This window comes from Nocardioides sp. YIM 152315 (assembly GCF_029210375.1).
Classification (GTDB): domain Bacteria; phylum Actinomycetota; class Actinomycetes; order Propionibacteriales; family Nocardioidaceae; genus Nocardioides.
Genome location: NZ_JARGER010000013.1, coordinates 1 through 56,168 on the forward strand (window position 1 = coordinate 1; position 56,168 = coordinate 56,168).

The 56,168-nt window shown below is 72.1% G+C and carries 52 protein-coding genes and 1 riboswitch (1 of these 53 running past the window's edge); of the genes, 20 read left to right on the forward strand and 32 right to left on the reverse strand.

The features are described from left to right. A partial coding sequence (locus PZ894_RS03050; RefSeq protein ID WP_275742350.1) for a hypothetical protein occupies positions 1 to 462 on the reverse strand: 462 nt, incomplete at its 3' end. 197 nt (positions 463 to 659) lie between these two features. Between PZ894_RS03050 and PZ894_RS03055 the strand changes: the two genes are divergently transcribed. Both PZ894_RS03055 and PZ894_RS03060 read left to right on the forward strand, forming a co-directional pair. Continuing rightward, a complete protein-coding gene (locus tag PZ894_RS03055) occupies positions 660 to 884 on the forward strand; it encodes a hypothetical protein (protein ID WP_275742352.1) in 225 nt (74 codons plus the stop codon). An 11-nt stretch (positions 885 to 895) separates the two neighbouring features. Beyond that, complete coding sequence (locus PZ894_RS03060) at positions 896 to 1,192, forward strand: hypothetical protein (protein ID WP_275742354.1); 297 nt, start codon at positions 896 to 898, stop codon at positions 1,190 to 1,192. Positions 1,193 to 1,221: 29 nt separating this feature from the next. On the opposite strand, the gene PZ894_RS03065 is transcribed toward PZ894_RS03060, so the two are convergent. Then, entirely contained in the window at positions 1,222 to 2,583 is a 1,362-nt protein-coding gene (locus tag PZ894_RS03065) for an MFS transporter (protein ID WP_275742356.1), read from the reverse strand. A 128-nt stretch (positions 2,584 to 2,711) separates the two neighbouring features. Next, the gene (locus PZ894_RS03070) at positions 2,712 to 4,406 is read right to left on the reverse strand and encodes an aminotransferase class V-fold PLP-dependent enzyme (protein ID WP_275742359.1); all 1,695 of its coding nucleotides are present in this window, start codon (positions 4,404 to 4,406) and stop codon (positions 2,712 to 2,714) included. A 32-nt stretch (positions 4,407 to 4,438) separates the two neighbouring features. Between PZ894_RS03070 and pepN the strand changes: the two genes are divergently transcribed. Beyond that, positions 4,439 to 6,883: an aminopeptidase N gene (gene pepN, locus PZ894_RS03075; RefSeq protein ID WP_275742361.1), complete on the forward strand. Its 2,445-nt coding sequence runs from the start codon at positions 4,439 to 4,441 to the stop codon at positions 6,881 to 6,883. Continuing rightward, the gene (locus PZ894_RS03080; protein ID WP_275742363.1) at positions 6,880 to 7,713 is read left to right on the forward strand and encodes a formate dehydrogenase accessory sulfurtransferase FdhD; all 834 of its coding nucleotides are present in this window, start codon (positions 6,880 to 6,882) and stop codon (positions 7,711 to 7,713) included. The genes pepN and PZ894_RS03080 overlap by 4 nt, the downstream gene beginning before the upstream one ends. Before the next feature lie 32 nt (positions 7,714 to 7,745). On the opposite strand, the gene PZ894_RS03085 is transcribed toward PZ894_RS03080, so the two are convergent. Next, complete coding sequence (locus tag PZ894_RS03085) at positions 7,746 to 8,249, reverse strand: DinB family protein (protein ID WP_275742365.1); 504 nt, start codon at positions 8,247 to 8,249, stop codon at positions 7,746 to 7,748. A 253-nt stretch (positions 8,250 to 8,502) separates the two neighbouring features. Between PZ894_RS03085 and PZ894_RS03090 the strand changes: the two genes are divergently transcribed. From PZ894_RS03090 to PZ894_RS03105, 4 genes are all read left to right on the forward strand, one after another. Further along, positions 8,503 to 9,240 carry an alpha/beta hydrolase gene (locus PZ894_RS03090; RefSeq protein WP_275742367.1) on the forward strand — a complete coding sequence of 246 codons (738 nt, stop codon included), beginning with the start codon at positions 8,503 to 8,505 and terminating at the stop codon, positions 9,238 to 9,240. A 100-nt stretch (positions 9,241 to 9,340) separates the two neighbouring features. Further along, a complete protein-coding gene (locus PZ894_RS03095; protein ID WP_275742369.1) occupies positions 9,341 to 10,522 on the forward strand; it encodes an exonuclease SbcCD subunit D in 1,182 nt (393 codons plus the stop codon). Further along, positions 10,519 to 13,164 carry an SMC family ATPase gene (locus PZ894_RS03100; protein WP_275742371.1) on the forward strand — a complete coding sequence of 882 codons (2,646 nt, stop codon included), beginning with the start codon at positions 10,519 to 10,521 and terminating at the stop codon, positions 13,162 to 13,164. The genes PZ894_RS03095 and PZ894_RS03100 overlap by 4 nt, the downstream gene beginning before the upstream one ends. A gap of 27 nt (positions 13,165 to 13,191) precedes the next feature. Then, positions 13,192 to 13,953, forward strand: coding sequence for a methyltransferase domain-containing protein (locus PZ894_RS03105; protein ID WP_275742373.1), 762 nt, complete (start codon positions 13,192 to 13,194; stop codon positions 13,951 to 13,953). Between the two features lie 44 nt (positions 13,954 to 13,997). Here the strand turns inward: PZ894_RS03105 and PZ894_RS03110 are convergent, their stop codons facing one another. Next, positions 13,998 to 14,474, reverse strand: coding sequence for a pyridoxamine 5'-phosphate oxidase family protein (locus PZ894_RS03110; RefSeq protein ID WP_275742375.1), 477 nt, complete (start codon positions 14,472 to 14,474; stop codon positions 13,998 to 14,000). Between the two features lie 64 nt (positions 14,475 to 14,538). Between PZ894_RS03110 and PZ894_RS03115 the strand changes: the two genes are divergently transcribed. Then, positions 14,539 to 16,059 (forward strand): TldD/PmbA family protein, encoded by a 1,521-nt coding sequence (locus tag PZ894_RS03115; protein WP_275742376.1) that lies wholly within the window; start codon positions 14,539 to 14,541, stop codon positions 16,057 to 16,059. Then, positions 16,059 to 17,447: a TldD/PmbA family protein gene (locus PZ894_RS03120; protein ID WP_275742378.1), complete on the forward strand. Its 1,389-nt coding sequence runs from the start codon at positions 16,059 to 16,061 to the stop codon at positions 17,445 to 17,447. The genes PZ894_RS03115 and PZ894_RS03120 overlap by 1 nt, the downstream gene beginning before the upstream one ends. A gap of 29 nt (positions 17,448 to 17,476) precedes the next feature. Here the strand turns inward: PZ894_RS03120 and PZ894_RS03125 are convergent, their stop codons facing one another. After that, complete coding sequence (locus tag PZ894_RS03125; RefSeq protein ID WP_275742380.1) at positions 17,477 to 18,151, reverse strand: hypothetical protein; 675 nt, start codon at positions 18,149 to 18,151, stop codon at positions 17,477 to 17,479. 198 nt (positions 18,152 to 18,349) lie between these two features. Here PZ894_RS03125 and PZ894_RS03130 point away from each other — a divergent pair, with 198 nt between their 5' ends. After that, positions 18,350 to 18,868: a hypothetical protein gene (locus tag PZ894_RS03130; RefSeq protein WP_275742382.1), complete on the forward strand. Its 519-nt coding sequence runs from the start codon at positions 18,350 to 18,352 to the stop codon at positions 18,866 to 18,868. A gap of 72 nt (positions 18,869 to 18,940) precedes the next feature. After that, complete coding sequence (locus PZ894_RS03135; RefSeq protein WP_275742384.1) at positions 18,941 to 19,711, forward strand: hypothetical protein; 771 nt, start codon at positions 18,941 to 18,943, stop codon at positions 19,709 to 19,711. A 3-nt stretch (positions 19,712 to 19,714) separates the two neighbouring features. Here PZ894_RS03135 and PZ894_RS03140 read toward each other — a convergent pair whose 3' ends face one another. From PZ894_RS03140 to PZ894_RS03200, 13 genes are all read right to left on the reverse strand, one after another. Then, on the reverse strand, positions 19,715 to 21,049 hold the full coding sequence (locus tag PZ894_RS03140; RefSeq protein ID WP_275742386.1) for a serine hydrolase domain-containing protein: 1,335 nt from the start codon (positions 21,047 to 21,049) through the stop codon (positions 19,715 to 19,717). 70 nt (positions 21,050 to 21,119) lie between these two features. Then, the gene (gcvP, locus tag PZ894_RS03145) at positions 21,120 to 24,017 is read right to left on the reverse strand and encodes an aminomethyl-transferring glycine dehydrogenase (protein ID WP_275742388.1); all 2,898 of its coding nucleotides are present in this window, start codon (positions 24,015 to 24,017) and stop codon (positions 21,120 to 21,122) included. Positions 24,018 to 24,088: 71 nt separating this feature from the next. Beyond that, positions 24,089 to 24,189, reverse strand: a riboswitch (glycine riboswitch). An 88-nt stretch (positions 24,190 to 24,277) separates the two neighbouring features. Further along, on the reverse strand, positions 24,278 to 24,832 hold the full coding sequence (locus tag PZ894_RS03150) for a MerR family transcriptional regulator (RefSeq protein ID WP_345799133.1): 555 nt from the start codon (positions 24,830 to 24,832) through the stop codon (positions 24,278 to 24,280). Positions 24,833 to 25,086: 254 nt separating this feature from the next. Then, complete coding sequence (locus PZ894_RS03155) at positions 25,087 to 25,554, reverse strand: bifunctional nuclease family protein (protein ID WP_275742391.1); 468 nt, start codon at positions 25,552 to 25,554, stop codon at positions 25,087 to 25,089. Positions 25,555 to 25,585: 31 nt separating this feature from the next. After that, on the reverse strand, positions 25,586 to 26,281 hold the full coding sequence (locus PZ894_RS03160) for a MerR family transcriptional regulator (protein ID WP_275742393.1): 696 nt from the start codon (positions 26,279 to 26,281) through the stop codon (positions 25,586 to 25,588). Between the two features lie 50 nt (positions 26,282 to 26,331). Further along, complete coding sequence (locus tag PZ894_RS03165) at positions 26,332 to 26,847, reverse strand: FHA domain-containing protein (protein WP_275742395.1); 516 nt, start codon at positions 26,845 to 26,847, stop codon at positions 26,332 to 26,334. A gap of 135 nt (positions 26,848 to 26,982) precedes the next feature. Then, positions 26,983 to 27,369, reverse strand: a complete 387-nt coding sequence (gene gcvH, locus PZ894_RS03170) for a glycine cleavage system protein GcvH (RefSeq protein ID WP_275742397.1) — start codon at positions 27,367 to 27,369, stop codon at positions 26,983 to 26,985. 70 nt (positions 27,370 to 27,439) lie between these two features. Further along, positions 27,440 to 28,222, reverse strand: coding sequence for a DUF881 domain-containing protein (locus PZ894_RS03175; RefSeq protein ID WP_275742399.1), 783 nt, complete (start codon positions 28,220 to 28,222; stop codon positions 27,440 to 27,442). A gap of 16 nt (positions 28,223 to 28,238) precedes the next feature. Continuing rightward, positions 28,239 to 28,571, reverse strand: a complete 333-nt coding sequence (locus PZ894_RS03180; RefSeq protein ID WP_275742401.1) for a small basic family protein — start codon at positions 28,569 to 28,571, stop codon at positions 28,239 to 28,241. Continuing rightward, a complete protein-coding gene (locus PZ894_RS03185) occupies positions 28,568 to 29,458 on the reverse strand; it encodes a DUF881 domain-containing protein (RefSeq protein WP_275742403.1) in 891 nt (296 codons plus the stop codon). Before PZ894_RS03185 ends, PZ894_RS03180 begins: the two co-directional genes overlap by 4 nt. Continuing rightward, positions 29,451 to 30,050 (reverse strand): CDP-alcohol phosphatidyltransferase family protein, encoded by a 600-nt coding sequence (locus PZ894_RS03190; protein ID WP_275742405.1) that lies wholly within the window; start codon positions 30,048 to 30,050, stop codon positions 29,451 to 29,453. Before PZ894_RS03190 ends, PZ894_RS03185 begins: the two co-directional genes overlap by 8 nt. 189 nt (positions 30,051 to 30,239) lie before the next feature. After that, positions 30,240 to 31,289 carry a hemolysin family protein gene (locus tag PZ894_RS03195; RefSeq protein WP_275742407.1) on the reverse strand — a complete coding sequence of 350 codons (1,050 nt, stop codon included), beginning with the start codon at positions 31,287 to 31,289 and terminating at the stop codon, positions 30,240 to 30,242. Next, the gene (locus tag PZ894_RS03200) at positions 31,286 to 32,674 is read right to left on the reverse strand and encodes a hemolysin family protein (protein WP_275742409.1); all 1,389 of its coding nucleotides are present in this window, start codon (positions 32,672 to 32,674) and stop codon (positions 31,286 to 31,288) included. The genes PZ894_RS03195 and PZ894_RS03200 overlap by 4 nt, the downstream gene beginning before the upstream one ends. 252 nt (positions 32,675 to 32,926) lie before the next feature. Here PZ894_RS03200 and PZ894_RS03205 point away from each other — a divergent pair, with 252 nt between their 5' ends. From PZ894_RS03205 to PZ894_RS03215, 3 genes are all read left to right on the forward strand, one after another. Then, the gene (locus tag PZ894_RS03205) at positions 32,927 to 34,369 is read left to right on the forward strand and encodes a DUF1800 domain-containing protein (RefSeq protein WP_275742411.1); all 1,443 of its coding nucleotides are present in this window, start codon (positions 32,927 to 32,929) and stop codon (positions 34,367 to 34,369) included. A gap of 5 nt (positions 34,370 to 34,374) precedes the next feature. Beyond that, positions 34,375 to 35,619, forward strand: coding sequence for a DUF1501 domain-containing protein (locus tag PZ894_RS03210; RefSeq protein ID WP_275742413.1), 1,245 nt, complete (start codon positions 34,375 to 34,377; stop codon positions 35,617 to 35,619). Positions 35,620 to 35,682: 63 nt separating this feature from the next. Next, positions 35,683 to 36,732: a hypothetical protein gene (locus tag PZ894_RS03215; protein WP_275742414.1), complete on the forward strand. Its 1,050-nt coding sequence runs from the start codon at positions 35,683 to 35,685 to the stop codon at positions 36,730 to 36,732. Positions 36,733 to 36,842: 110 nt separating this feature from the next. Here the strand turns inward: PZ894_RS03215 and PZ894_RS03220 are convergent, their stop codons facing one another. Continuing rightward, positions 36,843 to 37,946: a nitronate monooxygenase family protein gene (locus PZ894_RS03220; protein ID WP_275742416.1), complete on the reverse strand. Its 1,104-nt coding sequence runs from the start codon at positions 37,944 to 37,946 to the stop codon at positions 36,843 to 36,845. A gap of 17 nt (positions 37,947 to 37,963) precedes the next feature. After that, positions 37,964 to 39,625, reverse strand: a complete 1,662-nt coding sequence (locus tag PZ894_RS03225; RefSeq protein WP_275742418.1) for an acyl-CoA synthetase — start codon at positions 39,623 to 39,625, stop codon at positions 37,964 to 37,966. A 45-nt stretch (positions 39,626 to 39,670) separates the two neighbouring features. Here PZ894_RS03225 and PZ894_RS03230 point away from each other — a divergent pair, with 45 nt between their 5' ends. Continuing rightward, positions 39,671 to 40,486 carry a crotonase/enoyl-CoA hydratase family protein gene (locus PZ894_RS03230; RefSeq protein WP_275742420.1) on the forward strand — a complete coding sequence of 272 codons (816 nt, stop codon included), beginning with the start codon at positions 39,671 to 39,673 and terminating at the stop codon, positions 40,484 to 40,486. A gap of 110 nt (positions 40,487 to 40,596) precedes the next feature. On the opposite strand, the gene PZ894_RS03235 is transcribed toward PZ894_RS03230, so the two are convergent. The 9 genes from PZ894_RS03235 to PZ894_RS03275 all read right to left on the reverse strand — a co-directional run bounded on the left by PZ894_RS03235 (position 40,597) and on the right by PZ894_RS03275 (position 51,247). After that, complete coding sequence (locus tag PZ894_RS03235) at positions 40,597 to 42,885, reverse strand: glycoside hydrolase family 3 N-terminal domain-containing protein (RefSeq protein ID WP_275742422.1); 2,289 nt, start codon at positions 42,883 to 42,885, stop codon at positions 40,597 to 40,599. Next, positions 42,882 to 43,925 carry a LacI family DNA-binding transcriptional regulator gene (locus tag PZ894_RS03240; RefSeq protein ID WP_275742424.1) on the reverse strand — a complete coding sequence of 348 codons (1,044 nt, stop codon included), beginning with the start codon at positions 43,923 to 43,925 and terminating at the stop codon, positions 42,882 to 42,884. Before PZ894_RS03240 ends, PZ894_RS03235 begins: the two co-directional genes overlap by 4 nt. Positions 43,926 to 43,938: 13 nt before the next feature. After that, positions 43,939 to 44,790, reverse strand: coding sequence for a carbohydrate ABC transporter permease (locus PZ894_RS03245; protein WP_275742426.1), 852 nt, complete (start codon positions 44,788 to 44,790; stop codon positions 43,939 to 43,941). Between the two features lie 7 nt (positions 44,791 to 44,797). Next, positions 44,798 to 45,781, reverse strand: coding sequence for a sugar ABC transporter permease (locus PZ894_RS03250; protein WP_275742428.1), 984 nt, complete (start codon positions 45,779 to 45,781; stop codon positions 44,798 to 44,800). Positions 45,782 to 45,788: 7 nt separating this feature from the next. After that, positions 45,789 to 47,081 carry an extracellular solute-binding protein gene (locus PZ894_RS03255; RefSeq protein WP_275742430.1) on the reverse strand — a complete coding sequence of 431 codons (1,293 nt, stop codon included), beginning with the start codon at positions 47,079 to 47,081 and terminating at the stop codon, positions 45,789 to 45,791. A gap of 172 nt (positions 47,082 to 47,253) precedes the next feature. Further along, a complete protein-coding gene (locus PZ894_RS03260; protein WP_275742432.1) occupies positions 47,254 to 47,811 on the reverse strand; it encodes a cytochrome b/b6 domain-containing protein in 558 nt (185 codons plus the stop codon). 45 nt (positions 47,812 to 47,856) lie between these two features. Then, positions 47,857 to 49,458, reverse strand: a complete 1,602-nt coding sequence (fadD8, locus tag PZ894_RS03265; RefSeq protein ID WP_275742434.1) for a fatty-acid--CoA ligase FadD8 — start codon at positions 49,456 to 49,458, stop codon at positions 47,857 to 47,859. Positions 49,459 to 49,504: 46 nt separating this feature from the next. Continuing rightward, entirely contained in the window at positions 49,505 to 50,164 is a 660-nt protein-coding gene (locus PZ894_RS03270) for a sortase (RefSeq protein WP_275742436.1), read from the reverse strand. A gap of 24 nt (positions 50,165 to 50,188) precedes the next feature. Next, positions 50,189 to 51,247, reverse strand: a complete 1,059-nt coding sequence (locus tag PZ894_RS03275; protein ID WP_275742437.1) for an LLM class F420-dependent oxidoreductase — start codon at positions 51,245 to 51,247, stop codon at positions 50,189 to 50,191. Between the two features lie 75 nt (positions 51,248 to 51,322). Between PZ894_RS03275 and PZ894_RS03280 the strand changes: the two genes are divergently transcribed. The 4 genes from PZ894_RS03280 (at position 51,323) to PZ894_RS03295 (ending at position 54,938) form a co-directional block, all read left to right on the forward strand. Next, positions 51,323 to 52,285 (forward strand): OB-fold nucleic acid binding domain-containing protein, encoded by a 963-nt coding sequence (locus tag PZ894_RS03280; protein WP_275742439.1) that lies wholly within the window; start codon positions 51,323 to 51,325, stop codon positions 52,283 to 52,285. A gap of 21 nt (positions 52,286 to 52,306) precedes the next feature. After that, positions 52,307 to 53,374, forward strand: coding sequence for a thiolase domain-containing protein (locus tag PZ894_RS03285; protein WP_275742442.1), 1,068 nt, complete (start codon positions 52,307 to 52,309; stop codon positions 53,372 to 53,374). Further along, on the forward strand, positions 53,374 to 54,537 hold the full coding sequence (locus tag PZ894_RS03290) for a thiolase domain-containing protein (protein WP_275742444.1): 1,164 nt from the start codon (positions 53,374 to 53,376) through the stop codon (positions 54,535 to 54,537). The genes PZ894_RS03285 and PZ894_RS03290 overlap by 1 nt, the downstream gene beginning before the upstream one ends. 80 nt (positions 54,538 to 54,617) lie before the next feature. Further along, complete coding sequence (locus PZ894_RS03295) at positions 54,618 to 54,938, forward strand: helix-turn-helix transcriptional regulator (RefSeq protein ID WP_275742445.1); 321 nt, start codon at positions 54,618 to 54,620, stop codon at positions 54,936 to 54,938. Between the two features lie 3 nt (positions 54,939 to 54,941). Here PZ894_RS03295 and PZ894_RS03300 read toward each other — a convergent pair whose 3' ends face one another. Both PZ894_RS03300 and PZ894_RS03305 read right to left on the reverse strand, forming a co-directional pair. After that, on the reverse strand, positions 54,942 to 55,544 hold the full coding sequence (locus PZ894_RS03300) for an ATP-dependent Clp protease proteolytic subunit (RefSeq protein WP_275742447.1): 603 nt from the start codon (positions 55,542 to 55,544) through the stop codon (positions 54,942 to 54,944). A 67-nt stretch (positions 55,545 to 55,611) separates the two neighbouring features. After that, a protein-coding gene (locus PZ894_RS03305) for an ATP-dependent Clp protease proteolytic subunit (protein WP_275742449.1) crosses the window boundary here: on the reverse strand, positions 55,612 to 56,168 show its 3' portion. Its footprint extends 58 nt past the window's final position; 557 of the gene's 615 nt are visible here — the last part of the coding sequence; its start codon lies off the right edge, out of view; the stop codon is at positions 55,612 to 55,614.

The window sequence follows — 56,168 nt, forward strand, 5'->3', positions numbered from 1 at the left end:
CTCCGGCTCCTCGTCCTCCGGCTCCTCGTCCTCCGGCTCCTCGTCCTCCGGCTCCTCGTCCTCGGGCTCGTCCTCGTCGTCCGGCTCGTCGTCCGGCGCGTCGTCCGGCTCGTCGTCCGGCTCGTCGTCCGGCTCGTCCTCGGGCTCGTCGTACTCGTCCTCGTACTCGTCCTCGTCCTGCTCCTGGCGGGCCTGCAGGGAGCGGGTCACCGACTCGGCGGACACCAGGGCGGCCTCGCGGGCCACGCTCATCAGGCGGCCGCTCAGCTGACTCTGCAGGTCCTTGAGCTGGGGGTTCTCCTTCAACAGCTTCGTACCCTGGGACAACAGCTCCTGCCGCTGCGCCGCAAGGCGCTTCCCGGCGAGCAGGCTGCCCAGCATCATGGCCATACGCAGCCGCTTGGTCCGCCCGAGCAGGTACCCCCCGGCCACACCTACGGCGATCTTCGTGTTCGCAGACATGTGTTCCAGTCACAATGCGCAGCCCGCCCGGAGCGGCGCACGACTGCCTCCCTCCTGGCGCCGCTGTACCCGTGGTCTAGTCCAGCAAACGCGCCGCGCTCGGCGAGGTCTCTCTTCGTCGTCGACGTCAGGCGCATTCACGAGCGCCGACCGGGTACGTGCGATCACGGAGATCGGCGCGCGACCGGGGAGGAACCATGGCGGAGAACGGCACTGACACCCGAGCTCGACTGCTCGACCTGCTGCTGACGAAGGTCGCGGAGGACACCTTCCCCTCCGGCGTGATGATGGACCTCATCGAGGAGCTCCTGCAGCCCGACGACGTCCCCGCCTACGCGGCGGTGCTGATGGACAAGATCAGCGAGGAGACCTACCCGAGCGTCCCGATGATGCGCCGCCTGGTGGCGCTGACCGAGTCGTAGGGCGCGTCGCCGTGCGAGCGCTGCGTTGGGCGGGAGCGAGCCTGCTGGTGCTGCTCGCCGGCCTCCTCGGGTTGGTGGGTGCGCTGCTCAGCGTGACCCTCGTGCTGCTCCCGCTCGGGATCCCGCTTCTCTTCGTCGCGAGAAAGCTCTTCCGCACCGCCGGCCGCCTCGTCGTACCGCGGGCGGCCCGGCATCCCGTCGAGCAGACACAACGACGCGCCGGTGAGGCGGTCGAGGATGCGACGGACCTCCTCCCCGGGCGCCGCAGCAGGTCGGCGAGGCTGCGACGGAAGCTGCACCTCACCTGACCCCCTCGCGCCGTGGTCGCTCAGCGGCGTCAGCGAAGAGAGCCACCCGTGGGTCCGGTCGCCGGCGCCTCGGTGTCGATGAGCGACGGCGGGCCCGCCGCGATCCCCTCCTCGGGGTCGGGAGCGGACGCCCGGGCGTCGGCGAGCACGTCCGCAGGCACGTGCTGCTCGAGGAAGCGGCGAGCCAGTCGCGTCGACGGGTGGATGCCGATGGTGGCCAGCACGATGATGCCCGCGATCACCAGCCAGCCGGCGGCGCCCCAGTTCATCGCCAGGAACGTGTAGACCGCCGGTGCCCAGACGCGACCCAGGGTGCTGCTGAGCTCGGCGGCGCCCTGGTAGGCCCCGCGCTGTCGCGGATCCATCAGCTCGGCCTCGAACGCCCAGCTGGCCGCCGAGAGGTAGAGCTCGGCGCCGGTCACGGTGACATGCCCCAGCCAGACCAGCGCGATCGTCTTCCAGCCGACCGTGTCGTGCGTGGCGAGCGTGATGAGGCACGAGACGACGAAGAACGTCGACGAGATCCGGACCGCCTTGAGCGCGGACGGCACGTCCTCGACGCCGCGGGCCGCGGCCATCGGCAGGAAGATGCACATCACGGTGTTGGTCCCGAACAGGAACGCGAGGAGCACGTGCGGGGCGTCGGTCTCTTCCACCAGCCAGAGCGGGATCACGATGTTGAGCAGCACCTGGTTGGTCCAGAAGACCCCACTGAAGAACGTCGTGAGCATCCAGCCCGGGTTGCGCAACGGCCCGGGACCGGGCACCTTGACCTTCCGGTCCTCCGGGGTGCGCTCGTCGTGGGAGGCCTTCGGCAGTCGGCTGATCGCGGCGGCGTTGACGAGGAAGACCGCCGCGGTGAACCACGGGATCGCCTGCAGAAGGTCGTCGGACTGGAACGCCAGCGCGACACCACCGACCAGCGAGCCGACCGTGAAGCCGACGTTGAGCGCCGAGTACATGTAGGCCCGTGACCGCACGCGCTCGTCGGCCGGCAGCACGTCGATCGTGTACGCGCCGTGCGCGGCACCGCCGAGGGCGCCGATGACCTCCATGCCGGCCGCCATCAGCAGGTAGCCCTGGAAGTCGGTGATGAACGGCCACACCCCGAACATCGCGGCCTGGCCGAGCGCGCTGACCGCCCACATCTTCTTCGGACCGAAGCGGTCGACCAGCTTGCCCATCGGCAGCGCGGCCAGGAAGGCGGCGATGCCGGCCACCGTCAGGCCGAGACCGACCTGCGCGGCCGACAGCCCCACGATCTGGGTGAAGAACACCGCAGATCCCGTCATGAAGGTGCCCTCGCCGAGGGCGAACAGCAGGGACTGGAGCGAGAGCCGGCCGGCCAGCGGCGACGGCGGGCGCGCATGGCGCAGGAGGGCGGCGAACATCACCGATGATCCTCTCCCGCCCCGCGACCGGTGTCGTGCGATTTTCGGACGCCGGCCGGACCTGCTGGAGGCGGTGGGAACGGCTCGATTCCGACCACCCGCAACCGAGCCGTTCCCACCGCCGGACGTCAGCCGCGCTCGAGCGCCGAGGCGGGCAGGTCAAACCATCGCAGGTGCTCGAAGTCGGCGCTGACGTTGCCGGGGTGGCCGTCGAGGTCCGGCCCGACCGCCCCGGCCAGGATCGCGGCACCGTCACGGAGATGCTCGACGAGCAGCTCCTCACCTCCCGTGGCGGTGTTGCTCGGCATCGAGACGCGACCCCCGGCGTACGAGACGTCGCGCAGCGACAGCGGTGGGGTGACGACGCCGGCACGGTGCCGCCACAGACCGGTGGCGGGGTCGAAGCCGTAGTCACCCAGCAGCCGCCAGCCGTCGCGCGCGACGAGCCGGACCGCCTCGACGAGGTAGTCGATGACGGCGTCGGAGACGAAGTAGTTGAAGTTCACCCGCACCCAGCCGGGCTTGATGCCCTCGCAGCCACCGGTGATCTCGCGCTCGAACTCGTGCGAGCGGTCGATGTCGATGCCCAGCAGCCGATGGCCGTAGGGGCCGGCGCAGGAGCAGCCGCCCCGCGACTGGATGCCGAAGAGGTCGTTCAGCAGCGCGACCACGTAGTTGTGGTGGAGGTAGCGCCCCGACGGCGAGCGCAGCACGAAGGAGACGATCGAGAGCCGCTCGTGATCTAGGTTGCCGAGCAGCTCGATCGCGGGCTCGTCGCGCCACGCGGCGACGGCACGGCGCAGGTGTCGCTCCTCCTGCTCGCGGATCGTGTCGGTGCCGACCGCCTCCTTGAGCTGGAAGACCAGGCCGGCGCGGATCGACTCGATGATCGCCGGCGTGCCGCCCTCCTCGCGATGGGTGACGTCGTCGAGGTAGCGGTGGTCGTCGTCGTTGACGTAGGCGACCGTGCCGCCGCCCGGAACGTCGGGCACCCGGTTCGTGAAGAGCTCGCGCCGTCCGACGAGCACGCCGGGCGTCGACGGCCCGCCGATGAACTTGTGCGGCGAGAGGAAGATCGCGTCCTTGTACGACAGCGGCTCCCCCTCGACGGCGCCCATCTCGATGTCGACGTACGGCGCGGCCGCGGCGAAGTCCCAGAAGCTCAGGGCGCCGTACCGGTGGAGCAGCGTCGCGATCGCGGCCGTGTCGGAGACGATGCCCGTCACGTTCGACGCGGCCGAGAAGGAGCCGATCCGCAGCGGGCGCTCGGCGTACTTCTCGAGCTGCTCGCGCAGGTCGTCGCGGTCGACGCCCCCGTCGGCGTCCTCCCGGATCGTGACCACGTCGGCGATCGACTCCCGCCACGGGATCTCGTTGGAGTGGTGCTCGTAGGGACCGATGAAGACGACCGGCCGCTGGGCCGGCGGGATGTGCTCGGCCAGCGCGTGGGCGTCGTCGAGCACCGACGGGATCCGCAGGCCGAGGACCCCGATCAGCCTCGCGATCGCGCCCGTGCAGCCGGAGCCGGCGAAGAGCACGACGGTGTCGTCGTCACCGCCCACGGACTCCCGGATGATCGCCCGCGCCTCCTCGCGCAGCCGGGTCGTCTGCAGACCGGTGCCGCTCGACTCCGTGTGCGTGTTGGCGTAGCTGGGCAGCACCTGGTCGCGGATGAAGTCCTCGATGAAGCTGAGCCCGCGGCCCGACGCCGTGTAGTCGGCATAGGTGACCCGACGGGCGCCATACGGCGTCTGCATGACGTGGTCCTCGCCGATCACGGATGCCCGGATCAGGGCGAGGAGGTCCTGTGTGCCCTCTGTCACAGGGCCACGATAGGCCGACGTAGGGTGACCGCGTGAACAGCCCCTACCAGAGCCTCCAGCACGCGGAGGCCATCGCGCGACGCGAGCTCCTCGACGTGGAGGAGTACGACGTCCGCCTCGACCTCGCCGCCGACGAGAAGACGTTCGGATCCGTGACCACGATCCGCTTCACGAGCCGGGGCGGCCCGACGTTCGTCGACCTCAAGCCGGTGCGGGTCAACGAGATCCGTCTCAACGGCGGGGCTCTCGACGTCGACCTGCTCGAGCGGGGCCGGCTGCCGCTGGAGACCGTCGAGGGCCTCAACGAGCTGGTCGTCGACGCCGTGATGCCGTTCCGCAACGACGGCGAGGGACTGCACCGCAGCGTCGATCCGGCCGACGGGAGGTCCTACGTCTACGGGATGATGTTCATGGACGCCGCCCCGTCGGTGTTCGCGTGCTTCGACCAGCCCGACCTCAAGGCGCCGTACTCGCTCCACGTCGAGGCGCCCGACGCCTGGACGGTCATCGCCAACGCGCCGGGGACCAACCCCGAGCCGGGCGTGTGGGAGTTCGAGCGCAGCCAGCCGCTCTCGACGTACTTCGTGACCCTGGTGGCCGGCCCCTACCACGTGATCCGTGACGAGCACGACGGCATCCCGCTCGGGCTGTCGGCCCGCGCCAGCATCGCCGGCGCTCTCGAGGCCGACGCCGACGAGCTCCTCACGATGACCCGGCAGTGCTTCGACGAGTTCCACCGGGTCTTCGGGATCCGCTACCCGTTCGGCAACTACCACCAGGCGTTCGTGCCGGAGTTCAACGCCGGTGCGATGGAGAACCCGGGCTGCGTCACCTTCCGCGACCCGCTCGTCTTCACCAGTCGGGTCACCCGCGGCATGCGCATCCAGCGCGCGACGACGCTGGCGCACGAGATGGCGCACCAGTGGTTCGGCAACATCGTCACGCCGAGGTGGTGGGACGACCTCTGGCTCAACGAGTCCTTCGCGGAGTACATGGGCAACCGGGTCACCGCCGACGTCACCGAGTACGACGACGCCTGGGTCGACAACGCCTACGCCCGTCGCCAGTGGGGCCTGTACGCCGACCAGCGGCCCAGCACCCACCCCGTCGCGGGCAACGGCGCGGTCGACGCGAGCGCGGCGCTGCAGGACTTCGACGGCATCTCGTACGCGAAGGGCTCGAGCATCCTCAGGCAGCTCGCGGCGTCGCTCGGCGACGAGGTGTTCTTCGCGGGTGCGATCGACCACTTCACGCAGGCCCGCTTCGGCAACGCGACCATGCACGACCTGTTCGAGTCGTGGGAGCGCGCGGGCGCCGGCGACCTCTCGTCGTTCACGTCCAACTGGCTGCGCACCGCCGGCCCCGACACGATCGTGCTCGACCGGGCGGCCGGCGTCGTGCGCCGCACTCCCCCGGCCGACCACCCGGCCGACCGCGCGCACACCTTCCGGGTGGGGATCGCGACCGACGGCAAGTGGAGCACCCGGATGCTGACGGTCGAGGGCCCCGAGACGCCCTTCGCGGTCGACGCCGACGCCGTCGTGCTCGACCCGTACGAGGACAGCTGGGCGGTCGTCCAGCCCGATCCCGCCACCGTCGCGCAGCTCAAGACGCTGCTGCCCGACGTCGAGGACGAGGGGCTGCGGGCCGGCATCTGGAACAACGTGCGCAGCGCCTTCCACGAGGCGACGCTGTCGCCTGCCGACGTGATCGACCTCGTGGTCGCGAGCCCGCCGGTGGAGTCGACGGAGGACACCAAGCGCCGCCTGGGGTCGTGGCTGCTCGGCGACGTGCTGCCACTCGCGCCCGCCGGCTCGCTCGAGCGGGTGCACGCCGCCGCGCGCGAGAAGGTCGAGACCACGACCACCGGCTCCGAGCACCAGCTCTCGGCGCTGCGGATGGCGATCTCGACCGCCACCGACCCCGCCCTGCTGCGGTCGTGGCTGTCCGCCACCCCGGCGGGCGTCGAGCTCGACGTCGACGTGCGGTGGCGCCTGCTGGTGCGGCTGGCCGCGCTCGGCGAGACCGACCCCGAGGAGCTGCTCGCCGCGCTCGACGCGGAGCCCACGGCGGTGTCGAGGGTGGCGCACATGAAGGCGCTGGTGTCGCTGCCGACCGCCGAGGCGAAGGCGCACGCCTGGTCGGTGTTCACCGGCGCGCTCGACGTGCCCAACTACGAGCTGGAGGCCGCCGGGCTCGGCATGTGGCGGGGCGGTCAGGAGGAGCTGCTCGCCGCGTACGTCGACCGCTACTTCGACGAGCTGCCCGCCACCGTGACCGTGCGGAGCGGATGGGTGCTGGCGGACGCGACGGAGTTCTTCTTCCCGGTGACGTCGCTGTCCGCCGAGACGCTGGCGCGCGCACAGGACCTCGCCGCCGACACCTCCCTCGACCTCTCGGTACGTCGCCGGCTCGCCGACAGCGCCGACGACCTCGCCCGCAAGCTGGCGACCGCCCGGGCGTTCCCGGCGTCATGACCCTCGACCGCGCCCGACGCCCCGGACCCACCGTCCGGACCCGGGTGCACGAGCTCACCGAGTCGGGTGAGCGTCGGCACGAGGACCGGCTGGCGACGGAGGAGCCGCTGGAGATCCGCCTCGCGTGGCCGGGCGCGCCCGCGCGGCGGGTATGGGTGACGATGCGGACGCCCGGCCACGACTTCGAGCTCGCGGCCGGGTGGCTGGTCCACGAGGCGCTCGCCTCCGCGTCCACGATCCACGGCGTCGCCTACTGCACCGACGAGTCGCTGACGGCCGACGAGGAGCTCAACGTCGTGACGGTGACCCTGTCGGCGCCCCCGCTGCGCGACCCCGGGCACCGACATGTCGGCCAGTCGTCGGGGTCGTCCGCGTGCGGCGTGTGCGGCAAGGACAGCGTGGCCGAGGCCCTGACCGCGCCCGGGTCGACGCCGTGGTCCGGACCGCTGCCGTCCGCAGACATGGTGCGATCGCTGCCCGGCCTCGTCGAGTCGCGGCAACGGCTGTTCGACCGCACGGGCGGCGTGCACGCGGCCGCCCTCGCGACCGCCGACGGTGACCTGCTCGTCGTACGCGAGGACGTCGGTCGGCACAACGCCGTCGACAAGGTCACCGGTGCCCGGGTGCTCGCCGGCTCGTCCCCCGCCGAGGCCTGCCTGATCGTCAGCGGCCGGGCCGGATTCGAGCTCGTGCAGAAGGCGGTCGCCGCCGGCGTCGGGTCGCTCGTCGCCGTCGGCGCCCCCACGTCGCTCTCGGTTCGGCTGGCGGAGTCGTCGGGGCTCGCGCTCTACGGGTTCACCCGCGCCGAGCGGTGCGTGCGGTACGCCTGAGATCGACGCGCTCACCTGCGTCCGCCGGCGACTCAGATCGACAGGTACTTCTTGCCGTCGAGGAGCTCGCGCACGGCGTCGAGGTGGCCGGCGTGCGTGGCGGTCTCGACGATGACGTGGACCAGGACCGTGCGCAGATCCGGGAAGGACTGCCCCGACTCGGCCCACCACTCCTCGTGCGTGGCGGGCGGGGCATCGAGGGCGAGGTCGGCGATGATCGCGTCGGAGCCGTCGATCGCGGCGCGGTACGCCGAGATGACCGAGGCTGCGGATTCGTCGTCGCGGACGAGCCAGTCGGCGTTGGTGCCCTCCGGCCAGAAGTCCAGGGGCTGACCGGCCATCACCACGCCGAACCAGTACCGCTCGTCGGAGAGCGTGAGGTGACGCAGCAGCCCCAGACACGTCCACCCGGACGGCAGGACGGGCCGGCGCAGCTGGTCGTCGCCGAGGCCCTCGACCTGGTCGAGGACGTGGCGACGCTGCCCGGCCAGTCGGCGGAGCAGCAGGTCTCGTTCGGACGACGTCTCGGCTCTCACGAGGGAGCAGGATGCCACCACGCCCGCGATCCTGGGTCGGCGGCCCTCGACCGAAGGTGACTGAGGCCGCGCCGCCGCCCGGAAGACCGATAGGCGCCTTCGGATCGCGGTTGATAGCGTGAGCGCGCCGGACCGACAGCCGAGGAGGTGGTACCCGTGAACGATTCGACATGGGCGCTCCTCTCCGGGGTCACGGTCGGGCGGTAGGTCGTCCGGGAGCGCCGCTACCAGAGCACTCCCGAGAGGCACGACCATGCACTTCGATTCCGAAGCACGTCTCGACGGCGGCGTCCTCCGACGTGGGTTCACCCACGACGAGGTCCCCGGCGTCCTGTGGACGCCCGCGTCCGCCACATCCTCCGCGCCGGTCCCGTTGATCCTCCTGGGCCATCCGGGTGGACTGCGCCGGATGCACCCTCGGCTCGAGGCGCGGGCGCGACACTGCGCAGGGCTGGGGTACGCCGCGGCGACCGTCGAGCTGCCTGGGAGCGGGGAGCGACCGAGCATCGCCGTGGTCGAACGGGCCCGCACCGATCTGCGCCAGGCGATCGCCGCCGGCGAACGGCCGAGCGACGACGTCGTCGACCGACTGATCCTCCCGCTGGTCGAACAGGCCGTCCCGGAGTGGCGGTCGGTCCTCGACGCCGTGCTGGAGCTCCCCGAGGTCGGCGGCCCGGTGGCCATCTCCGGCGGGGTCATCGCCGTCGGGGTCCGGTTGGCCGCCGTCGAGCCACGCATCGTGGCCGCTGGCCTGTTCGCCGGCAGCTACGTCCCCCGCAGCATCATCGAGCAGGCACGACTCGTGACCGTTCCGGTGCACGTCCTCCTCCAGTGGGACGACCGTGGCAACGACAGGCAGATGGCACTGGACCTCTTCGACGCCTTCGCCTCCCGGGAGAAGACGCTCCAGGCCAACACGGGCGGGCACACCGGCGTACCGCAGTTCGCCGCGGACGACGCGAGTCGCTTCTTCGCCCGTCACCTGGGCTGACCTGGTCAGCCCGCCTCACGGGCGCCGGGCCCCCGTGTGATCCTGCACTACCTCGGCGTGGGTCCCGGGCACTGTCGGCGCCGACTCCTAGCGTGGCGGCGTGCGCATCCTCCACACCTCCGACTGGCACCTCGGGCGGTCCTTCCACCGCGAGGGCATGCTGGAGCACCAGGCTGCGTACGTCGACCACCTCCTCGACGTGGTCGGGCGCGAGCGGGTCGACCTGGTCGTCGTGGCGGGCGACGTCTACGACCGCGCTCTCCCCCATGTCGACGCCGTGCGGCTCGCCGACGAGACCCTCGCCCGGCTGGCGGCCAGCCGCGCCCGCGTGGTGCTGACCAGCGGCAACCACGACTCCGCACAGCGACTCGGCTTCAGCTCGCGGCTGATCGACGCGGCCGGGGTCTTCATCCGCACCGACGCCGCCACCGTCGGCACGCCCGTGCTGGTCGACGACGAGCACGGCGAGGTCGCCGTCTACGGCATCCCCTACCTCGACCCCGACGCGGTCCGCGAGCCGTGGCAGCTGCCGACGCGGTCCCACGAGGCCGCGCTCGACGAGGCGATGCGCAGGGTCCGTGCCGACCGGAGCCGCCGGGCCAACGGCACGAGGAGCGTCGTGCTGGCGCATGCATTCGTGGCCGGGGCCCGACCGAGCGACTCCGAGCGCGACATCAGCGTCGGCGGGGTCTCGCTGGTGCCGACGACCACCTTCCAGGGCGTCGACTACACCGCGCTCGGCCATCTGCACGGCCGGCACACGCTCACCGAGACCGTCCGCTACTCCGGCTCGCCGCTGGCCTACTCCTTCTCCGAGGCCGACCAGCTCAAGGGCTCGTGGCTCGTGGAGCTCGGCGCCGGCGGGATGACGACGGCCGAGTTCGTCGAGGCGCCGGTCCCCCGCCGCCTGGCCCGGGTCCGCGGCACGGTCGACGACCTCCTCCAGGACCCGCGGCTGAAGGAGCACGAGGACGCCTGGGTCCAGGCGACGCTGACCGACGCCACCCGCCCACTCCAGGCGATGGAGCGGCTCCGCGCCCGATTCCCCCACACGCTGGTGATCGCGTTCGAGCCGGCCGGTGCGGCGCCGCACACCGTCCCCGTGGCACGTCCGCAGGGCCGCTCCGACCACGACATCGCTCTCGACTTCGTGGCCGAGCTGCGCGGCGGGCCGGCGACGGAGTCGGAGTCGGCGCTGCTGCAGGCGGCGACCGAGGCCTGCTGCGACGACCCGGACTTCGACGTCCTCGTCTCCACCGCCGGCACCGAGGGGCTCTGGTGAGGCTCCACCGCCTGCGCGCGACCGCGTTCGGGCCCTTCGCCGGCACCATCGACGTCGACTTCGACCAGCTGTCGACCGCCGGCCTCTTCCTGCTCTCCGGCCCGACCGGCGCCGGCAAGACCAGCGTGCTCGACGCGGTCTGCTTCGCGCTGTACGGCGACGTGCCCGGCGACCGCAACGCCGCGAAGCGGCTGCGCTCCGACCTCGCGGCTCCGGGCGTGCGCCCGGAGGTCGAGCTCGAGGCGACGCTGTCGGGGCGTCGGTTCCGCATCACCCGGGCGCCGGCATGGGAGCGGCCCAAGAAGCGCGGGGAGGGGATGACCACCGAGCAGGCGTCCGTCGTCATCGCCGAGCGCGTCCACGGCGCGTGGGTCACCCAGTCGACCCGCCTCGACGAGACCGGACACCTGGTCTCGCGGCTGCTGGGCATGAACGTCGCCCAGTTCACCCAGGTGGCGATGCTTCCGCAGGGCCGGTTCCAGGCCTTCCTGCGCGCCCGCTCCGAGGAGCGTCACCGGCTGCTGCAGCAGCTCTTCCGCACGGGTCGCTTCGAGGACGTCGAGAAGTGGCTGCGCGACCGCCGTCTCGACCTGCGCCGGCGCGCCGACGCCGCCCGCGCCACCGTCGCCGACCTCGTCAGCCGGGTCAGCGAGACCACCGGCACGCAGCCCGACGACGGACCGCCCGACAGGTGGGCGCGCACCCTGCTCGACACCGCGGCCGTCCGCTGCGCCGAGGCCGCCTCCGCAGCCGCCGCGGCGGCCGAGCAGGAGGAGCAGCGCCGAGTGGCGCTCGACCGGGCCCGCGAGCTCCACACGCGCCGGGCCCGCGTCGACGCCGCCGCGGCAGAGCGGCGGCGGCTCGAGGCCGCGACCGAGGAGCACGCCGAGGGGGTCCGTCGCCTCGACTCCGCTCGTCGCGCGGCGCCGGTCGTCGCCCTCCACCAGGTCGCGGTCCGCGCCCGCCGCGCACGATCTGCGGCCCGCACCACGCTCGCGCGGCTGCCCGTCCGCGACCGGGAGACGCTCGAGGCCTCCCTCCAGGAGGCCGTCGACGGCGCCGCGCGCGCTCGTGCCCTGCAGCCGCGGGTCGAGCGGCACGCCGCCGTCCGCCGCGAGCGAGCCCGGCTCGAGGCGAGGCGGGTGGAGCTCGCCAGCGCGGCGCAGCGGGCACTCGACGACGCCCGAGGACGCGTCACGGCGCTCACCGGCCAGGTCGACGCCGCCCGCACGGCGCACGCCGCCGCCCGGGAGACCACCCTCCAGGCACGCACCCGCGCCCTCGACGTCCGCGAGGCCCGCCTGTCCGGCATGGCCGCCGAGATGGCGGGTGCACTCGCGGTCGGCGCCTCGTGCCCGGTCTGCGGATCCTGCGACCACCCCCGCAAGGCCCCGACCGCCGCCGACGTGCCCGACGAGGACGCCGAGCGCTCGGCCCAGAAGGCCGCCGACGACGCCGCCGCCACCGAGCACCTGCGCGACGTCGAGGTGCGCACCCTCGACTCCCAGCTCGCCTCCGCGATCGAGCTGCTCGACGTCGTGCCGCCCGCGATCGCCACCGAGACCGGCGCCGTCGAAGCGTCGCTCGGTGCCCTCGGCGCGGAGTCGGCGGCGCTGGAGGCCGAGCTCGCCGAGCACGACGACGGTCTGCTCGGCCGGTGCGCCGAGCGCGAGCACGAGGCCAGGTCCGGCCTGAGGGCGCTCGACGCCGCGGAGGCCGCCGAGGCCGCGCTCGCCGAGGCCGAGCTGACCCTGACCGCGGCCGCGGTCGAGGCGGGGTTCGCAGGCGCCGACGACGCACTCGCGGCGGCGCTCGACCAGCGGGCGTACGACGACCTCGCCCGGCGCGCCGCCGACCACGACCGGCGGCTGGCTGCGGCGGCTGCCGTGCTGGCCGAGGCCGGCGCCGACGAGGTCGCCCGAGCGGACCTCCCAGACCTGGAGGCCCTCGCCGAGGCTCACCAGGGCGCGTTGCGTCGCCTGGGCGACTCCCGTGCGCAGGAGAGTGCCTGGACGACCCGGGCCGAGCGCCTCGGGCGGCTCGCGTCAGACCTCGACCGGGCGGTCGCCGCGTCGCGCCCGCTGGACGAGGAGCTCGACGTGCTCACCCGGCTCTCGGCGTTCGTCGAGGGCAAGTCGGCCGACAACCGGCTCCAGATGCGCCTGTCGGCGTACGTCCTCGCCTACCGGCTGGCCCAGGTCGTCGCCGCCGCCAACCAGCGGCTCGACCGGATGAGCGACCGGCGCTACACCCTCGAGCACACCGGCCGGCGCGGGGCCGGGGAGACCCGGGGCGGCCTGAGCCTCGTGGTGCGCGACGACTGGTCCGGCGAGGCGCGCGACCCGGCGACGCTGTCGGGCGGCGAGACGTTCGTGGTCTCACTGGCCCTCGCGCTCGGGCTCGCCGACGTGGTCACCCAGGAGGTCGGCGGCGCCGACCTCGACACGCTCTTCGTCGACGAGGGCTTCGGGGCCCTCGACGCCGACACCCTCGACGACGTCATGGACACGCTCGACTCGCTGCGCGACGGCGGCCGCGTCGTCGGCGTCGTCAGCCACGTCGCCGAGATGCGCGACCGGATCCCCACCCAGCTCCTGGTCGGCAAGTCGCGCGCCGGATCGACGGTCTCGATCTCCCCTTGAGGGGCGCGACGGCGTACCGTCACCGTCATGGCCTTCGACGTGGCCGCCGACGCCTATGACCGGTTCATGGGCCGCTACTCGGCGCCGCTCGCGGACCAGTTGCTCGACGCGCTGGGCGTGCAGCCCGGCGAGCGGGCGCTCGACGTCGGCTGCGGTCCCGGCGCCCTGACCGCCCGACTCGTCGACCTCCTCGGCGCCGACCTGGTCGCCGCCGTGGACCCGTCGCCGCCGTTCGTGGACGCCGTCCGCGCCCGGCTGCCGGGCGTCGACGCCCGGAGCGCGTCCGCGGAGGAGCTGCCCTTCGACGACGACGTCTTCGACCTCGTCCTGGCCCAGCTCGTCGTGCCCTTCCTCCGCGCGCCGGACACCGGCCTCCACGAGATGGCCCGGGTGACGCGCCCCGGAGGGGTGGTGGCCGCGACCGCCTGGAACCACGCGGAGCAGGGCAGCAGCCCGCTCTCGCCCTTCTGGGCCGCGGTCAACGACGTCGACCAGGGCGCGTACGACGAGTCGTCGCTGGTCGGCGTCGGCGACGGCGAGCTGGTGCGGATCCTGCGGAGCGCGGGCCTCGACGACGTCCGCCAGCTGCGACTGACCGTGACGGTCACCCATCCGACGTTCGAGGAGTGGTGGGAGCCCTACACGCTCGGCGTCGGCCCGGCCGGCGACCACGTCACGGGGCTGTCCGCCGAGCAGCGCAGCCGCCTCGAGCGGCGCGCCCGCGAGCGCCTGGGCGATGGGCCGTTCGACGTCACCGGCACCGCCTGGTGCGCGGTGGGACGCGCCTGAGGGTCGCCTCGGCGCTCAGCCGGGGGCTCCGCCCGGGTCCGGGCTCAGACGTCGACCGCGCCGTGGTCGGCGTCGTACGTGTCGCCCGTGAGCCTGGTCTTCGCGAGGCTGATCAGCGACGCGACCCGGCCACCCGGGGTGTCCCAGTACTCGCCGTGCTCCAGGTCGACCCGGATCAGCGTCGCGTCCGGATCGTCCGGCCCGCCGGGCAGCCATGCCTCGGCGAAGGTCGTCCACAGCTCCCCCAGCTTCTCGCGGTCGTCGACGACGGCCGCCCGCCCGTACGCCGCCGCCCAGGAGTCGCGCGCCGAGAACGACAGCGACACCCGCGGGTCGGCCCGGATCGCCCGCACGTGCGCCGTGTCGCGGGCGGTGATGAACCACAGCTCCGCGGAGGGATCCACCTCCTGGCGCGCCATCGGGACGCTGCGCGGGCCCTCCGGTCCGAAGGTCGTCAGCATCGTGATCGGGATGTCCCCCATCACCACGAGCAGCTTCTTCTGGTCCTCGGTCTCGGTCATGTCGGGGGAGGTACCCGGCCGCGACCACGGCAATCGAGTGGACAGCGTCCGATAGGTTCGCGACATGGGCGCCCGCGAGCTGGATCCGACGTTCACCGCACTCCCCTACCGCAGCCTCGGTGACGCGGCCCTCGCCCGGGCCGCGGAGCTCGGCGCGACGCACGCCGACTTCCGGTTCGAGCGGGTCCGCTACCAGGAGCTCGCCGTCCGCGACGGCGCGCTCCAGGGCGCGAGCGACACCGAGGACCTCGGCTTCGCCGTGCGGGTCGTGCACGGGGGCGCATGGGGTTTCGCCTCCGGCGTCGTGCTCACGCCCGACGAGGCGGTCCGGGTCGCCGAGACCGCCGTCGCGGTGGCGCGGGTCGCCGCGGAGATGACCAGCAGCCCGGTCGAGCTCGCGCCGGAGCCGTCGTACGACGACGTCACCTGGGTCTCGGCCTACGACGTCGACCCCTTCCAGGTGCCCACGGCCGAGAAGACCGCCCTGCTGGTGGACTGGACCAACCGCCTACGCTCCGGCGCCGCCGTCGACCACGCCTCCGCGCACCTCCTCCAGGTGCACGAGAACAAGTACTACGCCGACCTCGCCGGCACCCGCACGACCCAGCAGCGCATCCGCCTCCACCCGGGCTTCGAGGCGATGGGGGCGGGCGCCGACACCTTCGACTCGATGGCGAGCATCGCGCCGCCGGTGGGTCGGGGCTGGGAGTACCTCACCGGCGGCGAGCACAGCTGGGACTGGGACACCGAGATCGAGGAGGTGCCCGAGCTGCTCGCCGAGAAGCTCAAGGCGCCGAGCGTCGAGGCCGGCAGCTACGACCTGGTCATCCACCCCTCCAACCTGTGGCTGACCATCCACGAGTCGATCGGGCACGCCACGGAGCTCGACCGGGCGCTCGGCTACGAGGCCAACTACGCCGGCACGTCGTTCGCCACCCCCGACAAGCTCGGCACGCTCCAGTACGGCAGCGGGGTCATGAACGTCACCGGCGACCGGACCGTCGAGCACGGACTCGCCACCATCGGGTACGACGACGAGGGCGTGGCCACCCAGAGCTGGGACATCGTCAGGGACGGCGTGTTCACGGGCTACCAGCTCGACCGGGCGATGGGCCTGAGGCATCCCGAGCTCAACGGCAGCCGCTCCAACGGCTGTGCCTACGCCGACTCACCCGGCCACATCCCGATCCAGCGGATGGCCAACGTGTCGCTGCAGCCGGCCGCCGACGGCCCCTCCACCGAGGACCTGATCGGCCGCGTCGAGCGCGGGCTCTACGTCGTCGGCGACAAGTCGTGGTCGATCGACATGCAGCGCTTCAACTTCCAGTTCACCGGCCAGCGCTTCTACCGCATCGCCGACGGCGAGCTGGTCGGGCAGGTCCGCGACGCGGCGTACCAGGCCACCACGACGGACTTCTGGAACTCCCTCGACGCGGTCGGCGGCCCCGACACCTGGGTGCTCGGCGGTGCGTTCAACTGCGGCAAGGCCCAGCCCGGGCAGGTCGCGGCGGTCAGCCACGGCTGCCCCACGTCGCTCTTCCGGGACGTCCGGATCCTCAACACCCTCACCGAGGCGGGCAACTGATGACGCTCTCCCCCCAGTCCTTCGTCGAGCACGCCCTCGCGACGTCGACGGCCGACGACTGCATCGCGCTCGTGCGCGACACGACCAGCGCCAACCTGCGCTGGGCCAACAACACGCTGACCACCAACGGCGTCATGCACGGTGTCGACGTCACGGTGATCTCGTTCGTGCGCAGCGCCGCCGGCACTGCCGCCGGCTCGGTCACCGGCACGGCGACGGACCTGGCCGGGGTCACGGCCCTCGCCGAGTCGGCGGATCGGGCCGCCCGCGCGTCCACGGCGGCCGAGGACGCGGCGGACCTGGTCGCCGACGCCACCTCGGCCGACTGGGACGACGCGCCGGTGCCGACCGACGTCCACGTCTACGACGCGCTCGCACCGGCCCTGGGCGAGGCGTTCGGCCGCGCCGATGCTGCCGGGCGGATCCTCTACGGGTTCGTCAACCACGAGATGACCACGACGTACCTCGGCTCGACGACCGGCCTCCGCCTGCGCCACGTGCAGCCGACCGGCCACTTCGGCTGCACCGGCAAGCCGACCGACCTCTCGACCAGCGCGTGGGTCGGCGGCGCCACCCGCGACTTCACCGACGTCGACCCGCTCGCCTTCGACGCCGAGCTCGAGCGCCGCCTGGGCTGGGCGCAGCGCAAGGTCGACCTCCCGGCCGGGCGCTACGACACGATCCTGCCGCCGAGTGCCGTCGCCGACCTGATGATCGACGCCTACTGGTACGCCGGCGCGCGCGTGGCGCACGAGGGCCAGTCGGTCTACAGCAACCGTGCCGGCGGCACCCGGGTGGGCGAGCAGATCGCATCCGCCGGCGTGCACCTCTTCTCCGACCCGGGCCACGCCCCGATCCAGTGCGCGCCGTTCAACGTCGCCTCGCAGTCCGGCAACGAGACCTCGGTCTTCGACAACGGCCTCCCGCTGGGCCGGACCGACTGGATCCGCGACGGCGTCCTGACCTCGCTGCTCCAGACCCGGCACTCGGCCGCCATGACCGACCTGCCGGTCACCCCCGGCATCGACAACCTCGTGCTGTCCGTCGACTCCGCGTCGGGCACCGAGGCCGACCTGGTCGCCGGCACCGAGCGCGGGCTGCTGCTCACCTGCCTCTGGTACATCCGCGAGGTCGACCCGCAGTCCCTGCTGCTCACCGGGCTGACCCGCGACGGCGTCTACCTGATCGAGGGCGGCGAGATCACCGGCGCCGTCAACAACTTCCGGTTCAACGACAGCCCGGTCGACCTGCTGCGCCGGTTCAGTCACGCGTCGGAGACCGTCCCGTCGTTCAGCCGCGAGTGGGGCGACGACTACTTCTCGCGTACGGCGACCCCGGCCCTGCGGGTGCCCGACTTCAACATGTCGAGCGTGTCGCAGGCGCAGTAGCGCCGGTCGAACCGGTTCAGCAGAGCGGTTCAGCAGAGCGCGCGGTGCGCTGCCTTCGCGCCGCGCAGTTGACGCTTCGCCTTCACGACCCGGTGCTTGCCCTGGTGAACCTTCTTCGCTGCCCGCTTGACGACGCGGCGTGGCTGGTCCGAGGCCTTCGCCGAGCGCAACGCCCGCTTGGCCCGCTTCAGCGTCTTGAGCTTCTTCGCGACGGACTTCTCCTTCGCCGTGACCTGCGCGGCAGCCGACGCACAGGTGCCGCCGATCGTGAAGTCGACCACGGTGGTCGCCATCGGGTCGCGGAAGGTGTCGTGGAGATATCCGCAGAGCCGGTACCTGCCGGTCGGCCGCCCTGCGAAGACCTCCGCCACGTCATAGGTCTCGTCGATCCAGTTCTCCAGCCAGAACCCCCACCGGTCGTCTCCCTCCTGGTCGTAGAAGGTCGCCTCCGCCAGGTCGGCGGTCGGCGGGCACGCAGGCGCTCCCGGGGCGAGCAGGACCGAGACGTAGATCGACCCGCTTCCGTCGGTCGCGGTCCCGGTCGCACGCACCTGGAACGAGTCGTCGCGCCCGGGGACCTGGGGCGCCACGCCGAGTGCGATCGAGTCCCCGGGCGCCGCAGCCGCGCCACCCCCTCCGGTCAGCACCAGTGCTGATGCGGCCAGGCCGGCAACCAGCGTCCGCACCCGTGTCGATCCCGTCATCCTCGGCTCCCTCGTCAGTTCACGCGGCTGTCCCTGCCCGAGAGTTGCTGCAAAGACCAATCACGCTAGAGCGTGCGACCTCACCATGCAGGCGGTTCCGGAAAGTTCAGCGAGATTGATCGCACCGCGGGTGCAACCAGCGGCACTCGACGGGCGTATCCCGGGTGTTCATCCACACCACGCGGAAAGCGAAACGTCATGCGAACCCAGCTCATCCCGGGCGCCCTGGCCGTCGTCGCGACCTCTGCCCTCGTCGGGCTGGGGACGACGACCGCCAGTGCCCGCACCACCACCCACGAGGTCGGCACGGTCATCGAGTGCGCCGGCCACGCCGGCAAGGTCCCGGTCCGGGTGAACCTCTACGAGAGCAAGACCCACGGCAACACCCTCGAGGTGCTCGTCCACGACGGCACCGGGCGCGAAGCCGGCCGGACCGTCGAGACGAGGAAGCCCTTCGTCGTCGGCGAGGACGTGCTCGCCCGCACGCGGGTCGGAGGCAAGCGGGTCCGGTTCCACGGGACCACCGAGCCCACCGGCGAGGTGAAGCGCATCCGCCGCGTCGAGGAGGACGCCGGCCAGCGAATCGTCACCAACGGCACCCACACCATCCTCGACCCGAAGATCGTGGCCGTGTACGCCGGCAAGCAGGGCAGGCTCACGTGCGACCACGCCTTCGACTTCGACCAGCTGGTCAGGAGGACATCGCTCGTCGATTGAGTGAACCGCGTACGCCGAGGGCGCCGGCGCCCTACTCTCCCACCGACCTGTCGTCTCGGGATCGGAGCTCCTTTGCGCACCAGTGCCCTCGTCCGCCTGGCCGCTGTCGTCGCCGCCACCCTCCTGGGCACCTCTCTCCTGTCCGCGGGAGCGGCCGCCGCGGACGAGGCGGCGCCGCCGGTGGTGGTCGCGGACACCGTGACGCTGTGGCCGGGCCAGATGACCCAGGTCGACGTGCTGGCCAACGACCGCTCGCCCGTCGGCGACGACCTGGCCCTCTGCCGCTTCCCCGAGGCCGACTTCTACTCCGACGGGGCGAGGACCCCCCACGTCGTCGTGTCCCACAGGACCGTGGAGATTCTCGGTGACGAGGCCGAGCCTGGATCGGTCCTGGTGGGATCGAGGCCGCGATCGCACGGCACCCGCGTGATCGACTACTACGTCTGCGACCACACCCACCTCGTGCCGGCAACGCTCACCATCGTCCTGCGCGACGTCAAGCCGGTCGAGGTGACCGAGGTCGCCGGGCGCAAGGGCCTGCTGAGCGTCACCAACGACAACGACGCGGCCGTCCGTCTCCTGTTCGGCCCGCGGCGTGGGAAGCGCGACGGCCGGGTCTCGATTCCGGCCCACTCGACCCGCACGGTGCGGATCCAGCGGCACACGATCGCCTGGATGGCCCTGATCGGCCCCGGCTCCCTCAGGGGCTCCGGACTCTCGTCGCCCGGAATCGCGGGGCACGGGATCGTGAAGCACATCAAGATCAAGGGCGACCCGTTGCCGAGGCCGAAGGGGGGCGACCACGCCACGAGCGCGCTCGTGCCGAGCCGCCGGGGCGCCTGATCCTCAGCCCGGATGGCCCCCGGGGATGGGGGCCTCCGGGTCATACGGCTCGCGCGTGTAGATGAACGTCGCGATGTCGAGGTGGCCGACGGAGCCGTCGGCGCGGCGTACGACGCGCAGCTCCTCGCCGGCGTGGTAGCCGGAGAGCCCGACGACCCGGCCGTCGACCACCGCGAACCGGTAGAGCTCGACGCCGCTGCGTCGGGCGACCAGGGCGGTGCCCTCCATCGCGAAGACGATCGGCGTGTTGCCCCAGTGCCACACGCCGGGCACCCCCGCGAGCTCGAGCGGCAGGGCCGGTGACGGCGTCCAGGCGGGCGCGATCGTCGGCTCGCAGCGCTCGAGCTCGTCGAGCAGCTCGATGACGATCGTCGCGGGCGAGTAGCCCACGGTGCCGTTCGTCAGCACGACACCACCGACGCGGCGGCCCCGGTCGACGAGGGTGGTCGCGAGGAACCCGGGCATCGAGCCGGTGTGGCCGGCCAGGGTGCCCGACCCGCCCGGGAGGAGCTGGAATCCCAGCCCGTGGCCGGAGCGCAGCCCGTCCTTGGGGTTGCCCGACTGCGGCGCGAAGGCCCGCGCCAGCGCGTCGGCCGAGAGCACGTCGGGGTGACCGTCGAGGAGGAACGTCGTGTACCGCGCGAGGTCGGTGATCGTCGCCCAGACCTGGCCGGCGGGCGCCATCGCGCCGGTGTCGGTCGCCGGCTCGGCGACCAGCGTGGACTCGTACGGGTGCACCGACCAGCCCGGCGCGGCCGCGCCGTCCGGCAGGTACGACGTGCGCGCCATGCCCAGCGGAGCCAGGATCCGCTGCCGCACCGCCTCCCACCACGTGCCGCCGAGCAGCCGGGCGACGAGCTCGCCGAGCAGCGCGTAGCCGAGGTTGGAGTAGTGGAACTCCTGGTGGGCAGGGAAGACCGCGCCCGACCCGTCGTTCGCCGCCACGAGCTCGTCCCACGGCAGGCCGGCCGAGCGCTCCCACCACGACCCGGCCGGCTCCGACTGCATCCCGGAGCTGTGGGCGAGCAGCGTGCGGATCGACCGGTCGGCGTAGCCGACGTCGCCGAGCACCGCCGACGCCGGGTCGTCGAGCGCGATCCGGCCGTCGCGCACCAGCTGGAGCACCAGCACCGCGGTCATGGTCTTGGTGATCGACCCGATGCGGTACTGCACGTCGAGCGGGTCGTGGCCGGGCGCCGCCGGGTCGCCGTACGCGTCGAACCAGACCGGCTCGCCGTCGCGGACCAGCCCGGCGACCACCGAGGGCAGCCGTCCGGTGGACTGGGCGTGGGCGAGCCGCGCCCGCAGGCGCCGCGCGGTGTGGTCCGAGACGCTCATCCGGGGTCCCCGCGGAAGCGTGGGCTGGAGGAGCGCAGCGGGGGAAGCCCGCGGTTCGGTGGGGTGGACTTCATTCGGCGAAGGCCTCGAGCGGCGGGCAGGCGCAGACGAGGTTGCGGTCGCCGTACGCCTGGTCGATGCGGGCCACCGGCGGCCAGTACTTGTCGCCCGCTCCGTTGGGTCCAGTGATGCCGGTGGGGAAGACGGCCTCCTCGCGGGTGTAGGCGCGCTCCCACTCGCCGACCAGGGCGCGCGAGGTGTGTGGCGCACCCCGCAGCGGCGAGGTCTCCGGGGTCCACTCCCCCGCGGCGACCCGGTCGATCTCGCCGCGGATCGCGATCATCGCGTCGACGAAGCGGTCGATCTCGGCGAGGTCCTCGGACTCGGTCGGCTCGACCATCAGCGTGCCGGCGACCGGGAACGACATCGTCGGGGCGTGGAAACCGTAGTCGATGAGCCGCTTCGCGACGTCGTCGACGGTCACGCCGGTCTCCTTGGTCAGACCGCGCAGGTCGAGGATGCACTCGTGGGCGACCAGGCCACCGTGGCCCCGGTAGAGCACCGGGTAGTGCTCCCCCAGCCGGGTCGCGACGTAGTTGGCGGACAGCACCGCCGCCGCCGTGGCGCGGGTGAGGCCGGCGGCGCCCATCAGCCGGATGTAGGCCCACGAGATCGGCAGGATGCCCGCCGAGCCGTACGGCGCCGCGCTGATCGGTCCGATGCCGGAGCGCTTGGCCTCCTCGGGATGCATCGCGTGGGAGGGCAGGTACGGCGCGAGGTGGTCGCGCACGGCCACCGGACCGACGCCGGGTCCGCCTCCGCCGTGCGGGATGCAGAAGGTCTTGTGCAGGTTGAGGTGGGAGACGTCGCCGCCGAACTCGCCCGGCTTCGCAAAGCCCAGCAGGGCGTTGAGGTTCGCCCCGTCGACGTATACCTGGCCGCCGCGGCCGTGCACGATCGCACAGAGCTCGGTGATGGTGTCCTCGTAGGCGCCGTGGGTCGAGGGGTAGGTGACCATGATCGCCGCGAGGTCGTCGGCGTGCTTGTCGCACTGGGCGCGCAGGTCGTCGAGGTCGACCTCGCCGTGGTCGCCGGACTTCACGACGACGACCCTCATGCCCGCCATCACCGCGGAGGCGGCGTTGGTGCCGTGGGCGGAGCTCGGGATCAGGCACACGTCGCGGTGGCTCTCGCCGTGCGCACGGTGGTAGCCGCGGATGGCGAGCAGCCCGGCGAGCTCGCCCTGCGAGCCGGCGTTGGGCTGGATGGAGACGTGGTCGTAGCCGGTCACCTCGGCCAGCCAGCCCTCGAGCTCGGAGACCAGCTGGCGGTAGCCCGCGGCGTCCTCGGCGGGGGCGAACGGGTGCAGGTCGGCGAAGCCGGGCAGCGACACCGGCTCCATCTCGGTGGTCGCGTTGAGCTTCATCGTGCACGAGCCCAGCGGGATCATGCCGCGGTCGAGCGCGTAGTCGCGTGCCGAGAGCCGGCGCAGGTAGCGCAGCATCGCCGTCTCGCTGTGGTGGGTCGAGAAGACCTCGTGGGTCAGGTACGGCGTGGTGCGCCGCAGCGCGGCGGGCAGCGCGTCGGGTGTCACCGCGTCGACCGCGTCCAGGTCGGTGCCGGTCACCCCGAACGCCTTGAGCACGCTGGCGATCGTGGACCGCGTCGTGAGCTCCGAGGTGCTGATGCCGACGTGGTCGGCGTCGACCGGGCGCAGCTGGAGACCCAGCCCGCGCGCCGCGGTGACCACGTCGAGGGCCCGACCGGGGACCGGCACGACGAGGGTGTCGAAGAACTGGCGGTGCAGGGGCGCGAGGCCCGCGTCGGCGAGGGCCGTGGCGAGCACGGCGGCGTACCGGTGGGTGCGCAGCGCGATCGAGCGCAGGCCGTCGGGGCCGTGGTAGACGGCGTACATCGACGCGACGACGGCGAGCAGGACCTGGGCGGTGCAGATGTTGGAGGTCGCCTTGTCGCGGCGGATGTGCTGCTCGCGGGTCTGCAGGGCCAGGCGGTACGCCGGGCGCCCCTCGGCGTCGACGGAGACGCCCACCAGGCGGCCCGGCAGGTGGCGCTCGAGGCCCGCGGCGACGGCCATGTAGCCGGCGTGCGGCCCGCCGTAGAAGAGCGGGACGCCGAACCGCTGGCTGGACCCGACGACGACGTCCGCGCCGAGCGTGCCGGGAGCCTCGAGGAGCGTCAGCGCCAGCAGGTCGGCGGCGACGACCGCGAGGGCGTCGCGCGCGTGGGCCTGCTCGATCACGTGGCGCGGATCGACGAGGCGGCCCGAGGTGCCGGGGTATTGCACCAGCACCCCACACAGGCCGCGCTCGAGCAGGGCCTCCGGGAGCCCGTCGGTGAGGTCGACGACGACGACGTCGATGCCCATCGCCTCCGCGCGGGTGCGCACCACGTCGATGGTCTGCGGCAGCGCGTCGGCGTCGACGACGAAGGGGCCGGCGGCCTTCTTCTTCGCCCGGCGGACGAGCGTCATCGCCTCCGCCGCCGCCGTGCCCTCGTCGAGCAGCGACGCGTTCGCGGTCGGCAGCCCGGTGAGGTCGCCGACCACGGTCTGGAAGTTCAGCAGCGCCTCGAGCCGGCCCTGCGAGATCTCGGGCTGGTACGGCGTGTAGGCGGTGTACCAGCTGGGGTCCTCGAGCACGTTGCGGCGAACGACGGGCGGCGTGATCGTCGCGTGGTAGCCGAGCCCGATCATCGCCTCCCCCGGCCGGTTGGCGTGGGCGATCTGGCGCAGCTCGCGCGCGGTGGCCTCCTCGCTGAGCGGCCGGGGCAGGTCGAGGGTCTCCGCGGCCCGGATCGCCCCGGGGACGGCGGCGTCCATCAGCACGTCGAGCGAGTCGAAGCCGAGGCGGTCGAGCATCGTCGCGATGTCGGGCTCGCGGAGCCCGATGTGGCGCTCGACGAACGGCAGCGCGCCGTCGAGCTCGGTGAGGGTGGGCCGGTCTGACATGTGGTGGGGCTCCTCGAAGATCGTTCGGGTGCCTCCCCCTCTGTCGCACCGCCGCTGGTGCTTCAGAGTGCCTGACCCGCACGGTCCGGTGGCCTGAGAGGTTCCGGGGAGGAATTGCCCCTTCGGCGCCCCGGTCCGAAGAGCATCCCGGGGACTCTCCCGTGCAGGAGTGTCAGCGTGCCCAACTTACCAATCACCCCTCGAATGACGCTGACCCGCCCGAAAGTTTCGGGCGGGTCAGCGTGACGTGCGGAGGTGGGTCAGCCGGTCTTGCGGGCGGCCCGGCGAGCCGCGAGCTCGTCGCCGGGGGCCGGCTCGGCCTCGGCGTCGGCGGTGCGCTCGGACGGGAGCTCGGCGAGCGTGCCCTCGATCTCGTTCCAGACGCCGCCGATGGCGATGCCGAACACGCCCTGGCCGCCTTGGAGCAGGTCGATGATCTCGTCGTTGCTGGTGCACTCGTAGACCGAGACGCCGTCGCTCATCAGCGTGACGCGGGTCAGGTCGTCGGTGCCGCGCTCGCGCAGGTGCTGCACGGCGCTGCGGATCTGCTGCAACGAGATGCCGGCGTCGAGCAGCCGCTTGACGACCTTGAGCAGCAGGATGTCCTGGAACGAGTAGAGCCGCTGCGACCCCGACCCCTTGGCGCCGCGCACCGTCGGCTCGATCAGGCCGGTGCGGGCCCAGTAGTCGAGCTGCCGGTAGGTGATGCCGGCGGCGTTGCAGGCGGTCGGACCGCGGTAGCCGGTGTCACTGGGCAGCGGGGAGACGTCGTCGGTGAAGAGCAGTCCTTGCTCGTCCGCCGCCTGGGCAGCCAGCGACGCCTCGGCGTCGTGCTGCTGCTCGTTCTCGTTCACACGGTCCTCCGTGGGCTACTCCGTTGACCGTAACTCCTTCGGGGAAGGTGCCGAACGCCCGGTGCGGGTGTCACAGCGATGGAGTTACAACAGAGACAGTTCAAGGTAGGCCGCGCCGACCGGCCCGTCAAAGACATGGGCGGCGTGTCGCAACCCTCAACCTCTGCTTGAGGGTGAGGGTCTGGGCGTGCCGAGCGTGCGTGCGATCGGTGCGCCTACTTCGCGTCGAAGTCCTCGGGGGTGACGTGGTCGAGGAACTCGCGGAACCTCTCGACCTCGTCCTCCTGCTCGGCAGGTACGGCGAGACCGGCCTCGTCGAGCACGTCCTCCGCGCACACGATCCGGGTGCCCGTGCGCAGGGCGAGCGCGATCGAGTCCGAGGGGCGCGCGCTCACCTCGGTGCCGGAGCCGAAGACCAGGTTGGCGAAGAACACCCCGCCCTTCACCTCGGTGATCTGGACCTCCGTCAGCTCGTTGCCGGTCGCCTCGAGCACGTCCTTCATCAGGTCGTGCGTCAGCGGACGCGGCGGCACCACGCCCTGCTGGGCGAACGCGATGGCGGTCGCCTCGACCGCGCCGATCCAGATGGGCAGGTAGCGGTCGCCCGCCACCTCGCGCAGCAGCACGATCGGCTGGTTCGAGGGCATCTCGACCCTGACTCCCAAGACATCGACTTCGCGCACGCGTTCACCCTACTCCGCCGTGGTGAGTGGGTCAGGCGCCGCGGAGCCCGGCCTTGACCAGGGTCGCGTGCAGCCGCACCGAGAGGGCGGCGATCTCGCTGATCGTCTCCTCGGCGCGAGCCTTCGCCGCCGCGTCGTGGCTCCGCTTGTGCGGCGCCACGATCTGCTCGACGAGGCCGACCTCGCGGTCGGCCGCGGTCTTGAAGGCGCGCAGGTGACGCGGCTCGAACCCGAAGTCGGCGAGCTCGCGCGCGGTCTGGGCGATCACCAGCGCGTCGGTGTCGTAGTGGCCCGTGCGCGACGGCGCGAGGACGCCGAACTGCTCCAGCTCGCCGAGCAGTTCCTCGGAGATGCCGGCGATCTTGACCAGCTCGCGCCGCGACAGCCGCAGGTTGTCCTGCCGGCGGAACGACTCCGGGCTCGGCAGCCCGTCCGCGGACAGCGTCACCTTCGGGACGGTGGGTACGACGGGGTCGATCGGCGGCGGCTCGAGCCCGCGGTCGATCGCGTCGAGGTGCTCGCCGATCACCCGCAGCGGCAGGTAGTGGTCGCGCTGCATGCGCAGCACGTAGCGCAGCCGCTCGACGTCCTCGGCCGAGAACTTCCGGTAGCCCGCCGGGGTGCGCTCGGGCTTGATCAGTCCCTTGTCCTCGAGGAACCGGATCTTCGGGATGGTGATGCCCGGGAAGTCGGGACGGAGCCGGTCGAGCACCTCCCCGATGTTCATCCGGGCCCGAGGCGAGGGGGCCGCGCCCGAGGCGGAGCCAGCCGTCATGTTCACGCCGTCGGGTGCCCCGAGAAGAACACCAGCCGGAACTTGCCGATCTGGACCTCGTCGCCGTCGTTGAGCTGCACCCGGTCGATGCGGTCGCGGTTGACGTAGGTGCCGTTGAGGCTGCCGACGTCGCTCACGGTGAACGACTCGCCCTGGCGGTGGAACTCCGCGTGCCGACGCGAGACCGTCACGTCGTCGAGGAAGATCTCGCTGTCGGGGTGACGACCGGCGCTCACGACGTCCTGGTCGAGCAGGAAGCGGCTCCCCGAGCCCGGGCCCCGCTGGACCACCAGCAGCGCGTGGCCCGCCGGCAGCGCGTCGACCGCGGCCGCGTCGACCGGGTTGAGTTGCCGGTCGGAGGTCTCGACCTTGTCGGCCGCGCCGATCTGGATCGTCGCCGTCGAGTCGCTCGGCGCCTCACCCGGACCCGGCGCGGGCGTCGCGAGCCGGTTGCCGCACTGGGCGCAGAAGCGCGCGTCGTCCGGGTTCTGCGTGCCACACACTGTGCAGAACGGCATCGGGTCAGTCCTTCGATCTCACGGCTTGCCCTCGCGGCGAACCCTCAAGGGACGGCTGAGGTTGACGGTTGCCCCGAACCTATCAGCCAGGTCGGGGCGATCAAGCGGACTCGCGGCCTTTGGTCGGGCGCAGGCTCAGCCCTCGAGGGTGCCCTGGTACGCCGTCGCGTCCATCAGGCCGTCGAGCTGCCCTCGGTCGGACGGCACGACCTCGAAGAGCCAGCCCCCGCCGTACGGGTCGCTGTTGACCAGCTCCGGCGTCGCGTCGAGCGCCTCGTTGCGGGCCACGACCTCACCCGAGAGCGGCGCGTAGACGTCGCTCACGGACTTGGTCGACTCCAGCTCCCCGCAGGTCGAGCCGGCCTCGACGGTGTCGCCGATCTCCGGGAGCGAGACGTAGACGATGTCGCCGAGGGCGTCCTGCGCGTAGTGGGTGATGCCGATCCGCACGGCGCCCTCGTGCTCGCCGGGCTCGCGCACCCACTCGTGCTCGGTGGTGTACGTCAGGTCGTCGGGGTACACGTCGTCTCCTCGGGGGGGTCGTCGGGGTCGTCGGGTCGGGCCGGATGGGTGCCGACGGGTCAGCGCGAGGTTACTGCGACGAGTCGGGTTCGGCGTACTCCGGTCGGCGCGGCTCGACGACGGCGGTGATGTCGAGCGAGGCGAGCTCCTCCACCTCGACGGTCGCGCCCTCGTCCTCGAGCTGGTCGCGCGGACCCTTCGGGAAGTCGATCGCACCGTGCAGGGTGCCCGGTTCGCCGATCACGTCGATGACGTACGGCGAGCTGACGAGCGTGCCGTCGATCTCGATGCCGCCCACGGCGTCCTCGAACGAGGTCTGCGCCACCGCGCGCACCTCCTCGTTGAACTGGATCGCCTCCGCGTCCGCCGTCCGCAGCTCCTGCACGAGGTCGACCATGGTGTCGACGTCGACGGTGCCTTCGTTCTCGGTCACCGTGACCCGGATGCCGGGGCCGGTCACCGGCACCAGGCCCGCCATGATCGCGAGCGTGTCGGCCGTGTTCTCGGCCTCGGCGATCGCGGCCTCGCGCTGACCGGTGTCGGACTGCAGGTCGTCGCGGGTCCGTTCGAGCCGTGCGATCTCGGCCTCCGCGCGCTGGGTCTGCGCGGCGAGGCCGGTGAGGACGTCGATCAGGTCCTGCTCGCGGAGGCTGGCGTAGGTGTTGTCGACGTTGGTGAAGCGCACCTGCGTCACCGCGGCGTAGCCGACCAGCGCGAGCAGCAGAGCGACGACCACCTGCCCGCGCGAGGGACGCAGGACCGCGCGGCGCAGCCGGTCGCGGCCGGTCTGCGCCCGCCCGGGCTCCTTCTCGGGTGCGGATCGGCGCTCGTCGTCGGACATGGGGTCAGGCATGGGGTCAGGCATGGCGTCAGGCGTGGAAGAGGTGGCGCCGGATCGCGGCGACGTTGGAGAAGATGCGGATGCCGAGGACGACGATGACGCCGGTCGAGAGCTGGCCGCCGACCCCGAGCTTGTCGCCGAGGAAGACGATGCCCGCGGCGATCACCACGTTGCTGACGAACGACACGACGAAGACCTTGTCGTCGAAGATGCCGTCGAGGTAGGCGCGCAGCGCGCCGAAGACGGCGTCGAGCGCGGCGACCACGGCGATCGGGAGGTAGGGCTCCAGCCAGTTCGGCACGTCCGGCTGGAAGAGGATGCCGAGCACGACGCCAGCAAGGAGCCCGAGAGCGGCGATCATGGCGCGGTCTCCTTCCCGTGGTTGATGCGGTTCTGCTCCGCGGTCCCCTCCACCGCGTGGCGCGGACGACGCAGCGTGGCGGCGGGGAGCGTGAGGTCGTCGACATTCTGTCGTTTCACGGGGAAGCCGAGCACATCGACGAGGTTGTTGAACCTCAGACCGCTCGTCGTGTCGAGCAGGTCGGCCTCGAGGGTCCTGGTGTCGCCGATCGCGGAGACGGCGTACGGCGGCGACAGCGGCGGCGACCCGTTGAGGTTGATGGCCGCACCGGTGTTGAAGATGGCGGAGCGGGCCGTGAGCCGCTTGCCGTTGATGGAGATGGCCTCCGCGCCGGCCGCCCAGAGCCCGTTGACCAGCGTCGCCAGGTCCTCGGCCCGGACGGCCTCCCCGTCGGGAGCGTCGTCGACGGTGATGACGACCCCAGGGCCGCTGACCGCGCCGAACCCGGTGAGCGCCGCCAGTCGCTCCACGCGGTTGTCGACGGCCTGCTGGTCGTCGGAGGCTCGCTCGTACGCCGACTGCAGGGTGACCAGCTGCTCCCGCAGGCGCACGATCCGTCGCTGCAGGCCGGCCGCGTCCTCTCGCTTCGCCGACATCTGCTCGAGCAGCGAGTTGCGGTTCGCGGCGTTGATGCCGGACGACGCCGAGGTCTGCACCGCGGCGACCGTCACCAGCACGCCGAACGCCGCCACGACCGCCGCGGCGATCCAGTGCGAGCGACGGCTGGTGCCCGAGGACTCCTCCGACTCCGCTCCCGACGCCCTCGCCGCCGCCCGCTGGTCGGCGACGTGCCGGTAGTCCTCGTCGAGGGACTCCTGGGTGATCAGCGTCAGCAGCGGGGTGCGGGCCCGGTCGACCGACGACGCGGGCGCGCGGTCGTCAGGCATCGCTCACGGCCCGCCGTCGCTCGGTGGTGCGCAGCAGCGTGCGCACCTGCCAGGCGTAGAGGATGCCGGCCCACCAGTAGAGGCCGATGCCCCAGATCGCGAACGCCCAGCCGAAGACCTGGGCGAGCGTCGCGACCGTGCCGTCGCCGTCGCCGAGCAGCAGCAGCGGGAAGGCGTAGAGGAGGTTGAACGTCGCGGCCTTGCCGAGGAAGTGCACCGGCAGCGCGCTGTAGCCGCGGGTGCGCAGCAGCGGCACGAGGCCCCACAGCAGCAGGTCGCGCAGCGGCAGCAGGAGCGCCACCCACCAGGGGACGATGTCGCGCAGCGCGAGGCCGACGACCACGGCGAGGATGTACAGCCGGTCGGCCACCGGGTCGAGCACCTGACCGAGCGCGGAGGTCTGGCGGAGCCGTCGGGCGAGGTAGCCGTCGAGGAAGTCGGTGATGCCCGACAGCGCCAGCACGCCGAGGGCGAGCAGGTCGGCCTCCGGTCCGAGGACCAGCCAGAGGAACAGCGGGACGCCCGCCAGCCGCAGCATGCTCAGCAGGTTGGGCAGCGTCCAGACACGGTTCCGCGTCGCGTCGTCTCCCACCGTGTCCCGTTCCTGCGATTCTGCCGGGGTCCTTGCCGAGCACACCTTAGCCGCCGTACGCCGCGCGCCCCGAGTCGCCGTGCGGACCGGGTTCGGGCCGACTTGTCAGGCCGGGGTGTCGGGCCAGCGTGTCGGGCCGGGGTATGTCGGGCCGGGGTATGTCGGGCCGGGGTGTGTCGGGCCGGGGTGTCAGGCTGGCTCGTCGAGATGCGCGGCGTCCCGGATCTCGCCGACCAGCTCCTCGATGACGTCCTCGAGCGTCGCGAGGCCCAGCGTCGTGCCGTCGGTGTCGACGACGCGCGCCATGTGGGCGCCGCGGCGCTGCAGGGTCTCGAGCGCATCGTGGAGGGCGTCGGCGGCGGTGACCGGCGCGAACGGCCGGATCCACTTGTCCTCGACCCGGCGCTCACGGCGCGCCGGATCGGTCTCGAGCACGTCCTTGATGTGCAGGTAGCCGATGAGCTCGCCGTCGTCGGCGGCCACCGGGAACCGGCTGAAGCCCGTCGCGGCGCAGACCGCCTCCACGTCGGCCGCCGACGAGCCGCGGCGCACGGTCGTCAGGGTGTCGGCAGGCATCAGCACGGCCGACACGGTCTTCTCCGTGAAGCCGAGCGCGCCGGAGAGACGGTCGTACTCGTCGCTCTCGATGAGGCCCTCGCCGTGGGACTCCTCCACGAGTGCGGCGACCTCCTCGCGCGTGTACGTCGAGCTCACCTCGTCCTTCGGCTCGATCCGCATCAGCCGGAGGGTGCCGTTGGCGATGGCGTTCAGGGCGACGATCAGCGGCCGGAGCACGGTCACGATCGCGAACATCGGCGGCCCGAGCACGAGCGCCGCCCGGTCGGGCCCGGCGAGCGCGATGTTCTTCGGCACCATCTCGCCGAGCACCACGTGCAGGAACACCACGATCGCGAGCGCGACGACGAAGGCGATCGGGTGCAGCAGGCCGTGCGGCACGTGCACCGCCTCCAGCAGCGGCTCGAGCAGATGGGCCACCGCCGGCTCGCCGACGGCGCCGAGGCCGAGCGAGCAGATCGTGATGCCGAGCTGCGCGCCGGCCATCATCAGCGAGACGCGCTCCATCGCGCGCAGCGTCGTCCGGGCCAGCCGCGATCCCTCCTGTGCCCGCGGCTCGATCTGGCTGCGTCGGGCGGAGACCAGGGCGAACTCCGCCCCGACGAAGAACGCGTTGAGCGCCAGGAGCACGACGGCGAGCGCGACCGCTGTCGGGGCGTTCACGCCTCGTCACCCCCGGTAGGCGCGGGTGCGTCGGCCGGTCGACCGAGCAGCCGCAACGAGAGCCGGTCGATGCGCAGCCCCTCCATCCGCTCCACGGTGAGGACGGCGAGCCGCTCCCGGGTCTCGTAGTGGTCGGCGTCCGGCGACTCGCTGCGGTCGGGCACGACGATCTCGGCGACGTCGCCGACCGCGGGCACGCGGCCGAGCGTGCGAAGCACCAGACCCGCGATCGTGTCGTAGTCCTCGTGGTCGGGCAGCTCGACGCCGGTCGCGTCCTCGACCTCGTCGGGACGCAGGAGCCCGGACAGCGACCAGCTGCCGTCGCGCAGCCTCCTCGCCCTGGCGCTCAGCCGGTCGTGCTCGTCGGAGATGTCGCCGACGATCTCCTCCACGACGTCCTCGAGCGTGACGATCCCGGCGAACCCGCCGTACTCGTCCATCACGACCGCGAGCTGGAAGCCGTCCTTGCGCAGCAGCGCGAGCAGCGGGTCTAGGCGCAGCGAGTCGGGCACGACGATCGGCTTGGCCGTCAGGTGCTTGAGCTTGGTGGTCGCGCGCTCCCCCACCGGCAGGGCGACGGCGTGCTTGACGTGCACGGTGCCGACCACGGTCTCGTCGGCGTCGAGCACCGGGAAGCGGGAGTGCCCGGTCTCGCGGGCCCTCTCGATCAGCGCCGTCGCGCGGTCGTTGCTGCCCAGCGTCGTGGTGCGGACCCGGGGGGTCATGATCTCGGCCGCGGTGCGGGCGCCGAACTCCACCGACCGCTCCATCAGCTCGGCGGTCTCGACGTCGAGCGTGCCGAGGTCGGCCGAGCGCTGGATGAGCGAGGCGAGCTCGGTGGAGCTGCGGGCGGAGCGCAGCTCCTCCTGGGGCTCGATGCCGAGCCGGCGCACGATCGCGTTGGCCGACCCGTTGAGCACCCGGATCGGCCCGCGGGCGATCGTGGTGAAGGCGCTCTGGAATCGCTCGGTCGCGAGCGCGACCGCCATCGGCCTCGCGAGCGCGAGGTTCTTGGGCACCAGCTCGCCGAAGAGCATCGTGAGCACCGTGCTCAGCGCCAGCGCGATGCCGATCGCGACCGGCGTGACGGCGCCCTCGGGCGTCCCGAGGTCGGCGAGCGGCTGGTCGATGAGCCGCGCGATGGCGGGCTCGGCCAGGTAGCCGATGGCCAGGTTGGTGATCGTGATGCCGACCTGGGCACCGGAGAGCTGCGTCGACAGCGAGCGCAACGCGCCCTGCAGGCGGCGGGCGCGACCGTCACCGGCCGCGACGGCCCGGTCGACCTGGCCCCGGTCGACGGTGACGAAGGCGAACTCGGCCGCGACGAAGACGCCGCATGCCGCGACCATCAACAGGGCGGTGGCGATCAGGAGCCACGTGTTCATCGGTGCTCTCCCGGGTCAGAATGCGCGACCGGGGAGAGCCGGGGACTTTGAGAGCCGTCCATGGCGGGGTGTGTGGGTTCCTCACGGGAGGTGGACAGGTCCCGACGAATGTTACCGGCGGATCGGTGACCGAAAAGATTCGCCGCGGATGCAGCGCGACCGCGGCCGACCGCCTACGGTAGACGCGACCACGGTCCGCGCACCTTCTCGGGATCAGGTCCCGTGTCCCCGTCACGCCCTCGGAGTCAGCCCATGCCGGACCTGCTGTCCCCCGCGGCACGCCACCTCGTCGGTCGCTTCTCGTACGGCGTCACGCCGGCGCTCGCGCGCGACGTCCGCCGGGCCGGCGGTGCGCGCGAGTGGTTCGAGCGCCAGCTGGAGCCGGGGAGCATCCGCGACGGCGCCGCCGACCGCGTCCGCGGCTGGTGGCCGAGCCTCGACCGCGGCCCGACCGAGCTCTGGAAGCGTCAGGACAAGGAGATCGAGGGCGGCTGGGAGGTGATGGCCGACTACCAGCGGTGGGTGCTGCTGCGCCGGATGCACTCGCGCCGCCAGCTCCACGAGGTCATGACCGAGCTCTGGGAGCACCACTTCAACGTGCCGGTCAACGGTGACGCCCAGTTCACCTGGCGCGCCGACTACGGCGACGTCATCCGTCGGCACGCGCTCGGCCGCTTCGACGAGCTGCTCCGCGAGGTCGTCACCCACCCGGCGCTGCTGATCAGCCTCGACAACGTCAGCTCCACCAAGGAGTTCCCCAACGAGAACCTCGGCCGCGAGCTGCTCGAGCTCCACACGGTCGGCCGGGGCGCCTTCGACGAGCGCGACGTGAAGCACTCCGCGCGGATCCTCACGGGCTGGACGGTCGACATGTGGGAGACGTTCCGCCGCAGGTACGACGAGGAGGCCCACGCCCGGGGTCGCGTGAAGGTCATGGGCTTCCGGCACCGGAACAAGAAGGCCGACGGACGCGAGGTCACCCGCGAGTACCTCCACTACCTCGCGCACCACCCGGCCACGGCCCGCACCGTGGCGCGGCGCCTGGCGACCAAGTTCGTCCGCGACGACCCGCCCGCCGCCCTGGTCGCCGAGCTCGCCCGGGTCTACCTGCGCCACGACACCGCGATCAGGCCGGTGCTGCGCGCGCTCGTGGACTCGCGGGCGTTCCGGCAGTCGGTCGGCGCCAAGGTCCGCGACCCCGGCGAGGACCTCGTCGCGACGTACCGCGCCCTCGGCATCACGGTCCGCCGGCCGCCGACGGGCGAGGCCGGCGAGAGGTTCGCCGCCAACCAGCTGCTCTGGCAGGTCTCGGGCATGGGCACGATGCCCTTCTCGTGGCCGCGGCCCGACGGGCAGCCGATCGACAACGCCTCGTGGGCCTCGCCGGCGCGGCTGATCGCGTCGATGGAGGTGCACCAGAGCCTGGCCGCCGGGTGGTGGCCGACCGCCGGTGCGCACTACCGACGGCCGGAGGCCTGGCTCCCGCGACGTCGGGTGCGTTTCGAGGACCTCGTCGACGACCTGTCGCGCCGCATCCTGCACCGGCGCGCGACGCCGCGGCTGCTGAAGGCCTGCTGCCAGGCGACCGGCTGCAAGCCGCGCGAGCGCATCACCGCCGATCACGACCTGGTGCGGTGGGGCATGTACCGCCTGCTCGCCACCCTCCTCGACTCCCCCGCCCACCTGACCCGGTGATGACCATGACCTCTCCCCAGCTGCCCTGCTGCGCCGAGTTCGCCGCCGTGTCCCGGCGCGGGCTCTTCTCCGGCGCGGTCGCCCTGGCCGGCGCCACCACGCTGGTGGGCTCGGCCGCCGTCACGACCTCGGCGTCGTCGGCCACGCCGGCCACCGCAGTCCTGGTGGTGCTCTCGCTCCGCGGCGCCGCCGACGGGCTGTCGCTCGTGGTGCCGCACGCAGACCCGGCCTACCACGCGGCCCGGCCCGCCATCGGCGTCCCCAGCGACCGGCTGCTCGTGCCCGACGGCATGTTCGGCCTGCACCCCGAGCTGGCGCCGCTCGTGCCGCTGTGGAGCGAGGGCCGCCTCGCCGCCGTCCACGCGACCGGGCTGCCGGCGCCCAACCGCTCGCACTTCGCCGCCATGGAGGAGGTCGAGGACGCCGACCCCGGGTCGTCGGTGCGCAGCGGGTGGCTCAACCGCCTGATCGGTGCGACCCCGGGCAGCTCGCCGCTCAACGGCTTCAACATGTCGGGCGGGGTGTCGCCGACGTCGCTGTTCGGGCCTGCGCCGACGATGTCGGCCGGCGAGGTCGACGACGTGGAGCTGCCCGGCGAGGGCGACGACGACCGGGGGCGTCGCCGGGCGTCGCTGCGCACCCTGTGGGGCCACGACCGCTCGGCGCTGGGGCGCGCGATGCGCTCGACGTACGCCGCGGTGGACTCGTTCGGCCCGGCGAAGGCCGCCTTCGACAACAGCGCGAGCTACCCCGCGACCGACCTGGGTCGCGCGATGGCCGAGGTGGCCCGAGCGATCCGGGGCAACGTCGGCATCGAGGTGGTCACCGTCGATCACGGCGACTGGGACATGCACTCGGGGATGGGCTCGGCCGACGGCGGCTGGATGGCCCGGAACGCCCAGGAGCTGGCCGGCGCGATCGCGGCGTTCTTCGGCGACCTCGGCGACCAGGCGTCGAAGGTGACGCTGGTGACGATCAGCGAGTTCGGGCGCCGCGTCGTCGAGAACGCCAGCCAGGGCACCGACCACGGCTACGGCAACGTCATGTTCGTCGCCGGCGCCGGGGTGAAGGGCGGCCGCTACTACGGCCGGTGGCACGGCCTCGGCACCGGCTCGGACGCCGACCTCCTCGTCACGACCGACTACCGCAGCGTGCTCGCCGAGATCGTGTCGACGCGCTTCGGTGCCTCCACGGCGCAGGTCTTCCCGCACTTCTCGCCCGAGTCGGTCGGCGTGATGACGTCGCTCTGAGGTCGCGGTGGGGCCCCCGCGCGCCCATAGACGAGAACACGTTCTATTTGGGAGGGTGGCGCGGTGCGCGTCATCCAGTGGGCCACCGGCAGCGTGGGCAAGGCCGCGATCGAGGGCATCCTGCTCCACCCCGAGCTCGAGCTCGTCGGGTGCTGGGTCCACTCCGACTCCAAGGACGGCGTGGACGTCGGCGACATCCTCGGCATCGACCCGCTCGGCGTGCGGGCGACGTCGAGCATCGACGACGTGCTCGCGCTGGACGCCGACGCGGTCGTCTACGCGCCGCTGATCCCCGACCGTGGCCAGGTCGCCGCGCTCCTGCGGTCCGGCAAGAACGTCGTCACCCCCGTCGGCTGGTTCTACCCGACCGAGAAGGACGGCGCGCCGCTCGCCGCCGCCTGCGCCGAGGGCGGGACCACCCTGCACGGCACCGGCATCAACCCCGGCGGCATCACCGAGCTGCACCCGCTGATGTTCTCGGCGCTGTCGTCGGCGGTGACGTTCGTGCGCGGCGAGGAGTTCAGCGACATCCGCACCTACGACGCCCCCGACGTCGTGCGCCACATCATGATGTTCGGCGGGCGGCCCGACGAGGCGATGGGCGGCCCCATGCTCGGCCTGCTGTCGGGCGGCTTCATCCAGTCGGTGCGCATGTGCCTCGACGTCCTCGGCTTCTCGCCCGACGCCGACATCCGCACCTCTCAGGAGGTGGCGGTCGCGACCGCGCCGATCTCCACCCCCATCGGGGTGATCGAGCCCGGGCTGGTCGCCGGACAGCGGTTCGTCTGGGAGGCGTACGTCGGGGACGCCTGCGTCGTCCGCATCGCGGTCAACTGGCTGATGGGCGAGGAGCACCTCTCCCCCGCGTGGACCTTCGGCGCCGAGGGCGAGAGGTTCGAGGTCGAGGTGCAGGGCGATCCGCCGGCGTACGTCACCATCAAGGGCTGGCAGCCCGACACGGTCGAGGCGGGGCTGGCCCGCAACCCGGGCGTCGTGGCCACCGCCCTGCACTGCGTCAACTCGATCCCCTACGTCGTCGCCGCCGCGCCGGGCATCAGGACCTACCTCGACCTGCCGCTCGTCGCCGGCCGCGCGCACCCGGACCTGCGCTGACGTCGGCCGACAGCTGTAACGGGGTGTTGGTGCGTCTTTCACCCCGTTGTGACGGGTCAGCAGATGCCACGACACCCCGTTACACCCGGCGGCGCTGACGCGCTGGGCACCTACTTCCGGATCGACTCCAGCCGCGCGACGGCCTCCTCGAACTCCGCGACCAGGTCGGCCATCACGTCGGCGACCGGGCGCACCTCGTGCATCCGGCCGACGATCTGCCCGATCGGCATCGAGATCACGTCGGGGTCGCCCGAGGCGTTGATCCGGTTGTGGGCGTCGGAGACGAGGAGGTTCTGCAGCGGCATCGGCAGCGGCTCGGGAGCGCCCTCCTCGGCCCACGCCTCGGTCCACTTCGTCTTGAGCAGCCGGGCCGGCTTGCCGGTGTAGATCCGGGTGCGCACGGTGTCCGACGAGGTCGCGCGCGTGAACGCCTCGGTCCAGCCGGCGTTGGACTGGAGGTTCTCGTACTCCGCGGTGCCGAGCCAGATCGACCCGGTCCACACGCCCTGCGCGCCGAGAGCGAGCGACGCGGCGATCTGCCGGCCGGAGCCGATGCCGCCCGCGCCGAGCACCGGCACGTCGGGGCCGACCGCGTCGACGATGTCGGGCTGCAGCACCATGCTGGCGATCTCGCCCGTGTGGCCGCCGGCCTCGTAGCCCTGGGCGACGATGATGTCGACGCCGTTGCGCACGTGCGAGAGCGCGTGCTTCGCGGCACCGGCCAGCGCGGCGACCTGGATGCCGTGCTCGTGGCACTTCTCGATGACGTCGACCGGCGGGGAGCCGAGCGCGTTCGCGATCAGCACCGGCCGGTGCTGCAGCGCCACGTCGAGGTGCGAGCGGGCCACCGAGTGCAGCCAGCCGAGCACTCCCTCCCGGCCCTCGCCCTCCGGGAGCGGGGGTACGCCGAGCTTCTGCAGCGTCCGGTCGACGAAGTCGAGGTGGTCCTGCGGGATCATCGCCCTCAGGTCGACCGACTTGCCCTCGGTCGGGATCTTCATCGGCATCACGATGTCGACGCCGTACGGCTTGCCGTCGGTGTTGTCGTCGAGCCAGCTCAGCGTGCGCTCGAGCTCCTCGGTGTCGTTGAAGCGCACACAGCCGAGGACGCCGAGCCCACCGGCGCGCGACACCGCGGCCGCGACGTGCTCGGACGGCGTGAAGGCGAAGATCGGATAGTCGATCCCGAACTGGTCACACAGGGGGGTACGCATGGCTCTCCCGGAAGAAGTCAGACGGACGTGGGGTCGACGGTTGCGGCCTTGGCGGCGAAGCTCGCGATCGCGAGCTCCTTCGCGGCGGGGTACTGCGCCTTGCCGGCGGCGTTGCGCGGCACTCGGTCGACGATCGTCAACGAGCGCGGCAGCTTGTAGCCGGAGAGGAACTCGCGCAAGTAGGTGCGCAGGCCCTCCAGCTCGAGCGTCGCCCCATCGCGGAGCTCGACGACCGCGGCGACCGCCTGGCCGAACTTCTCGTCCGGGACGCCGACCACGAGCACGTCGTACACCGACGGGTGCCCCTTGATCGCCATCTCGACCTCTTCGGGGTAGACCTTCTCGCCGCCGGTGTTGACGCAGTTGGAGCCGCGGCCGAGCAGGGTCAGCCGGTTGCCCTCCTCGATGCGCGCGAAGTCGCCGGGCACCGAGTAGCGCTCGCCTTCGATCTCCAGGAAGGTCGCCGCCGACTTGGCCGGGTCCTTGTAGTAGCCGACCGGCACCGAGCCGCCGCGGCCGATCCGGCCGACCTTGCCGATGTCGGTGGCCGGGTCGAGGATCCTGTCGTCCTCGTCGATGACGACGGTCGCCGGGCCGATGCCGACGACGGGGCCGTCGGTGGAGATGTTGTTGGGGTCGCCCATGCCCATGCCGGAGAAGCCGGTCTCGGTCGCGCCGACGGAGTCGGTGAAGATCGAGTTCGGGAACGCCGCCATCCAGCGCGTCTTCACCGGCGGGCTGAAGATCGCCGCGCTGCTCGAGATGGCGACCAGGTTGGAGCAGTCGTACGGCGTACCCCTGGCGGCCTTCGCCTCGAAGGCCTCGATCAGCGGACGGGCCATGGCGTCGCCCGTCATGAAGATGAGCTGGACCTTCTCCTTCTCGATCAGCTCCCAGGTGCGCACCGGGTCGAACTTCGGCTCGAGCACCGTGAGGTGGCCGGCGAAGAGGTGCATGAGCAGGCCCGACTGGGCGCCGCCGTGCATTAGCGGGCTCAGCGGGAACGTCACCATCCGGGGGTCGGTCGCCTGGCGGGACTGGGCGTACTCGTCCTGCGGCTCCCCGGTGTAGAAGTCGATGCCGCCGCCGAGCACCCGCCACCAGTCCTCCTGGCGCCACATGACGCCCTTGGGGAACCCGGTGGTGCCGCCGGTGTAGATGATGTGGATGTCGTCGGGGCTCCGCTCGGCGAAGTCGCGCTCCGCGCTCTGGCCGGCGACCGCGTCGGCGTAGTGCACGCCGCCGTACGACGAGAAGTCCGACCGGTCCGCCGGGTCGAGCGCGTCGTCGACGACGACCGCGGTCTTCAGCTTCTCGTGCTTGTCCCAGATGGCCGCGACGAGCGGGGCATAGGAGCGCTCGTGGATCACCGCGACCACGTCGGCGTTGTCGAAGAGGTAGTTGAGCTCGCCCTCGACGTAGCGGTAGTTGACGTTGATCATCACGGCGCGGATCTTCACCACTGCGAGCATCGCGACGACGTGCTCGATGCTGTTCTTGGCGTAGATCGCGACGTGGTCGCCGGCGCCGACTCCCTGCGCCTGGAGGTAGTGCGCGAGCCGGTTCGACTCGGCCTCGAGCTCGGCGTAGGTCACGGTCCGGTCCCCGACCTTGAGCGCCAGGTTGTCGGGGGCGGCGTCGACGGCGTGTTCGAAGAGATCAGCGATGTTGAGAGCCACGACGCGAGACTAGAACACGTTCTTGTTCTTGGCTAGGCTCGCGCCATGACCAGCGCAGACGTCCCGTCGCAGCCGCCCGCAGAGCCGCACTGCCTCGTCGAGCAGGACGGGCACAAGCTCATCGTCACGATGAACCGTCCCGAGGCGCGCAACGCCCTCTCCGGCGAGATGATGGCGATCATGGAGGAGGCCTGGGACCGGGTCAACAGCGACGACTCGATCCGGGTCTGCATCCTCACCGGGGCCGGGGGCTACTTCTGCGCGGGCATGGACCTCAAGGCCGCGACGAAGCGCTCGCCGGACGAGAGCTTCAAGTCCGGCTTCGACCCGTCGGTGATCAGGGGCCTGCTCAAGGGCTTCCGGCTCACCAAGCCGCTCATCGCCGCCGTCGAGGGCCCCGCGATCGCCGGCGGCACCGAGATCCTCCAGGGCACCGACATCCGGATCGCCGGCGAGTCGGCTCGCTTCGGCGTCTCCGAGGCCAAGTGGAGCCTCTACCCGATGGGCGGCTCCGCCGTCCGCCTCCCCCGCCAGATCCCCTACACCGTCGCCATGGACCTGCTGCTGACCGGCCGCCACGTCAAGGCTCCGGAGGCGAAGGCGCTCGGCCTGATCGGGTACGTCGTCCCCGACGGCGAGGCGCTCGCGAAGGCGCACGAGGTCGCCGACCTGATCTGCGCCAACGGTCCCCTCGCCGTGCAGGCCATCCTCAAGACCGTCCGCGACTCCGAGGGCCGACACGAGGAGGACTGCTGGGCCGACGACGCCGAGGTCGGCATGGCCGTCTTCGCCTCCGAGGACGCCAAGGAGGGCCCTCGGGCCTTCGCCGAGAAGCGCGCGCCGCAGTTCCAGGGCCGGTGACGGCGCCGGGCGTCGTGAGCGCATGGGGCGGTGGGTCCGGCTCGGTTTCACTACCCCGAAACCGAGCCGGACCCACCGCCACCCGGCAGCGCCACGACAAGCGGCGCAGGTCAGGCCGGCTCGACCACGATCGACGGCTCGAGCACCCGGTCGGCGCCGACCTGCCGGGTCGACCCGGCCAGCTCGAGCGGCAGCACCGCGCGCAGGTCGGCGCTCGACGCGCCGACCCGCAGCTCGACCTGGCCCGGCTCGACGATCCGCACCAGGTCGCGCCCGGTGAAGGACGTCAGATCCGCGTGCAGGCCGAAGCGCACCCGTGCGCGCTCGCCCGGAGCCAGGTCGACGCGCGCCGCGCCCACCAGCTGCTGGACCGGGCGCACCACCGACGACGAACGGTCGTGGAGGTAGACCTGCACCACCTCCGACACCTCGCGGTCGGCCTCGTTCGCGAGCACGACCGAGACCTCGCAGGTGCCCTCGGTGTCCCACGACGGGTCCGCCGGCGCCGAGACCTCGCCCCACGTCGCGGCGGCGTACGAGAGCCCGTGCCCGAAGGGGAAGAGCGGGGTCGGATCGACCACGCTCACCTCGCTGTGCTGTCCGAGCACAGGAGCGAGGTACGTCGACGGCTGGGTCGAGCCGGAGCCGGGGAAGCTCACGGGGAGCCGACCCGACGGGTTGACCCGGCCCGCGAGCACGTCGGCGATCGCCTGCGCGCCCTCCTCGCCCGGGAAGAACCCGCAGACGACGCCGGCCAGGCGTGACACCTGCCGGCTCAGGTCGTAGGGGCGACCGACCAGCAGGACGGCGACGACCGGGGTGCCCGTGGCGAGCAGCGCCTCGAGCAGCTCCTCCTGCCGACCCGGCAGGTCGAGGGTCGCCACGTCGCAGCCCTCGCCCGAGGTGCCGTTGCCGAAGAGTCCCGCCTGGTCGCCGAGCACCGCCACGCAGACGTCGGCGTCGGTCGCCGCCGCGACGGCGGCGGCGATGTCGGCGTCGGTGCCGCCGAGCACGGGGCAGCCGAGCGCGTAGGACACCTCGAAGGCGTCGGCCAGGGCCTCGCGCACCGTCGGGATGGTCAGCCCGGTCTCGACGTCGTCGTAGTGCGCGAGCACGTGCATCGGGAAGGAGTAGCAGCCGAGCATCGCCTCGTCGGTGTCGGCGCGCGGCCCGACGACCGCGATCCGGCTGCCGGCCGCGAGCGGCAGCGTCCCGTCGTTGGCCATGAGCACGACCGACCGCCGCGCCAGGTCGCGGGCGAGCGCGCGCGCCTCCGGGGGGTCGAGGTCGACCTCGGCCGGCTCCGCGGGCGCCCAGCCGGGGTCGAGCAGGCCGAGCTGGCACTTCTGCACCAGCACCCGGAACACCGCCCGGTCGACGGTCTTCTCGTCGACCGCGCCGGCGGCGACGGCATCGACCAGCGGCCCGCCGTACACGTTGACCGACGGGAGCTCGACGTCGATGCCCGCCTCGAGCGCCAGCCGCGCCGCCTCGCCGTCGGTGTCGGCGACGCGGTGCAGCGTGCGCAGGAACGCGATCGAGAAGTAGTCGGACACGACCGTCCCCGAGAAGCCGAGCTCGTCGCGCAGCAGGGTGGTCAGCAGCGCCGGGTCGGCGGCGGCGGGCACGCCGTCGGTGTCGGTGTAGGAGTTCATCACCGACCGCGCGCCGGCGCGCAGCGCCATCTCGAACGGCGGCAGCATCACGTCGGCGAGCTCGCGAGGACCCATCGACACCGGTGCGTGGTTGCGCGCGGCCCGCGACGCCGAGTAGCCGACGAAGTGCTTGAGCGTGGCGACGACGCCGCCGCCCTCGAGCCCGCGCACGTACGCCGCGCCCACCAGGCCGGCGAGGAAGGGGTCCTCGCCGAGCGACTCCTCGACCCGGCCCCAGCGGTGGTCGCGCACGACGTCGAGCACCGGGGCGAGACCCTGGTGGATGCCCAGGCTGCGCATCGTCGTGGCGATCTGCGCGCCCATCCGCTCCACGAGCGCCGGGTCGAACGACGCCGCCCAGCACAGCGGCGAGGGATAGATCGTGGCGCGCCAGGCGTTCAGCCCGGTCAACGACTCCTCGTGCACCTGGGCGGGGATGCCGAAGCGGTTGGCGGCCACCACGTCGCGCTGCCGCCGAGCCAGCGCGCGCATCCCGTCGGCGGCTCCCACGGGGTCGGTCCCGAACGGGCGGGTCAGCTGGCCGAGCCCACCCGCGATCAGGTCGGACCACGCCGGCATCGGCCCCAGGCCGTCGCGCAGCATCGGCGCCATCTCGCCCACGTCGGGGTCGACGCCCCACACCGACGACAGCTGGGCGATCTTCTCCGCGACGTCCATCCGGGCCACGAGGTCGGCCACGCGCTCCTCGACCGGCACCGTGACGTCGCGCCAGGGCTCGGTCACGAGGCCGCTCCCGGCGCCGCGGTCGTACGTCGACGCACCAGCGTCGTCTCCAGGGTCACGTGGGTCTCCTCCAGGTGGTGTCCGGCGATCAGGCCGACGAGCATCGCGATCGCCTGGTGCCCGAGCTCGCGCATCGGCTGCTGGACCGTCGTCAGCGGCGGGTGCGCGAGCGCGGACTCGGGGATGTTGTCGAAGCCGACGATCGAGAGCCGGCCGGGCACGTCGATGCCGAGCTCGGTCGCGACCTCGAGCGCGGCGAGCGCCGAGACGTCGTTGGCGGCGAAGATCGCGGTCGGCGGGTCCGGCCGGCGCAGCAGCGTCCGGGCGGCGCCGCGCGCCTGGTCGGCGTCGAATGCGCCCAGCACCAGCAGCGAGTCGTCGACGGGTACGCCGGCCGCGCCGTGCGCCTCCCGGTAGCCGCGCTCGCGCAGCTGCGCGGAGACCAGGTCCGGACGTCCGGTGACCATGGCGATGCGCCGGTGGCCGAGCTCCAGCAGGTGGTCGACACCGATCCGGGCGCCCTGCAGGCTGTCGGCGGCGACCGTCGGCAGGCTCGACCGGCCGGTGTGCGGGTCGACGGCGACGACCGGTCCGTCGTACTGCACGTCGGTGACCGTCGGGGTGACCAGCACGGCGCCGTCGACGAGCGTCCCCATCACCCGGGAGAGGTAGCGCCGCTCCCAGCCGACGTGCTCGTCGACCCGACCGCCGGCGGAGTAGGCGACCAGCTCGTAGCCGGTGTCGCGGATCGCGTCCGCCGCGCCCTTGAGCACCTCGGTGCTGAACGGCTCGAAGTCGGCGACCAGCACGCCGATCACGTTGGTGCGGGTGTTGCGCAGGCTCCGCGCGACCAGGCTCGCCTCGTAGCCCAGCCGGTTGATCACCGCGCTGACGTGGTCGAAGGTCTCGCTCGACACGCCGTACCGGCCGTTGATCACCTTCGAGACGGTCGAGATGGACACGCCCGCCTCGGCGGCCACCTGCTGCATGGTCACCCGGCCGCCGGGCCGGTCGCGCTCCCGCGTCATGTCGTCGTTCATCGTCCTCGCTCCGTCATCCCTTGACCGCACCCTGCAGGCCGCTGACGATGCGGCGCTGCATCGCCAGGAAGAGCAGCAGCGCGGGGATCATGGCGAGCGTGGTGAACGCGAGCACGCCGGCCGTGTCCGACGAGTGCTCGCTCGAGTAGTCTGCGACGCCCAGCGGCAGCGTGCGCATGTCGTCCTGCAGGAGCAGCAGCGGCAGCAGGTAGGCGTTCCACGACGCGACGAACGCCAGGACCCCCACGGTCACCAGCGCCGGCGCCGACAGCGGGACGGCCAGTCGCCAGAAGATCCCGATCCGGGAGGCGCCGTCGATCAGGGCCGCCTCCTCGAGCTCGCGCGGCATCGCCATCAGGAACGGCCGCAGGATCACGACCGTCAGCGGCAGCGCGAACGCCGCCTGCGGCAGCGCCACCCCCCAGTAGGTGTTGCCCATCCCGAGGTCGCGGGTGACCAGGATGAAGAGCGGGATGATCGCGACCGCCGCGGGGAACAGCAGCCCGAGCACGAACACCATGAAGAGGGGCTCGCGGCCGCGGAACCGGTAGCGCGCCAGCGGGTACGCCGCCATCACGCCGAAGAGCACCGCCACGACCGTCGTGACGACCGCGACGATCGTCGAGTTCAGGGCGTACTGCCAGAACTCGGCGTTGGTGAGCACGTGCTGGTAGTTGGACCAGACCCACGGGTCCGGCAGCCCGGACGGGTCGCTCGCGAGCTGCTCGTTGCTGCGGAACCCGCCCAGCGCGCCGTACACCACCGGCCCGAGGGTCACGATCACGGCCATCAGGGCCAGCAGGTAGACCAGCGGTCCCCCCGACCCGAACGGCTTCGCGCGCTCGCGCGTGCGTCCGGAGCTCATCGACTCCTCACCTCTCCACCGCAGTGTCACGCCGTAGCACGAAGACCTGGTAGGCCAGCGCCATCACGAACCCGACCACGAACAGGATGACCGAGGCCGCGCCCGCGATCCCGTAGTTGTGGCGCTGCGTGCCCTGGCTGACCAGGTACGTGGCCATCGTCGTGGTCGCGTTGGCCGGCCCGCCGCCGGTCAGGATCCAGACCATGTCGAAGAGCTGCAGCGAGCCGATCATCGACAGGAAGCACCAGGTGCGGATCGTCGGCGCCAGCAGCGGGATCGCGATGCGGCGCTGCACCTGCCACCAGCCGGCGCCGTCGAGCTGCGCCGCCTCGTAGAGCTCGTCGGGCACGCCCTGGAGTCCGGCCAGGAACAGCAGGATCGCCAGGCCGAGGTACTTCCAGGTCAGCACGACGAAGACCGTCCACAGCGCGAGGTCCGGGGTGCCGAGGAAGCCCTGGTCGGGCGGCGTCAGGCCGACCGCGCGAACGAGCCCGTCGACGACGCCGGACTCCGGCTGGAGCAGCTGGTACCAGACGACGCCCGCGATCACCTCGGCGAGCACGTAGGGCACGAACACGATCGTCCGGAGCAGGCCCCGGGCACGGATCCTCCGGTTCAGGAGCAGCGCGACCCCGAGACCCAGCGGGAGCTGGACGACGATCGACAGGACGACGATGGTGAAGTTGTGCGCGACGGCGTCGCGGAAGACCTCGTCGTGGAGCACCAGGTCGTAGTTGGACCAGCCCACGAAGTCGTCCATCGGGCCGAAGCCCTTCCAGCGGAAGAACGACATCCGCACGGCCGAGACGACCGGCCAGACGACGAACACCGCCATCAGCGCCAGCGCGGGGGTCACGAAGAACGCGATCTCGAGCCGCTGGCGCCAGCCGGAGCCCACGGGCCGGGGAGCCACCCGGCGCGGTTCCTCGCGCCGGGTGGCCTCCTGGGGGTCGACGGGCACCGCGTCGGTCGCGGCGCCCCGGTCCGTCACGCTCAGCTCACTGCTCCATGTCCGCTGCCGCCTGGGTCGCGTCGACGACGTCCTGCGGCGACGCCTCCCCCGCGAAGAGCAGCGCGATCTCGTCGTTCATGGCGCCGCCCACGGAGGTGCCGAAGGCGGTGTCGAAGTAGAGCTGCACGAACGGCGCCGCGTCGCGCACCTCGAGCAGCCCGGCCAGGGCCGGGTCCTTGACCGCGTCTCCCGCGGCCGGGTTGGTCGGCAGGCCCATGTCGTTCTCGGCGAAGCCGGTCTGCACCTCGTCGGAGAGCAGGTACCGCGCGAACTCGACCGCCTCGTCCGGAGCCTCCTCGGCGACCGCCCAGGCGTCGCCGCCGCCCAGCGCGTCGGCCGGGTCGCCCTGGCCGCCCTCGACCGTCGGGAACGGGAACCACCCGGTCCGGTCGCCGAGTCCCTTGCCGTCCTCGGTGATGCCCTGCATCACGCCGGGCTCCCAGTGGCCCGCGAGCTCCATGGCGACCTTGCCCGTGGCGAGCAGGCCCGACGCGGAGGTCGCACCCTCCTGTGCCTTGGTGGTCAGGAATCCCTTGTTGAAGGGCTCGGCCGCGAGCAGCTGCTCGACGATCTCGCCGGCCTTGACGAAGCACGCGTCGGAGAAGTCGAGGCTGGTGACCGCGTCCTTGAGCACGTCGGAGGGGCAGGCGCGAAGGGCGCCGTAGTACCAGTAGTGCGCCGCGGGCCACTTGTCGCCGGCACCGACCGAGATCGGCGTGATGCCCGCGTCCTGAAGCTTGCCGACGTCGGCGATGAGGTCGTCCATGGTGGCCGGGGGCTCGGTGATGCCGGCCTGCTCGAACAGCTCGGTGTTGTACCAGAAGCCCACCACGCCGATGGAGTACGGCAGGCCGTAGGTCCGGCCGTCGATCTGCCAGCCGCCGGCGGAGCCGCCGATCTTCTCGATCTCCTCCGCGGCCGAGTCCGAGATGTCCTTGACCATGCCGGCCTCGACGTGGTCGGCGAGCTCGCCCCCGCCGCGCTCCATGTAGACGTCCGGGATGTCGCCCGCCTGGAACGCCGCGTCCAGCTTGTCGACCATGTCCTCGTGGGCCATGGCGCTGATCTCGATCTTCACACCGGGGTGGTCGGCCTCGAAGTCCTTCGCGACCTGCTCGTAGTAGCCCATGCCCGGTTCGTTGTTCGAGTTGTGCCACCAGGTGATCGTGGTGGCGTCGCCGCTCTCCGACGAGTCGTCGTCGGAGCCGCAGGCCGTCGCGACCAGCATCGCGCCGGCACAGAGCGCGGCCAGCGCCGCGCCACGAGTCTTCGACCTCATTCGTAACCCTTCCGCTCAGGCGCACACCGGTGCGGCGCACGTCACACGATGCCGGAAAGGTGTCACCCGGCCCCGGGCGTGTCAATCGTTGTCGATAACGATTTCCACCAGACGGCCATTTTCGAAACCCGACCGGTGGGAGCGCACCCACCGGTCGCGGGGCTCGACGCGGTCAGAGCATCCGCGGCAGCAGTCGTCTGCCGAGCACCATCGCGAGGTGCGCGGCCAGCGCCACGAAGAAGGCGACGTGCGCGGCGACGTGCAGGGGCAGCAGGTCGTCCTCCCCCACGACCAGCGCGAGGCCGGTCAGCGGTACGACGAAGAGCAGGGTCAGCAGCGCGACCTCGGTGGCGTGCACGACGCGCTGGTTCGCGGGCGTCAGCCGGTCGTCCCACGGCGGCAGCGGTGTCGTGGCGCGCCACACCACGCGGGTGACGGCCAGCGCCAGGATCGTCAGGCCGAGCACCACGTGCAGGTCGAGCAGGTCGAAGCCGCCGTCGAGGACTCCGAGGCCCTCGTCCTCGTCGTCGCCGCCACGTCCCCGCCCGCGACCGCGGCCACTGCCGTCGTCGTCTCCCCCGCGACCGCGCCCCCGGCCGCGCCCGTGGCCACCGTCGTCGGCCTCCATCGTGTAGCCGATGACGAACTGGGTCGCCACGGCGAGCACGGTCACCCAGTGCAGCGCCTTGGTGACGGCGCCGTAGCCGTGCGCACCGTTGCGGAGGGGCATGTGCCACGTCGTACCCGCAACGACGTGCCGGAACTCCCGGCGGCGTCAGCCGACGGCGCGGTCGCCGGTCCAGAACTGCGCGCGCAGCGCCTTCTTGTCGGGCTTGCCGAGGCCGGTGAGCGGCAGGGTGTCGGCGACGATGACCTGCTTGGGCGACTGCACGGAGCCCTTGCGGTCCTTGACCATCTGCTGGATCTCGGTGGTCATGGCCGCGACCGACTCGTCGTCGCGCGGAGCGTCGGAGCGCAGGACGACGATCGCGGTGACCGCCTCGCCGAACTTCTCGTGCGGGGTGCCGATGACGCCCACCTGGGCGACCGCAGGGTGCTCGGCGACGACGTCCTCGACCTCGCGCGGGAAGACGTTGAAGCCGCCGGTGACGATCATGTCCTTGGTGCGGTCGACGATGTACCAGAAGCCGTCCTCGTCCTCGCGCGCGACGTCGCCGGTGTGCATCCAGCCGTCTCGGAAGGTCTGGGCGGTCTCGTCGGGCAGGTTCCAGTAGCCGCCGGCCAGCAGCGGGCCGGCCACGCAGATCTCCCCCGGCTCGCCGACCGGCACCGGCTTGCCGTCCTCGCCGAGCAGCGCCGTGCGGATGAAGGCGGACGGGCGACCGCACGAGGCGAGTCGGCGCTCGTCGCCGACGTGGTCCTCCTTGGCGAAGTAGGTGATCGCCATCGGCGCCTCGGACTGGCCGTAGTACTGGGCGAAGATCGGCCCGAAGCGGTCGATCGCCTCCTTGAGCCGCACCGGGTTGATGGCGGACGCGCCGTAGTAGACGGTCTCGAGCGACGACAGGTCGCGGGTCCGGCTGTCCGGGTGGTCCATGAGCGCGTAGAGCATCGACGGCACCAGCATGGTGGCGGTGATCCGCTGCTCCTCGATCGTCCGCAGCACCTCGGCCGGGTCGAACTTGCCGAGCACGTACAGGCATCCGCCCTTGAGCACCGTCGGCACGAAGAACGCCGCGCCCGCGTGGGAGAGCGGGGTGCACATGAGGAAGCGCGGCGACTCCGGCCACTCCCACTCGGCCATCTGGATCTGGGTCATCGTGTTCATCTGCCGCGAGAGGCCGATGACGCCCTTCGGCCTGCCGGTGGTGCCCCCGGTGTAGGTGATCGAGACGACGTGGTCGGGGTCGAGCGTCTCGGCCACGAGCGGGAGGGGGTCGAACGACGCGGCCGCGGCGACCAGGTCGTGACCCACGTGCGAGAGCTCCTCGGGCACCGGCCCGAGCGTCAGCACCTTCTCCAGCTTGGGACAGCGCTCGAGCAGCCCGAGCGCGCGCTCGACGAACATCGGCACCGGGTCGATGGTCAGCGAGGTGATCTCCGCGTCGTTGATGACGTACGCGTGGTCCTCCAGCGAGCCCAGCGGGTGCAGCGAGCTGCGACGGTGGCCCTGCGTCTGGCCGGCGCCGAGGACGAAGAGCACCTCGGGCCGGTTGAGGGCGAGCAGAGCGCCGGCGGTGCCGCGGCCGGCGCCGAGCGCCTCGAACGCCTGGACGTACTGGCTCATCCGCTCGCCGGCCTCGCGGCCGGTGATCGTCGCGTCGCCGAGGTGCATGACCGGCTTGTCGCGGTGCCGCTTGAGCGCCGACACCATGAGGTGGCCGTTGTGGGTCCCGACTCGCATGTCTGCCGTCATGGGACCCGAGACTAGAACGTGTTCTATGACGGGGCAATCCTCGCTCTCAGCCGCCGTGCCGCGGCGGCCGGTCGGTCCGCTTGACCAGGATGCCGATCTTGTCGATCCGGTGCTCGGGATTGCCGAACCGATCGGTCCAGAAGTTGCCGCGCGCGTGGTCCTCGGGCGTCGCGCAGGTGGTCACCGTGACGAATCCGCGGGTCGGCTCCTTCCACGGCTTGCCCGGCACTGCCGCGCGCTGCTTGCGCAGGGACTCGGCGGACCTGAAGGAGACCCACCGCGTCTTGATGATCCGGTAGACGTAGCGCCAACGCCCGCTGTCGACGAAGACCTTGTCGTGCCGGTCCAGCGACGGCGTACGCCGGAAGATCCCGCCGTGCGACGTACGGTGCGCGGCCACCTGGTAGTTGCCGATGCCGCCGGGGCCGGTGCCGCCGTGGGGCCCGTGCGAGCTCGCCGCGATGCCGCGGTTCTGGATCCGCGTGCCCGGCGCGTCGTCGGTCTTGCCCCGGTAGGCGACCACCTTGAGGCGGTGGATCCCGATCGACGGGATGCTCAGCCGGGCGTTGCGCGGCTCGCCGTCGCTGTAGTGGACGTGGGAGTGGGAGGGGCCGGCCGCCGCGGCGCCGCCGGCGGGAGCGCCGGCCAGGACGACCGCCGCGACCAGCACGACGGCCGCGGGGCCCGAGATGCGCGTGAGATGCATGCGTGGCCTATACCCACGCAGGCGTCACGCCAACAGCTCGGCGATCGAGCGGACCTCGTCGGCCGAGCGGCAGCTGAGCAACAGCGTCGTCACCCCGGTCTCCTCCCACTGGGCGACCCGCTCCTTCACCTCGCCGGCGGTGCCGACGATGTGCATGTCGTCGACCAGCTCGTCGGGGATGAGCGCGGTGGCGCGGTCCTTCTCGCCACCGAGGTAGAGCTTCTGCACCTCGGCCGCGAGGTCCTCGTAGCCCATCCGCACGAAGACCTGGTTGTGGAAGTTCGCCTCCTTGGCGCCCATCCCGCCCATGTAGAGCGAGACGAAGGGCCGCATCGCGTCGAGCACGGCGGCCTTCTCCTCGGCGCTGTCCACGACCTGGAGGTGGCAGGTGGCGGCGATCTCGAAGTCGGAGCCGTCCGTCCAGGGTGCGGAGTGCCGGGCGCCGGGTCTCGCGAAGCCCTCGTCGAGCCACGGCCGGTACATGCCGGCCGACTTCGGCGTGTAGAAGATCGGGATCCAGCCGTCGGCGATCTCGGCGGTCTGGGCGACGTTCTTCGGGCCCTCCGCGCCGAGCCAGATCGGGACGTCGGAGCGGAGCGGGTGCACGATCGGCTTGAGCGGCTTGCCGAGACCGACGGAATTGTCGCCGCGGAACGGCAGCGGGTAGTGCGGGCCGTCGTTGGTGACCGGAGCCTCGCGGGCGAGCACCTTGCGGATGATGTCGACGACCTCGCGGGTGCGCGCCAGCGGCTTGCCGAAGGGCTGGCCGTACCAGCCCTCCACGACCTGCGGGCCACTCACGCCCATCCCGAGGATCACGCGGCCGCCCGACAGGTGGTCGAGCGTCATCACGTGCATCGCGATCGACGTCGGCGCCCGCCCCGACATCTGCACGATCGACGTGCCGAGCCCGATCCGGGACGTCTCGCGGCCCCACCAGGCCAGCGGCGTGAACGCGTCGCTCCCCCACGCCTCGGCGGCGAAGACGGCGTCGAAGCCCGCCTCCTCCGCCGCGGAGACGAGCTCCGCGACGCCCTGTGGGGGCTGCGCGCCCCAGTAGCCGAGCTGGAGTCCGAGCTTCATGTTCCACATCCTTCCAGAGGCCACATGCCGGTCACTGACCTTGTCGAAGTGTAGAACGTGTTCTACTTTCGGACCATGACACGTTCACTGTCAGCCCCGGTCACCGTCGCGTTCGACTACACCCGCTCGACCGGGCCGGTGCTCGGTCGGTTCCTCACCGGGCTCCGTGACGGCCGGGTGATCGGCGGTCGCACCTCGGAGGGCAAGGTCGTCGTCCCGCCCCCGGAGTTCGACCCCGTGACGCACGACCCCGTAGCGGAGTTCGTCGAGGTCGCGCCGACGGGGACGGTCGCCTCGTGGACCTGGGTGCCGGAGCCGGTGAAGGACCAGCCGTTCGACCGGCCGTTCGCGTTCGTCCTCGTCACCCTGGACGGCGCCGACGTCCCGATGCTGCACGCGCTCGACGTGTCGTCCGTCGGCGAGGTGTCGACCGGCATGCGCGTGCAGGTGCGCTGGGCCGAGGAGCGGGTCGGGTCGATCACCGACATCGCGTGCTTCGAGCCCGCGACCGACGGTGGTTTCGAGACAGGCGCCAGCGCGCCTTCCTCGACCATCGATCCGGTGACCGGGGTCATCGTGCCCGTGTCGCTGGACTACCTGTACGCCGCGAGCCCCGAGGAGAGCGCGTTCTACCGCGGGCTCAACGAGGGCCGCATCGTCGGCCAGCGTTGTCCCACGTGCCAGAAGGTCTACGTGCCGCCGCGGAGCGCCTGTCCGACCGACGGCACGCCGACGGCGGAGGAGGTCGAGGTCTCGCAGACCGGCACCATCACGACCTTCTGCATCGTGAACGTGCCGTTCCTCGGCCAGAAGATCACGCCGCCGTACGTCTCGGCGTACGTGCTGCTCGACGGCGCGGACATCGCCGTCCTGCACCTGATCCTGGGCGTCCCGGCCGCGGAGGTGCGGATGGGAATGCGGGTCAAGGCGGTCTGGAAGCCGCGTGAGGAGTGGACGTACTCGCTGGAGAACATCGACCACTTCGAGCCGACCGGCGATCCGGACGCCGACTACGACGCCTACAAGCACCACCTCTGACCCGGAACCGAGAGGCGAGAGATGAGAGACGTTGCAGTCGTCGGGTTCGCCCAGCGACAGATGCCCGAGTTCGACGGCTCACCGACCTGTGTCGAGCTGCTCGTGCCACTGCTCGCCGAGTGCTACGAGCAGACCGGATGGACCCGCCGGGACGTCGGGTTCTGGTGCTCGGGGTCGAGCGACTACCTGGCGGGGCGGTCGTTCTCGTTCGTCCAGGCCGTGGACGCGATCGGCGTCATCCCGCCGGTCAACGAGTCCCACGTGGAGATGGACCTCGCGTGGGCGATGTACGAGGCCTGGCTGAAGATCCAGACCGGCGAGGTCGACACCGCGCTCGTCTACGCCTTCGGCAAGTCCTCCGCCGGCGTGCTGCGACGGTCGCTGAGCCTCCAGCTGGAGCCGTACACGATGACGCCGCTGTGGCCCGACACCGTGTCGCTCGCGGCGCTGCAGGCGCGCGTCGGGATCGACGCGGGCGTGTGGGACGAGGCCGCCATGGCCGAGGTCGCCAACCGCTCGCTGACCGACGCGGAGAAGAACGAGCACTCCATCCGCAAGGGCGGCTCGTCGGTCGAGGAGCTGCTGGCCCGGCCGATGTACGCCGACCCGCTGCGCAAGCACGACTGCTCCCCCGTCACCGACGGGGCCGCGGCCCTCGTGCTCGCGGCCGGCGACCGGGCGCGCGACGTGCGCGAGAGGCCGGCCTGGATCAGCGGGCTGTCCCACTTCATCGATCCGATGAGCATGGGCACCCGCGACCTCACCCGCTCGCCGTCGACCGCGAGGGCTGCCGCCGACGTGGACCTCTCCGGCGTCGAGGTCGCCGAGCTGCACGCACCGTTCAGCCACCAGGAGCTGATCCTGCGCCGCGAGCTCGGGCTGGCCGACGACGTGCGCGTCAACCCGTCGGGCGGGGCGCTCACCAGCAACCCGATGTTCTCCGGTGGCGGCATCCGGATCGGCGAGGCCGCCGCCCGGATCTGGTCCGGCGAGATCGAGAGGGCCGTGGGTCACGCGACCTCCGGACCTGCCCTGCAACAGAACCTGCTCTGCGTGCTGGGCTCTACTACCGAAGGGGCGAGGAACTGATGGCCAAGCAACCGGCCGCCGTGGTCGGCGTGGGTCAGACCCACCACCGGGCCAAGCGCGAGGACGTCTCGATGGCCGGCCTGTGCCGCGAGGCGATGGATCGCGCGCTCGCCGACGCGCACATGTCGCTCGACGACATCGACGCCATCGTGGTCGGCAAGGCGCCCGACCTCTTCGAGGGCGTGATGATGCCCGAGCTGTTCCTCGCCGAGTCGCTCGGCGCGGCCGGCAAGCCCCTCCTGCGGGTGCACACCGCCGGCTCCGTGGGCGGCTCGACCGCCATCGTCGCGTCGTCGCTCGTGCAGGCCGGCGTGCACAAGCGGGTGCTGACGGTCTCCTTCGAGAAGCAGTCGGAGTCCAACGCGATGTGGGCGCTGTCGGTGCCGCTGCCGTTCAACATGCCGGTGCACGCCGGTGCGGGCGGCTACTTCGCTCCGCACGTGCGCTCCTACATCCGCCGCTCCGAGGCGCCGACCCACGTCGGCGCGATCGTGGCCGCGAAGGACCGGCAGAACGCGCTGAAGAACCCCTACGCGCACCTGAAGAACCCCGACACCACCGTCGAGTCCGTGCTGGCCTCGCAGATGCTGTGGGACCCGATCCGGTACGACGAGACCTGCCCGTCCTCCGATGGCGCGTGCGCGCTGGTGATCGTCGACGAGGACGTCGCCGCCGCCTCGCCGAACCCGGCCTGGATCCACGGCACCGTCATGCGCTCCGAGGCGACGACTGCCGCCGAGCGCGACCAGGTCAACCCGCAGGCATCCCGCGACGCCGCGGCCGCGCTGTGGAAGCAGGCCGGGATCACCAGCCCGGTCGACGAGATCGACGCGGCCGAGATCTACGTCCCCTTCTCCTGGTTCGAGCCGATGTGGCTGGAGTCGCTCGGCTTCGCCGAGGTGGGCGCCGGCTGGCGGCTCACCGAGTCCGGCGCCACGGCGATGGACGGCCGGATCCCGGTCAACTGCTCGGGCGGCGTGCTGTCGTCGAACCCGATCGGCGCCTCCGGCATGCTCCGCTTCGGCGAGGCCGCGCTCCAGGTGCGCGGCGCGGCTGGCGACCACCAGGTCGACGGCGCCCGCCGCGCCCTGGGTCACGCGTACGGCGGTGGCTCGCAGTTCTTCGCGATGTGGGTGGTCGGGTCGGAGAAGCCCACCAACTGAGCCCCGGCGGCCGTCGACGCGGCGTTCGCTCGCCGCGAACGCGGGCCGGCGACGGCGGGGCGGGGTCGTATCGTCGGCACATGGGTGACGTCCTCGCATTCCCGCCCCGCCCCGAGCCGGCCCGCACGCCCGAGCCCGAGCCGCTGTGGCGCGAGGCCGTCGGCCACGAGCTGCGCGAGGAGCGGCGTACGTCGGGCCGCACCCTCGCCGACGTGGCGGGGACGGCCGGGGTGTCGACGCAGTACCTCTCCGAGGTCGAGCGCGGGCTGAAGGAGCCGAGCTCCGAGGTCCTCGGCGCGGTCACGGGAGCGCTCGGCCTGCGGCTGGTCGACCTGACCACGCGCGTCAGCCGCCGGCTCTCCTCCGGCACGGTGACCGGCCCGGTCTGCCTCGCGGCCTGACCCTCAGGCGGCGGGGCGCTTGCGGCTGTCCAGGATCTCGTCGACGATCCCGTAGGCCACGGCGTCCTCGGCCGCCAGCACCAGGTCGCGGTCGGTGTCGTCGCGCACCTGCTCGACGCTCCGCCCCGTGTGGTGCGACAGGATCCGCTCCATCTCGGCCCGCACCCGGGCCATCTCCTTGGCCTGGACCGCGAGATCCGGCAGCGTGCCCTGGCCGCCGCCCGAGGGCTGGTGCAGCACGACCCGCGCGTGGGGCAGCACCGTCCGCCGGCCCGGGGCGCCCGCCGCGAGCAGCACCGCGGCCGACGACGCCGCCTGGCCGACGCACGTCGTGCCGACCTCGGACCGGATGAACTGCATCGCGTCGTAGATCGCCAGCATCGCGGTCACCGACCCGCCCGGTGAGTTGAGGTAGAGGTCGATCGGCGAGTCCGGGCTCTCCGACTCCAGGTGGATCAGCTGGGCGATGACGACGTTGGCGACGCCGTCGTCGATCTCGGTGCCCAGGTAGACGATGCGGTCGGTCAGCAGGCGGCTGTAGATGTCGACGGCGCGCTCACCGCGATGGGTCGTCTCGACGACGCTCGGGATCGTGTACTGGCTCATCGGGGTCCCCGATCGATTGTTGGCCGGAGGAGCGAAGCGGAGGAGGACGAGAATCGAGTGGGGTGTTTCATCGGCCGACTCCGAACGCCGCGGCGGTGCGGGCCGGCGTCACCGCGCCGACGTCGGTCAGCACCTGGTCGACGAAGCCGTACTCGCGCGCCTGCTCGGCGGTGAACCACCGGTCGCGCAGGGAGTCCCGCTCGATCACCTCCAGCGGCTGGCCGGTGTGCTCGGCGATCAGCCCGATCATCACGTTCTTGGTGTGCTCGAGGTTCTCGGCCTGGATCTCGATGTCCACGGCGGTGCCGCCGAGGCCCGCCGAGCCCTGGTGGAGCAGGACCCGCGAGTGCGGCAGGGCGTACCGCTTGCCGGGCGTGCCCGCCGAGAGCAGGAACTGCCCCATGCTGGCCGCCAGGCCCATCGCGAGCGTGCTGACGTCGTTCGGGATCAGCCGCATGGTGTCGTAGATCGCGAGCCCGGCACTGACGGATCCGCCGGGTGAGTTGATGTAGAGGCTGATGTCGCGGTGCGGGTCCTCGGCCGAGAGCAGGAGCAGCTCGGCGCAGAGCCGGTTGGCGATGGCGTCGTCGACCTCCTGGCCGAGCACCAGGATGCGTTGGTGCA

Excerpts from the sequence above, each read along its gene's own strand:
- PZ894_RS03180 (WP_275742401.1), bottom strand. The coding sequence starts at position 28,571 with ATGATCGCCGCTCTCGGGCTCCTTGCTGGCGTCGTGCTCGGCATCCTC.
- PZ894_RS03245 (WP_275742426.1), bottom strand. The coding sequence starts at position 44,790 with ATGAGCTCCGGACGCACGCGCGAGCGCGCGAAGCCGTTCGGGTCGGGG.
- PZ894_RS03115 (WP_275742376.1), top strand. The coding sequence starts at position 14,539 with ATGGGCGCCCGCGAGCTGGATCCGACGTTCACCGCACTCCCCTACCGC.
- PZ894_RS03090 (WP_275742367.1), top strand. The coding sequence starts at position 8,503 with ATGCACTTCGATTCCGAAGCACGTCTCGACGGCGGCGTCCTCCGACGT.
- PZ894_RS03300 (WP_275742447.1), bottom strand. The coding sequence starts at position 55,544 with ATGAGCCAGTACACGATCCCGAGCGTCGTCGAGACGACCCATCGCGGT.
- PZ894_RS03110 (WP_275742375.1), bottom strand. The coding sequence starts at position 14,474 with ATGACCGAGACCGAGGACCAGAAGAAGCTGCTCGTGGTGATGGGGGAC.
- PZ894_RS03140 (WP_275742386.1), bottom strand. The coding sequence starts at position 21,049 with ATGAGCGTCTCGGACCACACCGCGCGGCGCCTGCGGGCGCGGCTCGCC.
- PZ894_RS03160 (WP_275742393.1), bottom strand. The coding sequence starts at position 26,281 with ATGAACATCGGGGAGGTGCTCGACCGGCTCCGTCCCGACTTCCCGGGC.
- PZ894_RS03200 (WP_275742409.1), bottom strand. The coding sequence starts at position 32,674 with ATGAACACGTGGCTCCTGATCGCCACCGCCCTGTTGATGGTCGCGGCA.
- PZ894_RS03295 (WP_275742445.1), top strand. The coding sequence starts at position 54,618 with ATGGGTGACGTCCTCGCATTCCCGCCCCGCCCCGAGCCGGCCCGCACG.
- gcvP (WP_275742388.1), bottom strand. The coding sequence starts at position 24,017 with ATGTCAGACCGGCCCACCCTCACCGAGCTCGACGGCGCGCTGCCGTTC.
- PZ894_RS03270 (WP_275742436.1), bottom strand. The coding sequence starts at position 50,164 with ATGCATCTCACGCGCATCTCGGGCCCCGCGGCCGTCGTGCTGGTCGCG.
- PZ894_RS03055 (WP_275742352.1), top strand. The coding sequence starts at position 660 with ATGGCGGAGAACGGCACTGACACCCGAGCTCGACTGCTCGACCTGCTG.
- PZ894_RS03285 (WP_275742442.1), top strand. The coding sequence starts at position 52,307 with ATGAGAGACGTTGCAGTCGTCGGGTTCGCCCAGCGACAGATGCCCGAG.
- PZ894_RS03165 (WP_275742395.1), bottom strand. The coding sequence starts at position 26,847 with ATGCCGTTCTGCACAGTGTGTGGCACGCAGAACCCGGACGACGCGCGC.
- PZ894_RS03210 (WP_275742413.1), top strand. The coding sequence starts at position 34,375 with ATGACCTCTCCCCAGCTGCCCTGCTGCGCCGAGTTCGCCGCCGTGTCC.
- PZ894_RS03080 (WP_275742363.1), top strand. The coding sequence starts at position 6,880 with ATGACCCTCGACCGCGCCCGACGCCCCGGACCCACCGTCCGGACCCGG.
- PZ894_RS03290 (WP_275742444.1), top strand. The coding sequence starts at position 53,374 with ATGGCCAAGCAACCGGCCGCCGTGGTCGGCGTGGGTCAGACCCACCAC.
- PZ894_RS03240 (WP_275742424.1), bottom strand. The coding sequence starts at position 43,925 with ATGAACGACGACATGACGCGGGAGCGCGACCGGCCCGGCGGCCGGGTG.
- PZ894_RS03275 (WP_275742437.1), bottom strand. The coding sequence starts at position 51,247 with ATGAAGCTCGGACTCCAGCTCGGCTACTGGGGCGCGCAGCCCCCACAG.
- PZ894_RS03065 (WP_275742356.1), bottom strand. The coding sequence starts at position 2,583 with ATGTTCGCCGCCCTCCTGCGCCATGCGCGCCCGCCGTCGCCGCTGGCC.
- PZ894_RS03255 (WP_275742430.1), bottom strand. The coding sequence starts at position 47,081 with ATGAGGTCGAAGACTCGTGGCGCGGCGCTGGCCGCGCTCTGTGCCGGC.
- PZ894_RS03120 (WP_275742378.1), top strand. The coding sequence starts at position 16,059 with ATGACGCTCTCCCCCCAGTCCTTCGTCGAGCACGCCCTCGCGACGTCG.
- PZ894_RS03205 (WP_275742411.1), top strand. The coding sequence starts at position 32,927 with ATGCCGGACCTGCTGTCCCCCGCGGCACGCCACCTCGTCGGTCGCTTC.
- PZ894_RS03220 (WP_275742416.1), bottom strand. The coding sequence starts at position 37,946 with ATGCGTACCCCCCTGTGTGACCAGTTCGGGATCGACTATCCGATCTTC.
- PZ894_RS03280 (WP_275742439.1), top strand. The coding sequence starts at position 51,323 with ATGACACGTTCACTGTCAGCCCCGGTCACCGTCGCGTTCGACTACACC.
- PZ894_RS03230 (WP_275742420.1), top strand. The coding sequence starts at position 39,671 with ATGACCAGCGCAGACGTCCCGTCGCAGCCGCCCGCAGAGCCGCACTGC.
- PZ894_RS03260 (WP_275742432.1), bottom strand. The coding sequence starts at position 47,811 with ATGCCCCTCCGCAACGGTGCGCACGGCTACGGCGCCGTCACCAAGGCG.
- PZ894_RS03130 (WP_275742382.1), top strand. The coding sequence starts at position 18,350 with ATGCGAACCCAGCTCATCCCGGGCGCCCTGGCCGTCGTCGCGACCTCT.
- PZ894_RS03105 (WP_275742373.1), top strand. The coding sequence starts at position 13,192 with ATGGCCTTCGACGTGGCCGCCGACGCCTATGACCGGTTCATGGGCCGC.
- PZ894_RS03175 (WP_275742399.1), bottom strand. The coding sequence starts at position 28,222 with ATGCCTGACCCCATGTCCGACGACGAGCGCCGATCCGCACCCGAGAAG.
- fadD8 (WP_275742434.1), bottom strand. The coding sequence starts at position 49,458 with ATGACGGCAGACATGCGAGTCGGGACCCACAACGGCCACCTCATGGTG.
- PZ894_RS03125 (WP_275742380.1), bottom strand. The coding sequence starts at position 18,151 with ATGACGGGATCGACACGGGTGCGGACGCTGGTTGCCGGCCTGGCCGCA.
- PZ894_RS03185 (WP_275742403.1), bottom strand. The coding sequence starts at position 29,458 with ATGCCTGACGACCGCGCGCCCGCGTCGTCGGTCGACCGGGCCCGCACC.